Genomic DNA, 55933 nt, shown 5'->3' with positions numbered 1-55933 from the left:
GACACGCTCGTGCGGCCGGCGAGGACGCGCATCACGGAGTCCGCGTCGACTGCTGCGCCGAGGCGGATGCGGGTGTTCGTGCGGTGGCCGTCGACGTCGGCGGCGACGACGAACGCCTCGTGCGCGAGCGCGTCGTCCTTGCCCATCCACGCCGCCGTGCCCGAGCGGAGCTGGAACTGCCCCGGCTGGCGCCGCTTCGCGAGGCGGTCGGGGTAAGCGGCGAGCGCCGTCGCGCCGGTGTGGTCGGGATCGATCGCCGCCAGGTCCAGGCGCACCCGCGCCCTGCGGGCCAGGTCACGCGCGCGGTCGCGCACTCGCACCACGGCGCGCCGGTCGGCGCGGTCGTCGAACGTGGTGCCGGCCACCAGCCCGACGCGCAGCGCGAGGTCGGCGGGGAGATCACCCGGTCGGCCGCGCATCACGTCGCGCTCGTCGAGTACGGCTGCGACCACGCACGCGAGCGAGCGGTCGGCAACGCTCCCCGCCGCGACGATCATGTGCGCGAGGCGGGGGTGCACCGGCAGCGGCAGCATCTCCCGCCCGGTGGCGGTGAGCCGGCCCTCGGCGTCGAGCGCGCCGAGGTCGGCGAGCAGCTCGCGCCCCTGGGTGAGCGCCTTGGGCGGCGGCGGGTCGGCGAACGCGAGATCTTCCACCGGGGTGCCCCAGGCCGCCAGCTCCAGGGCGAAGCCGGCGAGGTCGACCTGCGCGATCTCGGGCTCCAGATGCGCGCGGCGGGTGCCCTGTTCGAGCTTGCTCCACAGCCGGTACGCGACCCCGGGGCCGAGCCGCCCGGCGCGTCCGGCGCGCTGCTCGGTCGACGCCCGCGACGCGGACACCGTGGTGAGCCTGGTCATCCCCGTGTGCGTGTCGTAGCGCGGCACCCTCGCCAGCCCGGCGTCGACGACCACGCTCACGCCGTCGACGGTGAGGCTCGTCTCCGCGATGTCGGTGGCCAGCACCACCCGACGCCGCCCGGCCGGCGAAGGCGCGAGAGCGCGGTCCTGGTCGGCCATGCTCAGCGCGCCGGCGAGCGGCCACACGTCGACGTCGCTCGCGACGCGCTCGGCGAGCAGCTCTTGCACGCGACGGATCTCGCCGATGCCGGGGAGGAACACGAGCACGTCGCCGGGTTCCTCGCGCAGCGCCTTCGCGACGACGGCGGTGACCGCCTCGACCGGGCGTTCCCCTTTGCGCGGTGGGGCCCAGCGGACCTCGACGGGGTGTTGGCGGCCCTCGCTCACGATCACCGGTGCGAGGGCCGACGCGCCGGGCGCACCGTCGCCGGGCCGGGCGAGCAGACCGGCGAAGCGCTCGGCGTCGGCAGTGGCCGACATCGCGAGCATCCGCAGGTCGGGGCGCAGCGTGTGCCGAGCGTCGAGGCACAGCGCGAGGCCGAGGTCGGTGGGCAGGTTGCGCTCGTGCACCTCGTCGAACACGACCAGCCCTACACCCTCCAGTGACGGGTCCGACTGCAAGCGGCGGGTGAGGATGCCCTCGGTGACCACCTCCAGCCGCGTCGTCGGGCCGATCCTGCGCTCGTCGCGCGTCTGGTACCCGACGGTGCCGCCGGGCTCCTCACCGAGCAGCCACGCCGAGCGGTGCGCGGCGGCGCGTGCAGCCAGGCGGCGCGGTTCGAGCACGACGACGCGGCGGCCGTCGAGCCACGGCTCGTCGAACAGTCGCAGCGGCACGAGCGTCGTCTTGCCGGCGCCGGGAGGGGCGACGAGTACCGCGCTGGCGCTCTCGTGGCTCGCCAGAGCCTGGCGCAGCGCGGGTATCGCGTCTTCGACCGGGAGTGCGGTGCGGGGGATCAGACGAGTGCGGGGGTGCCGTGGAAGGGCACCGGGTCGCCGGACTCGGGGATCAGCGGTGCGGTCCATGCAGTGGTGTCGGCGATCGCCGTCGCCACTGCCCGCCACTCTGACGCGTCCCAGCCCTCGGCGGCCGCGGTGACGGTGCCGTCGATGCGGATGAACACGAATGCCGGCAGTGAGGCGAGGCCGAGCGTGCGTACGACCGCGCGGTCGGGGTCGCAGAACACCAAGAACTCCTCGGCCAGCGGCCCGATGAACGTCCGCGCCTCGTCCTCGGTGCACGTGAGGACGAAGTTGGTCCGCGCCGCCGCCCCGGTGAAGTTGCGCAGGATGCGCGCCGCGGTGTCGAGGATCCAGGAGCTCTCGTTCGTGTAGGGATCGAGCACGACCGACGCCAGGTGGAAGGTGGTCAGCCATTCCTCCAGCGGGCGGGCCTCGCCCCCGAGGGGGGTGAGCACTACGTCGAGCGATGGGTTGGTCGCCACGGCGCTCGACGGTAGCGCAGTCGCCCGGCCTCGCCCCAAGCACCGTGCCGCGGCGCAGTAGCGTCGCCGTGATGCACCCGATCGAGCGCCTGCGATACGTCGCCCGCTCCACAGGTGCCGACCAGCGCGTGCTCGTGCGTGAAACGGCCGGTGCCCTGGCCGGCTTGCGCATCGATCCGGCCGGCCTCGTCACCGCCTGCCGGCGCATCGTCGAGCGTCACCCGTCGAGCGGGCCCCTCTGGTGGTTGTGCAGCCATCTGCTCACCGCACCGGAGCCGTTCGAGCAGATGTGGACGCTGGCCGAGGAGATCGACTGCGACCCGACGCCCACCGGGCTGGTTCGTGACCTGCCGGAGGAGGCGACGGTGTGCGTCGTCGGCTGGCCGGATCTGATCGGTGAGGCGCTCGTGCGGCGCGGCGACCTCGCGGTGCTCGCTGTCGACTCAGGCGGTTACGGACGCGGGTTCGCCAACCAGCTGCGCCGCGCCGATGTCGACGTCGAGGAGGTGCCCGCCGAGGGCGCCGGCGCGGCGGCCGTCCAGGCCGACCTAGTGCTCGTCGAGGCCTTCGCCGCCGGCGGGGGCGAGGCGCTGTGCAGCATCGGCGCGCGCGGTGTGGCCGCTGCCGCGTACTGCGCCGAGGTACCGGTGTGGCTCGTCGCCGGTCGTGCCCGCCGGCTGCCCGACCCGACGTGGGCCGCCCTCGGCGAGCGTCTCGGCCACTGCGGCGAGCCGTGGGAGTTGGAGGTGGAGCGGGTGCCGCTCGCGCTGATGTCGCACGTGTGCGGCGCCGCGGGCGTGCACGACCTGAATGCGGCCACGGTCGAGGCGTTGATGCGCCCCGAGTGCCCCTTTGCCCCGGAGCTGGTGAAGGCCAGCCCGACCTGAGCGCCGGGCGCGCAGCTAGCGTGGCGCAATGGCCAAGCGACGCTCCGAGATCTCGATGACTCCCGACGAGCTGGCGGCGTTCCTCACCGCACAGAAGGTGCTGAACGTGGCCACGCTCGGGCCCACCGGCCACCCGCACCTGGTGGCGATGTGGTACGAGATGATCGACGGCGTGCCCACGTTCTGGACGTTCGGGAAGAGCCAGAAGATCGTGAACCTGCGCCGCGACCCGCGGATCACCGGACTCGTCGAGAGCGGCGAGAGCTACGACCAGTTAAAGGGCGTCGAGCTGGTCGGTACCGCACGGTTGATCGAGGACTACGAGCAGATCCTCGAGATCGGCAAGCTGGTGGGCTTGAAGTACAACGGCGAGGGGGCCATCTCCGACGCGGCGCTGCCGTTCATCGAGGCCCAGGCCCGCAAGCGTGTCGGCGTCGCGCTCGAGGCCGAGCGCATCGTGAGCTGGGACCACTCCAAGCTCGGCTCCGGCTACTAGCTGCTAGGCGCGGCTTCGCGCGGAACCGCTCAGCGGTGGCCGGAGCGGGTAGGACGCCGTCCGGCGGCGTCGGCGATGGCCTCGGCGACGCGGGTGGACCATACGTCGTCGCCGCCGATCAGCCCGGCCGTGATGCGTAGATGGTCGCTGTCGGGGCGCACCATGAACGGCTCGCCGGGGGCGGCGCCGATGCCTCGCGCGGCGAGCGAGATCAACGCCGCGCGCTCGTCGGCGACGTCGACCCACATGTTGATGCCGTCCCCGTCGGACACGACCACGCCGCGCGCGGCGAGCACTCGGCCGACGGCGCGACGGCGGTCGGCGTAGGCCTGGCGGGCGTGGGCGATCTGGGCGATCGTGGCCGGGTCGTCGAGCAGCTCGACGAGCAGCGCCTGCAATATGCGGCTGCTCCAACCGGGCCCGAGCAGGCGGCGGTTCGCCACGTTGGCGACGATCTCGCCCGCCCCGCCGACGGCAGCCAGGCGCAGGTCCGGGCCGTGGCTCTTCGAGAAGCTGCGGATGTGCACGGTACGCGCGGGCAGGTGGCTGCCGATGCTGACCGGCTCGCCGGTGGCGATGTCACCGGAGTGGTCGTCCTCGATCACGAGCGGCGTCCCCGCCTGGGCCAGCAACGCGGCGAGCGCCGCCGCCCGTTGCGTGGTCATCGTCGCCCCCGTCGGGTTCTGCGCCCGTGGCTGGACGAACACCGCCACCGGCTCGACCTCGAGCGCGGAGCGCAACCCCTCGGGCGAGATGCCCTCGTCGTCCACGTCGACGCCGATCACCTCGGCGCCGACGCGCTCGAGCAGGTCGAGCAGCGGCGGGAACGCGGGGTGCTCGACGACCACCCGATCGCCGAGACGCACCGTCACCTGCGTGACGCGGTCGAGGGCGTCGAGGGCGCCGTCGACGACGGTCAGCTCCTCGGGCTCGAACGGCCAGCGCGAGCGCAGCGCCTCGTCGAGGTCGGGCAGCACGGGGTGGTCCAGGTAGCTGCTGGTCAACGACTGGCGGCTGACCTTCGCGATCGCCGGACCGAGGTCGGGTAGCAGCGCCGGGTCGGGGGTGCCCGTCGACAGGTCGAGCTCGAAGTGGCCGGGTCCCTCGGTGATCCGCCGGTACCGGCGCGGTCCGCCGGGGCCGGTCGGGTGGCGCACGTACGTGCCGTTGCGGCCGTTCGCCTCGATCGCACCGGCCGACGCGAGCGTCCGCCACGCCTCGCCGACGGTGGTCGGCGACACGTTCAGCCGGCGGGAGAGCTCGCGCACCGTCGGCAGGCGAGTGCCGACCGGCAGTGAGCCCGACGAGACCAGCCGCCCGATCGCCGCGGCGATGCCCTTCGCGCTGCGGTCCTCGATGGCGTCGGCGATGACCGAGATCATCGTTCACCGCCCGCGGAGCTCGACCCGCCGCAAATCATTGTCCGGTCACAATACACCTATTGTCCAGGTCGAGCTGTCTCATTACGATGCGCGCATCGGCACGTCCTGAACGGTCGCGCCACCAGCCGAAGGGGAGGCACCGAGATGGCCAACGTCGTTCGCGCAGCGTTGCTCCAGACCGACTGGACCGGCGACCAGGCGTCGATGATCGACAAGCACGAGCAGGCGGCGCGCGACGCCGCCGCCGAGGGGGCACAGGTGATGTGCTTCCAGGAGCTGTTCTACGGTCCGTACTTCTGCCAGGTGCAAGAGGCCGAGTACTACAGCTACACCGAGCCGATCCCCGACGGCCCGACCACCGAGCGCTTCAAGAGCGTGGCGAAAGAGCTCGGCATGGTGATGGTGCTGCCGATGTACGAGATCGTCCAGCCGGGGCTGTACTACAACACCGCGGCGGTGATCGACGCCGACGGCACTTACCTCGGCAAGTACCGCAAGCAGCACATCCCTCAGGTGAAGGGCTTCTGGGAGAAGTTCTACTTCGCCCCCGGAACCGACGGGTATCCGGTGTTCGAGACCGCCGTCGGCAAGGTGGGGGTGTACATCTGCTACGACCGCCACTTCCCCGAAGGCTGGCGGGCGCTCGGGTTGAACGGGGCCGAGATCGTGTTCAACCCCTCCGCCACCCACCGCGGCCTGTCGGAGTACCTGTGGCGGATCGAGCAGCCCGCCGCGGCCGTGGCGAACATGTACTTCGTCGGGGCGATCAACCGCGTCGGCGTCGAACCGCTCGGCGAGAACGACTTCTACGGCCAGAGCTACTTCGTCGACCCGGAGGGCAAGTTCGTCGGCGACCCCGGCGACCCGCACAAGCCCGAGCTCATCGTGCGCGACCTCGACCTGGGCAAGATCCGCGAGGTGCGCGACCGCTGGGCGTTCTACCGCGACCGGCGGCCCGACGCGTACGACGAGCTGGTTCGGCGCTGAAAGGACCGACGATGGCAAGCATGCTGATCAAGAACGGCACGGTCGTCTCGCCGTCTGGCGCGACAGCGCAAGACGTGCTCATCGACGGCGAGAAGATCGCCGCCGTCGGTGCACCCGGATGGTTCGCGAGTGCAGAGGCGGGCTGCGACACCGTCATCGACGCGGCCGGCAAGTACGTGATCCCCGGCGGTGTCGACGTGCACACCCACATGGAGCTGCCCTTCGGCGGCACGTTCGCGTCCGACACGTTCGAGACCGGCACCATCGCCGCCGCGTGGGGCGGGGTGACGACCATCGTCGACTTCGCGGTGCAGCGCTACGGCGAGGACGTGCACGAGGGACTCACCGAGTGGCACCGCAAGGCCGACGGCAACTGCGCCATCGACTACGGCTTCCACCAGATCATCGGCGGCGTCGACGAGCAGTCGCTGAAGGCGATGTCGTACCTCGTCGAGCACGAAGGAGTGAGCAGCTTCAAGCTGTTCATGGCCTACCCGGGCGTGTTCTACAGCGACGACGGCCAGATCCTGCGAGCGATGCAGACTGCCGCCGACTGCGGGGCGATGATCATGATGCACGCCGAGAACGGCACCGCGATCGACGTGCTCGTCGCCCAGGCGCTGGCCCGGGGCGAGACCGACCCCCGCTACCACTCCTACACGCGGCCCTCGCCGCTCGAGGCCGAGGCCACGCATCGCGCGATCGTGCTCAGCCACGTCGCCGGCAACGTCCCGCTGTACGTCGTGCACATGTCTGCCGGCGACGCGCTGGAAGAGGTCGCCGCGGCCCGGCACCACGGGCGCAACGTGTTCGCCGAGACGTGTCCCCAGTACCTGTGGCTGACGCTCGAGGAGACCCTCGGCAAGCCCGGGTTCGAAGGGGCGAAGTGGGTGTGCTCCACCCCGGTGCGCTCGCGTGACAACGACCCGCACTGGAAGGGCCTGCACGGCCACGGCCACCAGGCCGACCTGTGGCGGGGGCTGCGGATGAACGAGCTGGCCGTCGTGTCCACCGACCACTGCCCGTTCTGCTTCAAGGACCAAAAAGAGCTCGGCCTCGGCGACTTCTCCAAGATCCCGAACGGGATCGGCGGTGTCGAGCACCGCCTCGAGCTCGTCTATCAGGGCGTCGCCACCGGCGAGCTGTCCCTCGAACGGTGGGTGGAGACCTGTTGCACCACGCCGGCACGCATGTTCGGGCTGTATCCGCGCAAGGGGATCGTGCAGCCCGGCAGCGATGCCGACGTCGTCGTCTGGGACCCCAACTCGAAGACGAAGATCGGCGTCAACGACAAGCACCACATGAACATGGACCACTCCGCGTACGAGGGCTTCGTCGTCGACGGCAAGGTCGACACCGTGCTGTCGCGGGGCACGGTCGTGATGAGCAACGACACGTTCCACGGGCGGGCCGGGCACGGGCAGTACCTGAAGCGCGGCCTGTCGCAGTACCTGGTGTAGAGGAGGAGACCGATGGCGCGCATCTCGCACTGGATCGACGGCCGGGTGGTGCCTGGCACGTCGGGTCGCAGCGGCTCGGTGTTCAACCCGGCGACGGGCGAGGTCCAAGCCAGCGTCGACTTCGCGTCCGACGACGAGGTCGACGCGGCGGTGCAGTCCGCGCAGTCGGCGTCACCGGCGTGGCGCTCGACCAGCCTCACCCGGCGCGCCGAGGTGATGTTCCACATGCGTGAGCTCGTCGACGCGAACCGCAAGGAGATCGCGCTGGCGCTCACCAAGGAGCACGGCAAGGTGCTCTCCGACGCACTCGGCGAGGTCGCCCGCGGGCTCGAGAACATCGAGTTCGCCTGCGGCATCCCCAACCTGCTGAAGGGCGGCTACAGCGAGCAGGTCGGCACCGGTGTCGACGTGTATCAGATCCGCCAGCCGCTCGGCGTCGTGGCCGGCATCACGCCGTTCAACTTCCCCGCGATGGTGCCGATGTGGATGTTCGCCAACGCTCTCGCGTGCGGCAACACGTTCGTGCTGAAGCCGAGCGAGAAGGACCCGTCGGCCTCGATGCTCATCGCCGACCTGTTGAAGCAGGCCGGTTTGCCCGACGGCTGCTTCAACGTGGTCCACGGCGACAAGGTGGCCGTCGACCGCCTGCTCGAGCACCCCGACGTCGCCGCGATCAGCTTCGTCGGCTCCACCCCGATCGCGCGCTACATCTACGAGACCGGCACCCGCAACGGCAAGCGGGTGCAGGCCCTCGGTGGGGCGAAGAACCACATGCTCGTGCTGCCCGACGCCGACCTCGACATGGCCGCCGACGCCGCGATCAGCGCCGGTTACGGTTCGGCGGGGGAGCGGTGCATGGCGATCTCGGTCGTGCTCGCGATGGACTCGATCGCCGACGAGCTGGTCGCCAAGATCGCCGAGCGGATCCCTTCGATCACCGTCGGACCCGGCTCCGACGTGTCCTCCGAGATGGGGCCGCTGATCACCGGGGAGCACCGTGACAAGGTCGCCGGATATGTCGCGAAGGCGGGCGACGAGGGTGCCTCGGTGCTCATCGACGGCCGCGACGGAGCGCCAGGGGACGGCTTCTTCCTGCGCCCGAGCCTGATCGACCACGTTCGCCCGGGCATGGCCTGCTACGACGACGAGATCTTCGGCCCGGTGCTCACCGTGGCCCGGGTCGAGTCCTACGAGCAGGGGCTGGCGATGATCAACGACAACCCGTACGGCAACGGCACGGCGATCTTCACCCGCGACGGCGGGGCGGCACGGCGGTTCCAGTTCGACGTCGAGGTCGGCATGGTCGGCGTCAACGTGCCGATCCCGGTCCCGGTCAGCTTCTACAGCTTCGGCGGGTGGAAGGCGAGCCTGTTCGGCGACACGCACATGTACGGCCCGGAGGGCGTCAACTTCTACACACGCTCCAAGGTGGTCACGTCGCGCTGGCCCGACCCGAGCACCAGCACCATCGACCTCGGCTTCCCCCAGAACCGCTGACGGAGCGCCACATGGACCTCGGAGTCGTCCTGCAGACCACGCCGCCCAGCGCGCGGGTGGTCGATCTCGCCAAGAAGGCCGACATGTACGGCTTCTCGCACGTGTGGACCTTCGACAGCCACATCCTGTGGCAGGAGCCGTACGTCATCTACAGCCAGATCCTCGCCGCCACACGCAACGTGACGGTCGGCCCGATGGTCACCAACCCGGCCACCCGCGACTGGACGGTGACGGCCAGCGTCTTTGCCACGCTGAACGAGATGTTCGGCAACCGCACGGTGATCGGCATCGGCCGCGGCGACTCGGCGGTGAGGGTGACGAACGGCAGCCCGACCACACTCGGCACCCTGCGCGAGGCGGTGCACGTCATCCGTGAGCTCGCGAACGGGCATGGCGTCGAATACAAGGGCTCCACCATCCGCTTCCCCTGGGCCGCGCAGAGCCGGTGCGAGGTGTGGGTGGCCGCCTACGGCCCGAAGGCGCTCGCGCTCACCGGCGAGGTCGGCGACGGGTTCATCCTGCAGCTGGCCGACCCCGACATCGTCGCCTGGACGATCGATTCGGTGAAGAAGGCCGCCGCCGGTGCGGGGCGTGACCCCGAGTCGCTGACCATCTGCGTCGCTGCGCCCGCCTACGTCACCGACGGCTCCGCCGCCGGCCTCGCGCACGCCCGCGAGCAGTGCCGCTGGTTCGGCGGGATGGTCGGCAACCACGTCGCCGACATCGTCGCCCGCTACGGCGACTCGGGGCAGGTGCCCAAGGCGCTCACCGACTACATCGCCGGGCGCCAGGGCTACGACTACAACGAGCACGGCCAGGCCGGCAACGTCCACGCGGCCTTCGTGCCCGACGAGATCGTCGACCGGTTCTGCCTGCTCGGCCCCGTCGAGGAGCAGGCCCGGCGGCTGCTCGAGCTGAAGCAGCTCGGCGTCGACCAGTTCGCCATCTATCTGCAGCACGATGCCAAGGACGAGACCCTGCACGCGTACGGCGAAAAGGTGATGCCGCTCATCGCCGACCATCTGCTGGCGAAGTCGTGAGCTCTGCCACAGCGTCGAAGTCACGCGCCCGGCTCCGGCGGATGGCGATGTTCGCCCTCGCCCTCGGCCTCGTCGCCCTTGGCTGGGAGCTGTACAAGGTGCTCGGCCCGCAAGACGGCGGCGAGATCCTCGGTTGGCGCATCCTTCCCCGCGCGAACGACACGGCGATGCCCCACGTGTGGGAGATGGTGTCACGCCTCGCCGACCCGGAGCGCCGTGGGTCGGAGCGCAGCATCCTCGCCGTCGTGCTGTCGGGCGCGTGGTATTCGTTCCGCCTCGCGGCCGTCGGTCTGGCGATCGGCATCGTCGTCGGCCTCGGGCTCGCAGTGTTGATGTCGCGCTTTCGCGTGGTCGAGCGCGGCCTGCTGCCGTACCTCGTCATCTCCCAGACGGTGCCGCTCATCGCGCTCGCCCCGCTCGTGGTCAGCTGGGGCGGCAAGCTGCAGATCGGCGACTGGGTGTGGCCCCGCTGGCTCTCCGCCTCGGTGCTCGGCGCGTTCCTCGCGTTCTTCCCGATCGCGGTCGGCACGCTGAAGGGGCTGTCCTCCGCGCCGCAGGCCTCGCTGGAGCTGATGGACAGCTACGCCGCCACGTGGCGCCAGACGCTGTTCAAGCTCCGCTTCCCCTCCGCCGTGCCTCATCTGGTCCCGGCGTTGAAGTTGGCGGGTTCGGCGGCGGTCGTCGGGGTGGTCGTGGCCGAGATCTCCACCGGGTTGAAAGGCGGCATCGGCCGACTGATCATCGAGTACTCACGTCAGGCGACGAGCGATCCGGCCAAGGTTTACACGGCCGTGTTCGGTGCCGCGGTGCTCGGCCTGGTGATGGCCGGGCTCGTCGCCGCGTTCGACGCGTTCATGATGCGCAACCGCCCGCAGGAGTCGGTTTCATGAGCGCGGTCGAGCTGAGCCAGCTCTGCAAGGTGTTCAACGCCGGACGACCGAATGCGGTCGACGCGCTGCGCGACGTCGACCTGGTGATCGAGCCGGGCGAGTTCGTGTCGCTGATCGGTCCCTCCGGGTGTGGGAAGTCGACGCTGCTGCGGCTGGTCGCGAACCTCACCGAGCCAACGGCAGGCCACGTGCTGGTGAACGGCAAGCCCGCCCGACAGGCACGTCTCGATCAGGACTACGGCATGGCGTTCCAGCAGTCCGGGCTCTTCGACTGGCGCACGGTGGCCAAGAACATCGAGCTCCCGCTCGAGTTGAAGGGCTGGGACAGGGCCAAGCGGCGTGCCCGGGCGATCGAGATGCTCCAGCTCGTGAAGCTGCCCGAGTTCGCCGACCACATGCCCTGGCAGCTGTCCGGCGGCATGCAGCAGCGCGTCGCCATCGCGCGGGCCCTCGCCGCGCACCCGCCGCTGTTGCTGATGGACGAGCCGTTCGGGGCGCTCGACGAGATGACGCGAGAGCACATGCAGGCCGAGTTGTTGCGCATCTGTCGGGCCACGGCAAGCACGGTCGTGTTCGTGACGCACAGCATCCCCGAGGCGGTGTACCTGTCGACGCGGGTGGTGGTGATGTCGCCCCGCCCGGGACGCATCTCCGACGTGGTCACCGTCGACCTCGGCGCGGAGCGCGACCTCGACACGCGCGAGGACGCCGGCTTCTTCAAGAAGATCACCGAGGTCCGTGAGGCGTTGCGCGGCATCGAATCCGCTGCCCGAGCGCGGGGGGTCGACGACAGGTGAACGCTTCGTTCGCCTCCACCGCCAGGCGCATCTGGCCGCCGGTGGTCTTCGGCATCGGCTTCGTGGCGCTGTGGGAGGCGGTGGTCAAGGTGTTCGACCTGAAGCCCTACTTCCTGGCGCCTCCCTCACGCATCTTCGACGAGTTCACCGACAACCTCGGCAACATCTGGGACGCGGTGAAGGTGTCGGGGACGAACGCATTCATCGGTCTCCTGATCGGCACGGTGCTCGGTGTGGCGATGAGCTTCATCCTCAGCCGGTTCCGCGTGCTGAACGACGTCGTCACCCCGCTCGCGATCGCGCTCAACGCCATCCCGATCTTCGTGTTGGTGGCGGTGTTCAACAACATGTTCGCGATCACCAGCGAGGTGCCGCGGCGGCTGATGGTCACCCTCGTCGTCTACTTCGTCGTGCTCGTGAACGTCGCGAAGGGGCTCACCCAGGTGAGCAACACCCAGCTCGAGCTGATGCGGTCGTACGCGGCGAGCGACACCGAGATCCTGCGCAAGGTCAGGGTGCCGAATGCGGTGCCGTACCTGTTCACGGCCCTGAAGATCGCCGCCCCGCTGTCGGTCATCACCGCGTTCGTCAGCGAGTACTTCGGCGGCTCGCAGAACGGGCTCGGCTATGCGATCTCGAGCAACACGTCGACTTCGAAGAACGCGCTCGCGTGGGCATACGTGCTAGGTGCATGTCTGCTCGGGCTGGCGTTCTACCTGATCTCCATCATGTTGGAGACTGCCGCCACCCCAGGTGGGGGCAGCACACGCGCCGAGGGCAGAGCGTGAACCAAAGGCATCTGCCGAGGCGCCACAATGGACAAGACACCAGAGATCCTGGGGCAGCGCCCCACGGGGGAGAGGACCAACAACCCATGACGCATCGACGTTCCAAGATGCTCACCGCCGGCGCCGTCGCGCTGACGCTGTTCGTCGCTTCGTGCGGCGGCGACGACGGTGGTACCGACAGCACCGACGCTCCGAGCACAGACGCTCCGAGCACCGACGCGCCGAGCACCGACGCCCCGAGCACCGACGCCCCCGGCGGCGAGTGCGCGGAGCTGACGCCGGTGAAGCTCCAGCTCCAGTGGTACATCCAGGCGCAGTTCGCCGGCTACCTGGCCGCCGTCGACAAGGGTCTCTACGAGGCGCAGTGCCTCGAGGTCGAGATCGTCGAGGGCGCGGTCGACATCCAGCCGGCCCAGCAGCTCGCCGACGGTGCGGTCGACTTCGCCGTCTCCTGGGTGCCGCGCGCGCTCACCGTTCGTGAAGCGGGCGGCGACGTGGTGAACATCGCCCAGGTGTTCCAGCGCTCGGGCACCCTGCAGGTGTCCTTCGTCGACAAGGACATCACCGAACCCGCAGACTTCGAGGGCAAGAACATCGGCAACTGGGGCTTCGGTAACGAGTACGAGGTGTTCGCCGCGATCACCGAAGCCGGGCTCGACCCGGCCGCCGACGTCACCCTCGTGCAGCAGCAGTTCGACATGCTGGCCCTGCTCGACGGCGACATCGACGCCGCCGAGGCGATGACCTACAACGAGTACGCGCAGGTGCTCGAAGCCGTCAACCCCGACACCGGTGAGCTGTACACCGCCGACGACTTCAACGTGATCTCGTACGAAGAGGTCGGCGTCGGCATGCTGCAGGACGCGATCTGGGCCGACGGAGCCAAGCTGGCCTCCGACGACGCCTACCGGGCGACAGCGGTCAAGTTCGTCGCCGCCTCGCTCCAGGGCTGGGCGTACTGCCGCGACAACGTGCAGGAGTGCGCGGACATCGTCGTGGCCAAGGGCTCCCAGCTCGGCGCCAGCCATCAGCTGTGGCAGATGAACGAGGTCAACAAGCTCATCTGGCCCGCTTCCGGCGGGGTCGGCTTCATCGAGGAAGAGGCGTGGGACCGCACGGTCGACATCGCCACCAACACGAAGAACCTCGACGGTCAGACCGTGCTCACCAAGCCGGTCGAAGGCACGGCCTGGACCAACGACATCATCACTGAGGCCCACGCGATGCTCGCCGAGCTCGACGTCGACCTGAACGGTGAGGGTTTCGAACCGATCGAGGTCACCCTCAACGAAGGCGGTGGCTGACCCCACCCGACTGACGCGGTGATCCTCAGGTCCCGGTCCGCAAACCGGGCCGGGACCTGAGGCCGACCCGCATCGACGCCGTCGCCCGCCGCCCGCACAAGGAGACGAGATGCAGCTCGGGATCCACTTCGTCGACTTCACCCTCCCCGGCGCCCCGGAGTCGATCGGCCCCACACTGGCCGAGACGGCGGAGATCGCCGAGGAGGGCGGCGCGTCGACCTTCACCGTCATGGACCACTGGTTCCAGATGGAGATGATGGCGCCGGCAACCGATCCGATGCTCGAGGGCTACACCACCCTCGGATTCCTCGCCGGGCGGACCGAGCGCATGCGCCTCGGCCTCCTCGTCACCGGCGTCACCTATCGCCATCCCGGGCTGCTGGCCAAGATCGTCACCACCCTCGACGTGCTCTCGGGTGGCCGCGCCCAACTGGGCATCGGTGCCGCGTGGTACGAGCGCGAGCACCGCGGCCTCGGCGTGGCGTTCCCGCCAGTCGCCGAGCGGTTCGAGCGTCTGGAGGAGACGCTGCAGATCTGCTTGCAGATGTGGAGCGACAACGACGGGCCGTACGAAGGCCGGCACTACCAGCTGGCCGAGACGATCTGCTCACCGCCGCCGATCAGTTCGCCCCGACCGCGGATCCTCGTCGGAGGCGGTGGCGAGCGCAAGACGCTCCGGCTCGTCGCTCGCTACGCGGATGCCTGCAACCTGTTCGCCGCGTCGCCAGACGAGGTCGCCGGCAAGCTCGCCGTGCTCGACCGGCACTGCGAAGCAGAAGGCCGCGAGCCCGCTGCCATCGAACGCACGCTCCTCGCCATGGGCAACCCACTCGATGACCCCGACGGGTTCGTGTCCACGATGGCCGACTACGCGCAGCTCGGCATCTCCACCGTCGAGGTCATTCCAAGAGGTGACCCCGTGGCCTTCACGACCGAGCTGATGGAGCGCGTCGCCCCCGCCCTCGCCGATCTAGGTCCGTGACCACCCCCAGTTCTCGGTCGGATGAGTCGCGCTATGTGTCACAAATCCGACCGAGAACTTTGGAAAGCGGGCGCCGGACCCGCTGGCGGCGCCAGGCGCTGGTGCTGGCGTGGGCGACGATCGTGTGGAACAGCCTCGAAGCGGTCGTCGCCATCGGCAGCGGTGCGGCCGCGAGCTCGATCGCGCTGATCGGGTTCGGGCTGAACTCCGTCGTCGAGGTCGGTTCGGCGGTCGTGGTCGTCTGGCAGTTCTCCGGCACCGACAACGTCCACCGCGAGGAACGTGCCCTCAGGCTGATCGCGGGCAGCTTCTTCGTCTTCGCCGGGTACATCGTCGCCCAGTCGGTGTGGGATCTGGCCACCCGCTCGTCTCCCGACGAATCGCTCGTCGGCATCATCCTGGCGGCCACCTCGCTCGTCGTGATGCCTGTCCTCGCGACCGCCAAGCGACGCCTCGGACGTCGCCTGGCGAGCCGGACGGTGGTCGCCGACAGCGGCCAGACCATGCTCTGCAGCTACCTGTCCGCCGTGCTCCTCGCCGGGCTGCTCGCCAACAGCCTGCTCGGCTGGTGGTGGGCCGATCCCGTCGCCGCGCTCGCGATCGCCGCGCTCGCGGTCCGTGAGGGTCGCGCAGCCTGGCACGGCGAGGTGTGCTGCGACGCTTGCTGAATCCGCGGCGACCGACTCGCTCAATCGCCGAGAGTGACGACGGTGGCATTGATCGGGTCGACCGTGACGGTGGCGCCGGTACGCAGCCGCCGGCACGCGGTGGGATCGCCGATGACAGCCGGGATGCCGAGCTCGCGGGCGGTGATGGCCGCGTGTGACACGAGGCCTCCGGTGGCGGTGACCAGTGCCCCGGCGTGCGCGAGCACCGTGTTCCACGACGGGCTGGTGGCGGCGGTGACGACCACGTCGCCGGGCTCGAAGGCGTCCATCGCCACGGTGGGGTCGTCGACCACCAGCGCCCGGCCGGTGTAGCAGTCGGTACCGATGCCGACGGGATGACCGTCGCCGAGCATGTGGTCGGCAGCGGCGAGTTGCGCGGCGCCGATCAGTGCCAATGGCCGCGGCAGCGCGTCGAGCGGCGGGATGGCGAGCTCGGGGCCGATCGCCGGTGGTGCGTCGAGCGCGGAGTCGGCGAGACGCTGCCGACGACGGCGGTCGAGCTCCACGCGGGTGAGCCCTCCGGCGCCGGTGAGCAGCGACACGAGCTCGTCGACGGTTGCTTCCACAGCCAACGTCGGATCCGCCGGGCACAGCAGGTCGCCGGCGGCGAGCATCGCGCGGCGCAGCAGTCCCATCGGCCAAGCACCGGTGATCGCGCCGTTGTCGTCACGCAGTTCGGCCGCGCGGCAGGCGTCGGCCACCAGCACCGCGAGCTCGGCGTGGTGTTCGGCGCGAACGTGCTGCCTGAGGTCGACGGGGTGCGGGTGACCGGGTACCGCAACTCCGGCAGTGTCGCCCAGCTCGTTCCAGGTGAGGCAGTCCAGGTCGTACCCGGTGACGAGCATCCACCCGGACACCTCCGAGGCGTGGGGTGCTCTCGATGCTCCGGCGAGCGCCCCGCTCGCCAAAGCGGGATCAACGCCCCACTCCTGGCAACGGGCGATCAGCAATCCGACGGGCAGCAGGTCGTCGCCGTGCAGCTCGAAGTGACGCAGGTAGCCGCTGGTGACGAGCCGGTGGCAGGCGCGGAGGTGATCGGCCAGCCGCGTTGCGTCGAGCCCGGCCGGGTCGACGTTCTCGACCTCGGTGTTGCGCCGCCGCCACTCGTCGCGCTCGACCGTGAACCAGTGATCGGTGACCGCTCGCCACGGTCGAGCTGCGAGCGCGGCGCGCGCCGCTCGGGTGCGACGGCGGAACGCCGGGTGCAGCCGCGACAGCATCCACACGAGCGCGCGCGGAGGCGAGCGCCGCGATTCGCGCGGCCCGGCAAGTGGCACCGGCGTGATGTAGAGGTGCCCCCGGACGACGGCGACGTCGAGAGTGCGGGCCACGACGCCGTAGCGCTCCATGTACGACGCCATGCCCGGCGGGCACGTGCTGGCGTAGAGGCACTGGTACTCGGCCGTCAGCGCCCGGGGGAAGTGGTCGGCGAGGCGCCGCCAGCCTCCGGGTCCGGGCGCTGGAAAGGCCTCGGTCGGTGAAGTCACTGTCATGCGCTACCCCTCTCGTCGTCGGGCACGCAGTGCCAGAGTCTTCCAGCACTCGATCAGCGGCCGCGCGCCTCGATCACCCCGCACGCGTGCCGGCCGCCGGCGTCACCGGTGGCGAGTGTGGTCGCATCCGGGCCGGGAACACCGGCCGCGCTGTAGCGGGTCGGGATGTTGGCCAGGTTGTCGGCGCCGGCGTGGACGATGACCGCGAGCCCGACGATCTCACCGGGGGTGAGGTGGCCGAGGTCGAACTCGGCCCGGCTGCGTCCACCAGGACCGAGCACCAGCGGCGGCATGTCGCCGCTGTGACTGCCGTGGCCCGCGCTGGTCGGGTTCCAGTGGCCATCGGCCGAGGTGAAGGCCGGGCCGACACAACCGGCACCGTTGGCCGGGTCGTTGTTGGCGTGGATGTGGAAGCCGTGGAAGCGGCTCGAGTCCGCGGGCAGGCGAACCTCGATCTGACCGACCACGCGACCGTCGTTGAGCCGGAAGTGGACCTTGCCGACCGCTTGGCCGGCAGCATCGCGGAGCTCGGCCACCGCGACGGGGTTACGCGCACTGCTCGGCGCACTGAACGCAAAGGTTGCCGCCGCCACTGCTGTCACCGACCCCGTCAACATCGCCACTCGTCTGCTGGTACGCATCGCGCCCTCCTATTGGTGTTGTCTCACCCGGGCTGTCGCGGTTCGGTGCCCTCGCGGTTCGTCTCAGGGTCGGAAGTGCGATATCTGGGAGCACCCGTCTGTCACGAGATATCGCACTTCGGCGGTTGAGCACGCCGCCGGAGGTTGGGTGCGGCCGCGTTGATAGACATCTATCGGCCGGGACCTGGCGCCAGCTGGTCAGGCCGTGCAGCGGGCGTCGGCGAGCTCGAGCACCTCGTCGATGATCGCGATGCCCTGGCGCACCTCGTCGGCCGAGATCGTGAGCGGGGGCACGACGTGCATCCGGTTGAAGTGCGTGAACGGCCACAGGCCCAACGCCTTGCAGGCGGCGACCAGCTCGGCCATCGGTGCCGCGTCGGCACCGCCGGCGTTGAACGGCACCAGCGGCTCACGGGTGTCGCGGTTGCGGACCAGCTCGATCGCCCAGAACACCCCGAGGCCGCGCACCTCGCCGACGCTCGGGTGGCGCTCGGCCAGCGCACGCAGCTCGGGGCCGATGACGTCGGTGCCGAGCGAGCGGGCGTGCTCGACGATGCCTTCTTCCTTGAAGATGTTGATCGAGGCCACCGCCGAGGCGCACGCCAGCGGGTGACCCGAGTACGTGAGCCCACCGGGATAGGCGCGCTGGCGGAACGTGTCGACGATGCGGCTGGAGATGATCACACCACCGAGGGGCAGATAGCCCGAGTTCACGCCCTTCGCGAACGTGATCAGGTCGGGGGTGACGCCCCAGCGGTCGATCGCGAACCACTCACCGCATCGCCCGAACCCGGCCATCACCTCGTCGGAGATCAGCATGATGCCGTGCCGGTCGCACAGCTCGCGCACGCCGCGCAGGTAGCCGTCCGGCGGCACGAGGATGCCGTTCGTGCCGACCACCGGTTCGAGGATGATCGCCGCGACCGTGTGCGCGCCCTCGACCATCAAGGTGTCGGCGAGGTGGGCGAGGGCACGCTCGCACTCCTCTTCGTCGGACGACGAGTGGAACGCCGAGCGGTACGTGTAGGGGCCCCAGAACTTGACCGCGCCGGGGATCGCCGGCTCGCTCGGCCAGCGGCGCGGGTCGCCGGTGAGCGCGATCGCCCCGTGGGTGGCGCCGTGGTAGCTGCGGTAGGTGCTCAGCACCTTGTGACGCCCGGTGTGCAGGCGGGCCATGCGCACCGCGTTCTCGACCGCCTCGGCACCGCCGTTCGTGAAGAACACATGGCTGAGCTCGGCAGGAGCGAGCTCGACGATCAGGCGGGCGGCCTCGCTGCGGGCGTCGTTCGCCATCGTCGGGCTGATCGTGCACAGCCGGTCGGCCTGCTCCTTGATCGCCGCCACCAGCTTGGGGTGCTGGTGCCCGATGTTCACGTTGACGAGCTGGCTGGAGAAGTCGAGCCAGCGGTTCCCCTGGTCGTCCCACATCCAGGCGCCTTCGGCACCGGCGATCACGACGGGGTCGAGCAGATCTTGAGCCGACCAGGAGTGGAACACGTGTGCCCGGTCGTTCACGTACGCGTCCGAGGGACGGGTCGCGAGGTTGGTCATGGTCGGACATCGTATTCGTCACATCGACGGGTGAACAGACCCCTTGTTGTGTCAGGACAAACCGCAGCGGTGGAGGAAGGGCCGAGCTCACGGGCGGGCTACCGTCGCGGGCCATGGCTGGTGAGATGGTGACGTTCCAGAGCAACGGGGGCACGTGTGGGGGGTACCTGGCCGATGGGTCGGGCCCGGGCGTGATCGTGATCCAGGAGTGGTGGGGCCTGGTGCCCCACATCCGCGAGGTGGCCGACCGCTTCGCCGCGGCCGGCTTCACCGCGCTCGCCCCGGACCTGTACCACGGTGAGGCGGCGAGCGAGCCCGACGGGGCCGGCAAGCTGATGATGGCGCTCAACCTGGCGCAGGCGGGCAAGGACCTCTCCGGCGCGGTCGACCTGCTGCGCGAGCGCACCGGCCGTGACCGGATCGGCGTCGTCGGCTACTGCATGGGTGGGGGACTGGCGCTCGTGCTCGCCAGCCAGCGCCCCGACGCGGTCGGTGCCGTCGCCCCGTACTACGGGGTCATCCCCTGGCCGACGGCGCAGCCCGACTGGTCGGCGATCTCGGCCAAGATCGTCGGCGAGTACGCCGAGAAGGACGAGTTCGCCAACCCCGACGCGGTGCGGGCGCTCGAGGCGCAGCTGCGCGGGCTCGGCAAGGACGCCACGCTGCACATCCACCCCGGCTGCGAGCACGCGTTCTTCAACGACACCCGCCCCGAGGTGTACGACGCAGCCGCTTCGCAGGTGGCGTTCGAGCGCACGGTCGAGCTGTTCCGCGCCGCGCTGTAGCGCTCGACTTCGGCGCTCTCGTCTAGCCGAGGGCGGCGATCGCGTCGGCGGTGGCCAGCACGCGGCGGGCGTTGTCGACGTGGAGGTTCTCGATCATCCGGCCGTCGACGGTGACCACCCCGCGGCCGTCGGCGACGGCGGCGTCGAACGCGTCGATCACCCGACGGGCGTACTCGATCTCGGACGCGTCCGGTGCCCACACCTCGTTCGCGATGTCGACCTGGCCGGGATGGACGAGCGTCTTGCCGTCGAAGCCCATCTCGGCACCCTGCGCGGCCTCGGCACGGAACCCCTCGGGATCTTTCACGTCGTTGTAGACGCCGTCGAGGATCGCCACGCCGGCTTCCCGCGCCGCAAGCAGAGCGGTCGCGAGGTGGTGCAGCAGCGGCCCACGGCCGGGGACGAGCTGTGCGCGCAGCTCCTTCGCCAGGTCGTTCGTGCCCATCACCAGCACCGCGACGCGGGGGTGGGCGGCGAGGGCCCGCACGTCGAAGATCGCGGTGGGCGTCTCGACCATCGCCCATATGCGCATGCTCGCCGGCGCGCCAGCGGCCTCGAGCAGGGCCGACACCTCGTCGAGGGTCGCGGTGGAGGCGACCTTCGGGATCACCACCGCCGCCGCGCCAGATCCGGCCGCAGCCGTGATGTCGTCGCGACCCCACGCGGTGTCGAGGCCGTTGCAGCGGATCGTCACCTCGCGGCTGCCGTACTCGCCGGATGACGCGGCCGCGACCGCGTTCGCCCGCGCGGCGTCCTTCGCGTCGGGCGCGACGGCGTCTTCGAGGTCGAAGATCAAGGCGTCGGCGGGAATCGTCTTCGCCTTCTCGAGGGCGCGTTCGTTGGCGGCGGGCATGTACAGCACCGAGCGCCGCGGACGCAGATCGGGGTTGGTCTTAGCCATGGGGCCGGCCTCCTCAGAACCCGTACGTGTTGGCGAGGTCGGGGTCGCGCTGCGCGAGCTGGCGCGCCAGCTCGACGACCACCTTGCACTGCTTGACCGACGCGTCGTCTTCCATCTTGCCGTCGAGCATGATCGCCCCGGTGCCGTCGCCCATCGCCTCGATCACGCGGAGGGCGTGCTCGACGTCGCTCGCCGGAGGGCTGAACACCCGCTTCGCGATGTCGATCTGCACCGGGTGCAGGCTCCACGCGCCGACGCAGCCGAGCAGGTAGGCGTTGCGGAACTGGTCCTCGCAGGCGACGGTGTCCTTGATGTCGCCGAAGGGCCCGTAGAAGGGCAGGATGCCGTGCATCACGCACGCGTCCACCATGCGGGCGATGGTGTAGTGCCACAGGTCCTGCTGGTAGGTGGCCCGCGGAGCGGCGTCGTCGTCCGCGTTCGGGTCCTGGCGCACGAGGTAGCCGGGATGGCCACCGCCGACACGGGTGGTCTTCATCCGGCGGTTCGCAGCCAGGTCGGCCGGCCCGAGCGAAAGGCCCTGCATCCGCGGCGACGCGCCGCAGATCTCCTCCACGTTCGCCACGCCGCGCGCGGTCTCCAAGATGGCGTGCACGAGCAGTGGTTCGCTCAGCCCGGCCCTGGCCTCGAGCTGGGCGAGAAGGCGGTCGACGTAGTGGATGTCCTCGGGGCCTTCGACCTTCGGGATCATCACCACGTCGAGGCGGTCGCCGATCTCGGACACGAGGGTGGTGAGGTCGTCGAGCACCCACGGCGAGTCGAGGCTGTTCACCCGTGTCCAGAGCTGGGTGTCGCCGAGCTCGACGTTGCGGCCCACCTCCACCAGGCCGGCGCGGGCAGCCTCCTTGTCGCTCGCCGGGATGGCGTCTTCGAGGTTGCCGAGCAAGATGTCGACCGTCGGTGCCACCTCGGGCAGCTTCGCGACCACCTTCGCGTTCTGCGGCGGGAAGAAGTGGATCACCCTGCTGGGGCGTACGGGGATCTCGCGCAGGGGTTCGGGGGCTCCCGCGGCGAGAGGCTTGAAGAAGTCCTTCGCGTTGCGCACGGCATCGAGGGTATGCCGCGCAACCCCTCGGCAGGAAGCCTGCGGCCCGTAGCCTCTGGCGGCGATGACTGCCAGCTCGCCCCGCGCCAGCACACCCTTCCTCGACGCGCGGGGCATCGACGCCGTGCTGTTCGACGCCGGGGGAGTGTTCGTGCTGCCCGACCCGACCGTGCTCGGGCCGCTGCTCGCCTACTACGGCGGCGCGGCCGAGATCGAGGTGCACCGGCGCGCCCACTACGCGGCGATGGCCGCCAAGTCACGTTCGGGTGCCACCGAGAAGGTGTGGAGCGACTACGACGCCGCCTACGTCGTCGCCGTCGGCGTGCCAGCCGAGCACCAGGAAGTGGCCGCGGTCGTGCTCGGGCGCACACGCAGCGCGTACCTGTGGCGGTGGGCCGTGCGGGAGAACATCGATGCCCTGCGCGCGCTACAGCAGATGGGAGTGCCGGTGGGAGTGGTGTCGAACGCGAGCGGCCAGATCGCCGACATGCTCGCCCGCAGCGGCGTGTGCCAGGCCGGCGACGGCCGGCACGTGCCGGTGCGTTGCGTGATCGACAGCCACGTGGTCGGTGTGGCCAAGCCCGACCCGGCGATCTTCGACCACGCGCTCGCGCACTTCGAGGACATCCCTCGCGAACGCGTCGCGTACGTCGGCGACTCCGTGACGATGGACGTCGAAGGGGCGCGTGCCGCGGGCCTGCAAGCGTTCCTGCTCGACCCTCACGACGACCATCCCGGCGCCGACTTCGAGCGTCTACGCAGCGTCGCCGAGCTGCTCGGCTAGAGCAGCGTCAGCTCGCTGCAGGTATCGCCTGCTCGGTGAGGCGACGGGCGATCACCCGGAGACACAGCGTCTCGTCGGCGCCCTCGAAGATCGACAGCACGCGGGCGTCGACGTACAGCCGGCTGACCGGGTACTCCTCGGCATAGCCGTAGCCACCGTGGATCTGCAGCGCCTCGCGGGTGACCCATTCGGCGGCCTTGCACACGTACGCCTTCACCATGCTCGCTTCCATCGAGCCGGCACCGTTCGCCATCATCTTCGCGACGGCGTAGGCGAACTGGCGCCCGGCCTGGACGAGCACCGCCATGCGACCGAGCTTGACCTTGGTCAGCTGGTAGTCGGCGATCGGCGCACCGAACACCAGGCGATTCTGCGCGTAGTCGACGGCAGCCTCGTACGCGGCCTGCATCACCCCGACCGCGCGGGCCGCGGTCTGCAGGCGACCGTTCTCGAACCCCTCCATCTGCAGGTAGAAGCCCTTGCCGAGCCCTGCCTCGCCGCCGATTAGGTTCTCCGCCGGCACCCACCAGTTGTCGAGCGCGACCTCGTAGCTGTGCATGCCGCGGTAGCCGATGGTGTCGATCGGGCGGCCCTCCATCTTCCCTGAACCGCCGTCGGTGTCGGGATCCTGGGAGAACTCGAATCCGTGGCCCTCGCCGCGCGGCTTCGGGACGATGAACAGGCTCAGCCCGCGGTGGGTCTTCGACCTGTCCGGGTCGGTGCGGGCGAGGAGGGCGAGCACGTCGGCGCGGGCGCCGAGCGTGCACCACGTCTTCACCCCGTTGATCACGTAGCCGGGCCGGCCGCCGGCACCCTCGGCAGGGGTGGCCGTCACCTTGATGCCGGCGACGTCGCTGCCGTAGTCCGGTTCGGTCACCGCGACGGCGGGCATCACCTCTGCCGTGGCCAGCTGCGGCAGCCAGTGCAGCTTCTGCTCCTCCGTGCCGCCCTTCACGAGCGCCCTCGTCAGGATCTCCGGTCGGGTGATCAACGAGCCGCCGATACCGAGGCTCGCCCTGCTCAGCTCCTCGGTGGCCACGACCATCGCCATGTACTCGTTCTCGCCGCCTTCGCTGTAGCCGCCGTACTCGGCGGGAACGCTCAGCCCGAAAGCACCGATCTCGGCCATGCCGGCGATGATCTCCTCCGGCAGGTCGCCGTTCGTGCGGTGCACGTGCTCGGCGTGGGGGGAGATGACGTTCGCGGCGAACGAGCGGAACGTGTCCTGCACCATCTCCATGTCCGCGTCGAGGTGGCGCGAGCCGGCGGTGGTGGCGAGCGAGGCGAGTAGATCGGGGTCGCGATAGCGCACGACGAAGTCGTGGGCCGGGGCGAGCCGGCCGGGGTCGACGCCCCACAGGGCTTCGCGCCCGATCAGCTTGCCGACCAGGTCGTGCACCACGTCGGCGGTGAAGGCGCAGGTGATCGTGGCCTCGGTGGCGCCCTTCGCGCCGTAGTCGAGCAGGGCTCTGGCCGTGGCCACGCCCGCAGCAGCGTGCGCCAGGTCGTACGCCACCACCTGGTGCTCGTCGGCGCCGCCGGTCGCGTCGAGGTGGCGCACAGCATCTTGGACCACCGCGTGGGCGATGTCGACGACGTCCGCGGCCGTCTGCAGGTCGGGTGCGGGGGTCTGGTCGGTCATGACCGCGAGGTTACCGAGCGGTAGGTATCAGCCCGAAGGCGTCAGAAGGCGGTGGACAGCGACCGCCCCGATCGTCCAGCCTGGCACCACCATGTCCCATCGACTCTCCGTGTACTGCGGCTCCAACGTCGGCTCGTCACCCGTGTACGCCGAGACCGCGGCCCGCCTCGGTGCCAGCCTCGCCGCGCGTGAGATCGGCCTGGTCTACGGCGGCGGCAACGTCGGCCTGATGGGCGTGCTCGCCGATGCCGTCTTGGCCGGCGGCGGCTCGGTGACCGGTGTCATCCCCGAGCACCTCGTGCGCGCCGAGGTGGCCCATCGCGGCCTCACCGAACTGATCGTGGTGTCCTCTATGCACGACCGCAAGGCCTGCATGTCCGACCTCGCCGACGGCTTCGTCGTGCTTCCCGGCGGTTTCGGGACGCTCGATGAGACGTTCGAGGCGCTCACCTGGGGCCAGCTCGGGCTCCAGTCCAAACCGGTGGTGCTGCTCGACGTCGAGGGCTTTTTCGACCCGCTGCTCGCGATGATGGACCGTGCCGTCGACGCCGGCTTCCTCCGCCCGGCGCACCGCATGCTCGCCCAGCGTGCTCGCACCGTGGACGAGGCCCTCGCGCTGGCCCTTGGCCCCGCGCCCCCGACGCCGCACAAGTGGTTGGACCGCGACGGCCCCCGCCTAGACGCCCGCTGAGCTTCGCGCCGATCGGGATTGGGACGCTGATGCGCGACGGCCGTGGTAGCAAAGAGGGGGTGGTCGCCGTGTCCCCCGCGCCGTCGCACGAATTGGAGCACCCGGTCGTCTCCGTGCGGGACTCGCGCCGGCGCGCCTTCGTTCGCACGCTGAAGGTCGTCGCCACGGTCGTCGTCGTCTACTTCGTCTTCCTCAGCATCCCCGGCTTGCGGCGTGCGGTCAGCCAGCTGAGCGAGGTCAATCCGGCGCTGCTCGCCGTCGGTCTCGCGCTGCAACTCCTCGCCCTCTTCTGCTACTCGCTGATGACCCGGGCCGCCCTCGGGCCCGCCGGCCACCACCTGTCGAACATGCGCCTGTTCCGCATCCAGCTCTCCACGAAGGCCCTGTCGAGCACGATCCCCGGTGGCAGCGCGGCGGGCTCCGCCCTCGGCTACCGGCTGCTGACCCTCTCCGGAGTGCCCGGACCCGACGCCGGCTTCGCGCTCGCCACCGCCGGGCTGAGCTCGGCGGTCGTGCTCAACCTGATCCTTTGGATCGGGCTGATCGTGTCGATCCCCCTGCGCGGCGTCAACGCGCTGTACGGCACGGCCGCCGTCGCCGGCGTGATCCTGATGGGCGCCGCGGCGGCGCTCGTGTTCGGGTTGATGGAGGGCCAGGGCAGGGCAGAGCGGGTGCTGCGCTGGATCGCCCACAAGCTGCACCTGAACGAGGAGCGCGCCGGCCACACGATGCGCCACATCGCGTCTCGTCTCGAAGACCTCGCCACTGATCGCCAGCTGCTGGTGAGGGTGGGCGGCTGGGCGGCGGCGAACTGGCTGCTCGACGCGTTGTCGCTGTGGGTCTTCCTCAGGGCGTTCGGCGGCTCGGTGCCGATCGACGGCCTGATCGTCGCCTTTGGCCTGGCCAACGTGCTCGCCGTGATCCCGCTCACCCCCGGTGGGTTGGGCATCGTCGAGGGCATCTACGTGCCGGTGCTCGTCGGCTTCGGCCTGACCAGGGCGACAGCGGTCGTCGGCGTCGTGTCGTACCGCATCGCGCAGTTCTGGTTCCCGATCGTGCTCGGCGGGATCTGCTACCTGACGCTGCGGGTCGGACCGTGGTCGATCGAGCGCCGCGAGCGCCTCGAACCCCTCCGCGACGTCGTCGCCACCTCCGGGCGGGGGCCGTCCATGCTCGACTTCTCCGAGCAGTACGGCATGCGCGACCGCACCGACCAGACGGTACGCCCGAGCGCCGCGGAGCTGGCCGACGAAGCGGTGGCGGTGGAGCCCTGGGCCGCTTCCGAAGTGGTCGCCGCTGAGGCGCCAGCAGATGGGGAGCCCGGCGAAGGGCCCAACTAGCGTCGGCGGGCATGACGGTTCACGAACGCCCCTTCGGCCGCTACTTCGAGGACTTCGTCGTCGGCGACGTCTACAGGCACTGGCCGGGCAAGACGATCACCGAGTACGACGACCACCTGTTCTGCATGATCACCATGAACCACCACCCGCTGCACACCAACGACTGGTTCGCGGCCGAGTCGGTGCAGGGTCGCAACGTGGTCGTCGGCAACCTCGTGTACTCACTCGTGCTCGGGATGAGCGTCCCCGACGTGAGTGGGGCGGCGATCGCGAACCTCGAGGTGGAGACGCTCCAGCACAAGTTCCCCACGTTCCACGGCGACACGATCCACGCCGAGACGCGGGTGCTCGAGGTGAAGGAGTCGTCGTCGCGGCCCGATCGCGGTGTCGTCACCGTCGAGTCGAAGGGCTTCAACCAGGACGGCCAGGAGGTGTGCTACTTCCGCCGCCGGGTGATGGTGTGGAAGCGCGACCACGCCCCTGCGCGCCGTCGCCCCTACGACGGCGAAGAGGTCTGGGCCGGCTGAAGCCGACGGATCAGGGGGCGGTGACCGCGGCCAGGATCGCCGCGAAGGCGGCGTCGGCGTACTCGCGCATCTCGTCGTCGGTGCGGTCCTGGATCGGGTGCGGGGTGAACACCCGCGCCACGTCGGCCAGACCGAGCGAACGGGCCTGCGCCTCGGCAGCGACGACGAACTCAGCGGAGGCGACGAACGCTCCGACGACGCCGCGGCGTTCGAGATCGACGATGTCGTGCACACTGCACGACGTGCAGCTGCCTCAATCGGCGAGTGCCTCGATCACCACCTCGCACTGCGTGGCGATCTCGTGGCGCAGGTCCACCGGCGCAGGCTTGGTGAAGGTGGGTTTGCGGTAGCGCCGCACCTTCGCGCCCGCTTCGGTGAGACGCACTTCCAGCCGGTCGAGGAACACGTCGCCGCGCGGCTTCGAGATGTCGAGCAGCCCGACGCTCAACCCGGCGAGCGACGCCGGGCGAGGGAGCAGCTCGCGGGTGTCGACCCGGCGCTCACCCGTCGGATCGAGAATGACCCTGTTCATCTCACGACCCTGCTCATCGAACGACCTCTCTCGTGACCGGCTGGCTGCCGACGTCCCCGTTCGCCCAGCCCCCGATGATGGCAGAGAACAGCCCGGCCCCACCGCCGGCGTGAACGAGCAGCAGCCCGCCCGGGCGGAACTTGGGCAAGGTCAGCTCGCGGAACGCCTCTGGCACGCCTTCGGCGATGCCGCCCGCGCCGCGCACGATCTCTTCGCCGGGGAGCTGCAAGCGGGCGTCGATCTCGGCGAGCACGCGCTCGCGGTCCCACCCCGCCTCACGGAAGCGGTTTGCGTGCTCGGGCCCGACGACGAGTACGGCGTCGAACGCGAGCGGCAGCTTCGGGTGGTGGACCGAGCGCAGGCAGGCGGCGAGCGAGGTGGCGAGCCCAGCGGCGTCGCGGGTGAGCTGGTCGACGACGCAGCGCGGCCCCTCGCCGGCGAACACGGTCACCGCGTCGCGTCCGGCAGGCACGCCCCGGGACTCGGCCAGCGACGTCCACGGCGAAGCGAGCTCGTCCTCGGCGAAGCAGAACGACAGCTTGCCCGGGTTGCCGTGGGTGGCGCGGTCGACCTCGCCCGGGCGGCCGCCGCCGACGTTGCGCACGACGAGCTGCACCGCCCGCCCGATGGTGAGATTCGCGCGGTTGCCCTGGCCGAGCACGTTGCCGCCACAACCCATCCCGATCGCCCGCGTCCCCGGGCCGTTGGCGACGATCACCGGGCCGACCGGCATCGTCGTCGCGAGCACTCCGTGGATGTTGAACTCGTCGGTGCAGATCGCCTGCACCGCGGCGATCACGAACGGCAGGTACTCGGGGCGGCATCCGGCGAGCACCGCGTTCACGGCGATCTTCTCGACGGTCACCTCGACGAGGTCGGGAGGCACCACGGCGACCACCTCGTCCGGCGCGAGCGAGGTGCCCTCCAGCATCCGCAGCACCCTCGCCTCGGTCGGTGCCACCACGGGCAGACCGTCGGTCCACCCGCGGTCGTAGAGCGCCTCGACCTCGTCTTCGAGCTCGGCGAGCTGGATGCGCCGGCTGCGCAGCTCGGAGCCGGAGAACCTGACGTTCAGCTCGTCGCTCAGGTCGGGATCGACGCTCATCGACCCGCATCCCGGGCGTTGCTCGGGCAGGCCCGGCCCGAGGTCGCCGACGCCCGACACCGCCTCCCACTCCGCCCGCCACCAGCCGACGGTGCGGGCCACCTCTTCGCCGTGCTCGACGCGGATCAACGTGGGCACGGTCTCGATGTCGTGGTGCCAGCTCACCGACAGGTCGGCGTCGTGGTGAGCGGCGACGGCAGAGGGGAACGCCGGGTCGTCCTGGGTGAAGACGGTGAGCTCGCCCGGCCCCGGCGGCGCGCCGGCTGCCGCGGCGAGCTGCGCGAGCACGGGCTCGATCATCCGGCAGGTCTCACACGCCTGCTTGACGACCACCACCAAGCCGTCGGGGAGCACCGGGCGGATACCCGTCATCGCGCCAGGAACTCGACGATGCGGTCGTTGACGTCGTCGGGGCGCTCGAGGTGCAGGAAGTGGCCGCAGCCGTCGAGGATCTCGACGCTCACGTTGCCGGGCGCATCGTCGGCGGCGGCCTGCGCGACCTCGGCGCCCATGCAGCCGTCGTCGCGGCCGTGGAGGTAGAGCATCGGCTGGGGCGGGTACTGCGCACCGGCGACCTGGAGCTCGGCGAGCGCGGGGTCCTGGTAGCCGGCCCCGAGCGTCGCGCGGTAGTAGCCGAGCGCGGCCTGCAGGTGGGCCGGGTCGCGCAAGCTCTGCTTCACGAGAGCGAGGTCCTCGGTGGCGTCGAACCCGGGAGACCAGTCGGCCCACAGCATGTCGATGTACTTGAGATCGTCGGCGGCGACGACGAAGTCGGCGAGAGGGTGCTGGAAGAAGAACATGTACCAGCTGCGCTTCAACTGGGCGAGGTTGCCGAGCAGCGAGGCGCCGACGGTCGGCCCCGGCGGCACAGCGAGCGTGACCACGCGCCGCCAGCGCTGCGGTGCGTGCACGGCCGCTCCCGTCGCGGCCATCGCGCCCCAGTCGTGGCCGACGATCACCGCTTCCTCGCCGACGTCGCCGCCGAGCGCGTCGTGCAAGGCGATCGCGTCGAGGCTCAGCGCGGCCGTCTGGAAGCGGCCGTCGGCGGGTACCGCCGACGGTGCGTAACCCCGCAGGAACGGGGCGACCGCGCGGTACCCCGCAGCGGCGAGCCGGGGGAGCAGGTGGCGCCAGGTGTGGGCGGTGTCGGGGAAGCCGTGCAGACAGAGCGCGAGCGGCCCTGACCCCGCCGCCAGGTAAGCGAGCTCGACGCCGTTCACCGTCACTCGACCGCTGTCCAACGCTCCGGCATCCCCCATGACGCCGACCGTAGCCCGGCGCTGCGACGAAGGTCACGAGCGGGCCGGTTGAGCCCCGGGCCGGCCGTTCGTTACGGTGGGGCAGATCGGGGGCTCGCAGAACATGCGCGTCACGTTCCATGGGGTCAGGGGATCGACGCCAGTCCATGGCGATGACACGAGGCGCTACGGCGGCAACACGTCGTGCGTGAGCGTCGACGCGCCCGGCGAGCTGCCGCTCGTGTTCGACATGGGCACCGGGTTGCGCTACTTCGGTGAGCGCCAGCCCCACGACGGCACGTTCCGTGGCACATGCCTGCTCAGTCACCTCCACTGGGACCACACCCAGGGCCTGCCGTTCTTCGTGCCGACCCTGCGCGACGGCGCCCGGCTGGAGATCTACGCACCGATGCAGGAGGACGACTGCCCGGTGGCCGACGTCTTCGCCGCGATGATCCGCCCGCCGCAGTTCCCGATCGGGTTGACGCACCTGCCGGGCACGTTCCAGTTCAACGACGTCGCCGACGACGACTTCGACGTCGGCGGGTTCGCGGTGAAGAGCCGCTTCGTGCCCCACATCGGCAACACCGTCGGCTACCGCGTCACCTGGAAGGGCCGCACGCTCACGTACCTGAGCGACCACCAGATGCCCTACGACGGGTCGTTCCTGCTGGCCGACGGCGCCCGTGAGCTGTGCGAGGGGGCCGACCTCTTGATCCACGACGCGCAGTACACGGTCGAGGACTTCGCCGCGAAGAGCACCTGGGGCCACTGCACCGTCGACTACGCCGTCTGGGTGGCGATCGAGTGCGGCGTGAAGCGCCTCGCCCTCTTCCACCACGACCCGGTTCGCAGCGACGACCGCATCGACGAGCTGTTGGCCTGTGCCCGCACCTTCGGGCGCGCGAACGGCGTCGACGTGTTCGCCGCGTGTGAGGGGATGAACGTCGAGGTCTGACTCGATCCGGGTCGCAGACCCTAAGGTTGATTCCGTGCCCGACATCGACAGCGCGCAGTTCCGCCAGGTTCTCGGCCACTTCCCGACAGGGGTGACCGTGATCACCGGCCTCGACGCCGAAGGCAACCCTCGCGGCGTGACCATCGGCTCGTTCACCTCCGTGTCGCTCGACCCGCCACTCGTCGGCTTCCTCCCCGGCAAGTCGTCCACGAGCTGGCCCGCCATCGCCGAGACGGGCCGCTTCCTCGTGAACGTGCTCGGCTCCAACCAGGGCGAGCTCTGCTGGCGCTTCGCGAAGGATTCCGAGAGTCGCTGCGACGGCCTGGAATGGGTGCCGGCGCCGTCGGGGCTGCCGATCCTGCCCGGGGTGGTGGCCTGGATCGACTGTTCGATCGAGCACGTGTACGAGATGGGCGACCACTGGTTCGTGCTCGGGCGGGTGAACGAGCTCGCCCATTCGGCCGACATCAGCGACGCGATGGTCTTCTTCCGCGGCAAGGTCGCCGGCATTCACCTGCCTGCGGGCTGAGCGCGCCGCACGGATGGACGTCGTCGCGGTCGTCGCCGCCGTGCTCGTCGGGCTCGCCTTCTTGGTCGCGGGCGGCACGAAGATCGCCGCGGGGGAGACCTGGCTCGTGCAGGCCGCAGACCTCGGGGTGCCGCGCCCCGTCGCCGCCGTCGTGCCCTACTTCGAGATCGTGCTCGGCGCACTCGCCGTCGCCCAGGTGGCGCGTCCGGTCACCGCCGGCACCGCCGCGCTGGCCCTGATCGCGTTCACTCTGCTCATCGTCGTTCGGATCGGCCAGGGCAAGCGGCCGCCGTGCGCCTGCTTCGGCCGGTGGAGCGCCAGCCCGATCGGCGCCGGCCATGTCGCCCGCAACGCGGTGCTCATCGTGCTTGCCGGCGTCGCCGTGCTGTTCTGACCTAACGGGCGCCGACCTGCCCGTCGTGCGCCCCCCGTGAGGCGTCAGGGCCCGAGCACGGCGAGCAAGAACGCGCCGACGCGGGCCTCGTCGCGCCAGGTGTCGTAGCGCCCGCTCGGACCCCCGTGGCCGGCGCCCATCTCGCACTTGAACACGATCGGCGCGTCGCCGGTGCTGAGCGCGCGGAGCTTCGCCGTCCACTTGGCCGGTTCGTGGAAGCCCACCCGCGGGTCGTTCAACCCGGCGGTGATGTACATCGGGGGGTACACGGCGGACACGGTGTTGTCGTACGGGGAGTACGACTGCATGTATGAGGCGTACGGCTCCGAGCGTGGATCCCCCCACTCCTCCCACTCGGTGACGGTGAGCGGCAGCGACGGATCACTCATCGTCGAGACGATGTCGACGAAGGGCACCTCGGCCACCGCAGCCCCCCACAGCTCGGGTCGCATCGTGACGCACGCTCCGACGAGCAGGCCCCCGGCGCTGCCGCCCCTCACCGCGATGCGGGCGGGCGCTGACCAACCGGCGGCGACGAGGTGCTCGGCGCAGGCGATCGTGTCTTCGAACGTGTTGCGCTTGGCGAGCAGCTTGCCCTCGAGGTACCACCTGCGGCCGAGCTCACCCCCGCCGCGCGGGTGGGCGAGCGCCCACGTCCAACCCCGGTCGACGAGCGAGAGGCGCGCGACGCTGAACCAGGGAGCGAGCGAGTACTCGTAGCTGCCGTACGCGTACAGCAGGCAGGGTGCGCTGCCGTCGGCGACGGCACCGGCGAGGCGCATCACGTCGACGGGCACCGACGTGCCGTCAGGCGCGGTGGCCCACTCCCGCGTCGCCACGTAGCGAGAGAGATCGACGTTCGGCGTCGGGGTCTGCTTCAGCACCCGGTGCTCACCGGTGGCGAGGTCGCGCTCCACGACGCGCCGCGGCGTGGTCATGCTCTGGTAGGTGAACCGCAGGGTCTGCGCCGTCCACTCCGGGTTGGCGTCGAGCTCCACGTCGTGGGGCTCGGTGCCGAGATCGACGGTCGTCGAGGCGGCGTCCCTACCGACGATGCGCAGGCGGGGCTGGGCTTCGGACCACTCGTGCAGCACGAGGTGGGTGGAGAAGGCCTCGACGCGGGTGATCCGCCGGCCCGGCACGTGGGCGATCAGCTCGGTCCAGGCGCCAGGATCGCCGAGCGGGGCGGTCATCACCCGGAAGTCCTCGGCGGCCTCGTTGGTCAGCACCACGAAGCGGTCACCCCAGTGGTCGACCTGGTACTCGTGGTCGGCCTGCCTGGCGCGCACGATCCGGGGCGCGGCGAGCGGGTCGGCGGCGGGCACGAGGCGCACCTCGCTCGACAGCTTGGAGGCGGACTCGATCACGATCCACTCCCCGCTGCGCGTCAGCTCGACCGACACGTAGAACCGCTCGTCGGGGTCCTCGTACACGAGCGTGTCGTCGGCCTGGGCGGTGCCGAGCTCGTGGCGCCAGACCCGCCACGGGCGTTCCTGCTCGTCCGCGGTGACGTAGTAGAGGTGACTGCCGTCGAGCGACCACGCCGTGCCCCCGTACGTGGTGTCGTGGAGCTCGTCGGCGAGGTCGAGCCCCGTGGCGAGATCGCGCACGCGCAGCGTGAAGTGCTCGCCGCCGTCGCGGTCGGCCGACCAAGCGAGCAGCGAGTGGTCGTAGCTCACGTCGAACGCGCCGAGCGCGAAGTAGTCCTCGCCGTCGCCGTCGCCGTCGCCGTCGCCGTCGTCACGGCGGGCGGCGGCCTCGACGTTCTCGTCCAGCAGCACGTCGCGCCCCGCGGTGTCGGCGCTGTCGCCGCGGCAATGGATGGCGTAAGCGAGACCTTCGACAGTGCGGCTCACGTACCACCAATCGTCCTTGCGCACCGGCACGCTCTGGTCGGTCTCCTGGGTGCGTGAGCGGATCTCGCCGAACAGGTCCTCGACGAGGCGCTCGTGAGGCGCGAACCACGCCGCGGCGTATGCGTTCTCTGCTTCCAAGTAGGCGATGGTCGCGGGGTCGTCCCGATCGCGCAGCCAGGCCCACCGGTCTTCCACTGGCCCGGTCGGGCGGTCCCAGGTGTGGACGACCGTCTGCGCGGTCGGAGCAACGCCAGCGTTCACGGCAGGCGAGGCTAACTGCCCCCGCGTTCTCGGTCGGATCTGTGACGGCGAATTCAAGCGGTGGTCGCGACAAGCTCGGCGAATCGTTCGGCTGGAGTATCCCATGCGAGGGTCTTGCGGGGGCGTCCGTTGAGGAGCGCAGCGATGTGGTCGAGATCGTCTTGGGTGTGCACGGACAGGTCGGTGCTCTTCGGTAGGAATTGGCGCACGAGCCCGTTCCAGTTCTCATTGCTGCCACGTTGCCATGGCGAGTGCGGGTCGCAGAAGTACACGTCGACGCCGGTGGCGACACTGAATGCTTGGTGACTGGACATCTCGGTTCCTTGGTCCCAGGTCAGCGAGCGGACCAGCTGGGTTGGAAGGCGGGCGATGTTGGCTTCGATCCGCTCGTTGACATGGGCAGCGGTGCGAGCGTCGAGCTTGATCAGCATCCCCATCCGTGTGCTCCGCTCGACCAGAGTTGCCACGGCGCTGTTGCCGTTCTTGCCGATGACCAGATCGCCTTCCCAATGCCCGGGGATCGCCCGGTCCTCGATCTCGGCGGGCCGCTCAGAAATGTTGACCATGTTCGGGATCCGACCCCTGGTGTCCGGCGTGCGCAGTGCGGCCGGCGGGCCGCCCGCCCGGACCGCAAGCAGGCGGCGAGCTCTTTGCGCAGCTCGCCTTTGGCCTGGATGAACACCGCCTGATAGATCGACTCGTGCGACACCCACCACTGTGACTGATCAGGATGATCTCTGCGGAGACGTTCAGCGATCTGCTCGGGTGACCAGGTACGTTCACGAATCAAGGCCTGCACCTCGAGCCACAGCCACGGTCGTTGCTCGGTCCATGATGGCTTCGGACGTAATGCGGCCTGATCGGCATGCTCCTGGGCGACGAACGCCCGATAGTGATGGCGACCGCCACAACGAGCGATCTCCCGACCGATCGTTCCCCGATGACGACCCAACCGGATAGCGATCGCGCTGTTGGTCTCGTTGCGTTCGATCCCGACCCGGATCTCCTCACGTTCCTCCAACGTCAAGGCATCGTCGCGGAGCTTGCGATCACGTAACACCGTCACAGCTTCCTCGGCAGCGCGCAGCTCCAACGTGCTCTTGGCGACACCGGCGATCGCAGCAGCTTCAACCCAGGTCGCACCCCGAGCCAGAGCCCTCAACCCTGGGAACACCACCGACAACCGCAACCTCGGCCGGCCAATCTGAGCCATGCGACACCTCCTCAATCAGGAGCTGTCGCGCTCACCCCTTGAACTCGCCGACACATAGCGCGACGGATCCGACCGAGAACGCGGGTGTGGTGATCCTCTAGAGCGGGGGTGGGGGCGGGGGCTCGTCGACGATCGGGGGCGGGGGCGCGTGCTCGGCCGAAGCGGTGCCGACCGTGCCGGTGCGTCCGGCGCCCCACGCCACCAGCGCGGCGCCGCCGAGCATCCCGAGGATGGCGAGCAGGGTGACGGCGGGGCTGTTCAGCGAGATCACGCCGAGCAGCACGAGGTCGACGGCGACGAACAGGCCGAGCAAGAGGCCGAGGACCGCGGCGGCGACGGTGCGTCCGGTGGGCATCAGCGGACCCGCCCGAACGTCGGTGCCACCACCGCCGCCAAACCCGCGCCGGCGAGCGCGGTCAGGGCGAGGCTGGCGAGCGTCAGCGGGCTCTTGAACACGCTGCCCTCCACCTGCAGGTTCACGTGGCCGACGCAGCTGACCCCGGGCTCGGAGTGGCTGCCCTCCACCCTGAACACCACGCCGCGCGGCGTGACGGACGGCAGGTCGTACTCCTCGAGGCCTTCGTTGGCGACGGCGTCGCTCGACCCGCGCCACGAGTCGACGGTGTACGCGCCGAGCGGCCACGGCAGGTCGACCGCAACCTTGCCGGAGTACTCCCGCGGTGTCGCCGTCGGCGTCACCGTGCCGGTCCAGGCGACGGTGTCGGAGAGGGCGACGGTGACCACCTCTTCGCCGATCGTGGTGGCGTCGACAGTGATCGGTTCGTCGCCGACGCCGGTCTGGAACACCCCCGTCGCCGTGCAAGGCCCGGACAGCTCGGCCGAGGCCGCCCCCGCCGGGGCCAGGCACAGGGCCGCGCCGGCCGCGAGCACCACCCGAGTCCAGATGCGCATCGACACATCCACACCTCCGCTTCGCGCCGAACTCTAGCCAGGCGAGGCGATCGCGCGAGGGAGGACGAAGGGGGGTGCGCAACGCCGACCGAATTGTTACTATCTACGTAGTGCAAATCCCCCATCTGCGGAGCCGCTGACCGACGATGACCGCGTTCGACCTCGACCTCACCAAGTACTCGCTCGGCTGGAGCGACGACGTCGAGTACGCCTTCACCCCGCAAAAGGGCCTCAACGCGGGCGTCGTCGAGCAGATCTCGTGGTGGAAGGGCGAACCCGACTGGATGACCAAGTTCCGTCGGCGCTCCCTGTCGCTCTTCGAGCGCAAGCCGATGCTGGCCTGGTTCGCCGCGAACATGCCCGACATCGACTTCCAGGACATCTACTACTACCTGAAGCCGGCGACCGACCAGGTCGACGAGTGGGACGACCTGCCCGAGCAGATGAAGACGACTTACGAGCGCCTCGGCATTCCGGAGGCCGAGCGCCAGTACCTGGCCGGCGTCACGGCCCAGTACGAGTCCGAGGTCGTGTTCCACCGCAACCGCGAAGACCTGGCCAAGCAGGGGATCCTGTTCTGCGACATGGACACCGCCCTGCGCGAGTACCCCGACCTCGTGAAGCAGTACTTCGGCACGGTGATCCCCCCCGGCGACAACAAGTTCGCGGCGCTGAACTCCTCGGTGTGGTCCGGCGGCTCGTTCATCTACGTACCTCCCGGGGTCGAGTGCGAGATGCCGCTGCAGGCCTACTTCCGCATCAACGCCGAGAACGCCGGCCAGTTCGAGCGCACGCTGATCATCGCCGACGAGGGCGCGAAGGTGCACTACATCGAGGGCTGCTCGGCGCCGGTGTACACGAGCGACGCCCTGCACTCCGCGGTGGTCGAGATCATCGTCAAGCCCAGTGCGCGCGTCACCTACACGACCATCCAGAACTGGTCGCCGAACGTCTACAACCTGGTCACGAAGCGGGCGCGGGTAGAGGCCGAGGGACACATGGAGTGGATCGACGGCAACATCGGTTCCAAGTTGACGATGAAGTACCCGAGCGTCTACCTCGTCGGCCCGAAGGCCACCGGTGAGGTGTTGTCCGTCGCCTACGCGGGCGCCGGCCAGCACCAAGACGCCGGCGCCAAGATGATCCACGCCGCCTCGGAGACCACGTCGAAGATCGTCTCCAAGTCGATCTCCAAAGACGGCGGGATCACCACCTATCGCGGCCTGGTGCGCGTCGACGAGGGTGCCCACGGCTGCAAGAGCCATGTGCGCTGCGACGCGCTGATCCTGGACGACGGTTCGGAGAGCCGCACCCTGCCCTACATGGAGGTCGGTGAGCGCGACGCCGAGATCGGCCACGAGGCGACGGTCTCGAAGATCGCCGACGAGCAGCTCTTCTACCTGATGAGCCGCGGGCTGTCGCAGGAACAGGCGATGTCGATGGTCGTCAACGGGTTCATCGAACCGGTCACTCGCACGCTGCCGATGGAGTACGCGGTGGAGTGGAGCCGCCTGATCGAGTTGCAGATGGAAGGCAGCGTCGGCTGAGGGCCCCGCCCTACGATCCAGGAGGCCGGGGGTGCACGATGCCGATGCGTCAGGAATGCAGGAACTTCGAGAGCCGTACGTACGCCAACGGCGAAACGGTGCGCAAGTGCAACCTCGACCTCGCTCCCGATGCTCCCTGGCGCTGCCCGGCCGACTGCGCGGGCTACGAGCGGCGGATGGATGCCGGATGGACGTACGGCTCGCTCGTCTCGCCGTCTACGCCCGACGAGCCTCCCGGGCTGGACGACGGCAGCGCGGCGGCGATCCTCGACGAGGCGGAGGACTTCTTGAACTCGATCGGCGACGACGTGCTTGCGCAGGAGGGCGTCCGCCGCGAGCGCCAGGCTCGGCAGGGCTGGTGGCGGCGCACCTTCCGCCGCCGCACGTGAATTAGCACTATCGCCGTAGTACTATTTAACCCGTGCGTGCGCTAACCCCTCAAGCGGCGCGACAGCTCCCCGGGCCGTGGAGCGACCAGCGCGTCGCTGCCGCCGAGCGTGTCGCCGCCGCCGCGATGCCGTCGCCCGACGAAGAGATCTGGCGCTACAGCAGGATCGCCGAGCTCGACCTCGACCGCTTCGCCCCGGTCGCGCCGCACACCGTGGTGGTCGGCGGCGACCAGCTCGTCGCCGCGATCGACGAGGTCGACGTGGTCGGCGGGGAAGCGCCGGATCTGTTCGCCGAGCTGAACACCGCGTTCATGGCCCCGCTCGTCGTGCGGGTTCCGCCGGGCCAGGTGCTCGCCGAGCCGATCGTCGTCACCCACACCGTCGCCGGCGAGGGTACGGCCCACTTCCCGCGGCTCGTGATCGACGCCGGTGCCGACAGCGAGGTGACCGTCGTCGAGCGCTTCGTCTCCCCGAACGGCGACCGGGCGCTCGTCGTGCCGATGCTGCAGGTACGTGCCGCGCAAGCGGCCCGGGTGAGGTACCTCGCCGTCAACGAGCTGGGTCCCCGGGTGTGGCAGATCGGCCACCAGCGTTCCGTCGGCGAGCGTGACTCGACGACGCTGCTCGCCACGGTCGCGCTCGGCGGCGACTACGCGCGGGTGCGCACCGAGGCCACCCTCGTTGGCCAGGGAGCCAGCACCAAGCAGGTGGCGCTCTACTTCGCCGGGGGCACGCAGATGCACGACTTCCGCACCGTCCAGGACCACGCCGCGCCACGCACCTACAGCGACCTGCTGTTCAAGGGGGCGGTGCTGGACTCGGCGAAGAGCGTCTACACCGGTCTGATCAAGATCCGCAACGAGGCCAAGGGGTCGCAGGCGTTCCAGACCAACCGCAACCTGACCCTGTCCGAGGGGGCCTGGGCCGAGAGCGTGCCCAACCTGGAGATCGAGACGAACGACGTGAAGTGCAGCCACGCCTCGACGGTCGGCCCGATCGACGCCGAGCAGCGCTTCTACCTGGAGAGCCGCGGCGTGCCGCCGCAGGTGGCCGAGCGGCTGGTGGTGCTCGGGTTCTTCGACGAGGTGCTCGCGCAACTGCCCGCCGGCGACCTTGCCGGCGAGCTGCGCGCCAGGGTCGCGGCCAAGTTGCTCTCGCATCTGGACGACCTCGACGCGCAGGTGGTGGGTCGATGACCGCCGAACCGACGGTCGTCTGCGCGCTCGCCGATCTCGCGCCCGGCACGGCTCGGCGAGTGGAGGTCGACGGCGTCGCCGTCGCCGTCGTGCGCATCGGTGACGACGTGTACGCCATCGGTGACACCTGCAGCCACGGCAACGCCTCGCTGGCCGAGGGCGAGGTGTGGTGCGACGAGCGCGAGCTCGAGTGCCCCAAGCACGGCAGCATGTTCAGCCTCACCACAGGGGAGCCGGCCACGTTGCCGGCCACCCAGCCGGTGCCCGTGTTCGTGGCCGCCGTGGTCGGCAACGACGTCGTCGTGTCGTCGGTGGTCGTGTCGTCGGTGGTCGGGTCGTCGGGGGTCGGGTCGTCGGGGGTCGGGTCGTCGGGGGTCGAGGAGGCGCGATGAGCACGCTGGCGATCAGAGGGGTCGAGGCCGCCGTCGGTGACGTGCAGATCCTCCACGGCATCAACCTCACGGTGTCGTCCGGAGAGGTGCACGCCGTGATGGGGCCGAACGGCGCCGGCAAGACCACGCTGTCGTCGGTGGTGATGGGCCGCCCCGGCTACCAGGTGCTCGCCGGGTCGGTGGAGCTCGACGGGATCGATCTGCTCGCCCTGCCGGCCTGGCAGCGGGCGGTGGCCGGGCTCCACCTGGTGATGCAGTATCCGACAGAGGTGCCCGGGGTGAGCCTCGAAGAGGTGCTGTCCGAGGCCCTCGGTGCCCGCGGGCGAAGCATCGCGGGGCTCGAAGCGACGGTGAAGGCAGAGGCCGCACGCATCGGCTTCGACGACAGCCTGCTGCAGCGGTCCCTGAACGTCGACCTGTCCGGGGGAGAGAAGAAGCGCAGCGAGACCCTGCAGCTCACCTTGCTCGACCCGAAGATCGCCATCCTCGACGAGCTCGACTCCGGTCTCGACATCGACGCGCTGCGTGACTGCGCGCGGCGCATCCAGGAGATCACGACCGAGCGTGGCCTCGGCCTGCTCGTGATCACCCACTACAGCCGGCTGCTCACCGAACTGCACCCTCACTTCGTGCACATCATGGTGAAGGGCCGGATCGTCGCGAGCGGCGGGCCCGAGCTCGCCGACGCGCTGGAGCGTGACGGCTACGGTGCCTTCGTGCCCGACGGCGAGATCACTTCCTGAGCTCCGCGTAGCCCGCCCGCGCGATGCCGAGAGGTGACGATCGCTTTCCGGGGTGGCGTGTCGTCGCCGCGTGCTTCGTGGTGCTGTCGACAACGGCCGGGCTCGGCTTCTACGGCCTCGCCGTGTACCTCAACGCGTTCAGCAAGGAGCACGGCTGGGAGGTCGCCTCGATATCGCTCGCGACGACGCTGTTCTTCTGCGTCGCCGGTGTATCCGGCCTGGTCGTCGCGAGGTTGATCGCCCGCCACGACGCGCGCATCGTGGTGGTCGGCGGAGGTGTCGTCGGCGCTCTGGCGCTGGCCTTGCTCGGCCAGGTGGGCGAGCAGTGGCAGCTGTTCGTCGTGTACGCCGTGTTCGCGATGGGGTTCAGCGCCGCCGGCTTGGTGCCCGCTTCGACGGTCGTCACGCGCTGGTTCCACGTGCGGCGCTCGGTGGCGCTGTCGGTCGCCTCGACGGGCCTGTCGGTGGGCGGCATCCTGTTCACCCCGTTCGCCAAGTGGCTCCTCGACGAGCGCGGCCTCGCGAGCGGCACCGTATGGCTCGGGGTCATCTGGTTCCTCGGCACCGTGCCGATCACCGTCGCGCTGTTGCGGCCCGATCCCGCGGCTCTCGGGTGGCTCCCCGACGGCGTGCGAGCCGTCGACGGTGAGCCCGCGCTCGCCGTCCACGGCACGCCGTTCGACCAGGCGGTGCGAACGCGGTTCTTCTACGCCGTGACGTTCGGCTACGTGCTGGTGCTCGGCTCGCAGGTGGGCGCCATCCAGCAGCTCGTCAAGCTGATGGAGGAGCGCACCGGCCCCGGTGCGGCAACGCTCGCGACGACGTTCCTCGCCGGCACGTCCGTCGTCGCGCGGCTCGTCGGTGGTCGGGTGGCGATGCGTGTCGAGCTGATGCGGATCGCGGTGGTGCTTTCGGTGGTCCAGGCGATGGCGCTGGCGTCGATCGCGGTGCTCGAGGTGAAGGTCGGGCTGCTCGCCGCGATCGTGCTGTTCGGGGCGACGATCGGCAACATCTTGATGCTCCAGCCGCTGCTCGTGGCCGAACGCTTCGGCGTCCGTGACTATCCGAGGATCTTCAGCCGCTCCCAGTTCGTCACGATGCTCGGCACCGCGTCCGGCCCGTTGCTGCTCGGTTGGCTCCACGACGTCGCCGGCGGCTACCGCACTTCCTACCTCGTGGCTGCGGGCTGCTCGGTCACGGGCGCCGCGGTCCTCACGACGGGTGGCCCGGCCCGGGTGCCCGGGCGAGAGACCGATACTGTGGCGGCCCAGTGAGCGCCCCCCACCCGAACGTCGAGCGAGTCGTCCAGGCGGCACGAGAACGCGGCCTCGACATCGCGCCGAGGACGTTTCCCGACGGCACGAAGACGGCGGCCGACGCCGCGGCGGCGATCGGCGTAGAGGTCGGCCAGATCGTGAAGAGCCTGATCTTCGCCGTCGACGGTGAGGTCGTCCTCGCCTATGTCAGCGGGGCGAACCAGCTCGACGAGGCCAAGCTCGCGGCCGCCGCGGGCGGCACCACGTGCAGCCGCGTCGACGCCGACACCGTGCGGGCGGCGACGGGGTTCCCGATCGGCGGTGTGCCGCCCTTTGGCCTGGCCACCGAGCTGCGGGTGTTCGTCGACCCCGACCTGTTGCAGTGGCCCGAGGTGTGGGCCGCGGCGGGCACGTGGCACGACGTCTTCGGCATCGACCCCGGCGACCTGGTGCGGGTCAGTGCCGGCACGGTCGTCGACCTGCGCCGCTGACCAGAGCGCCCGTTCAGGAGTTGGTGTCGGCCTCGTTCAGCGCTTGGCGCAGCGTGTGCCAGGCGAGGGTGGCGCACTTGATGCGCACCGGGAACTTGACCACGCCCTGGAGCGCCTCGAGGTCGCCGAGCCCGACCGCGGCGCCGATCGTGTCGTTCGTCCTGTCGATCGTCGTGTCGTCGGTCGTGTCGTCGGTCGTGTCGTCGGTCGTGTCGTCGGTCGACATCATCGACAAGAACCGCCGAATGAGAGCACGCACCTGGCCGATCGGCTTGCCCTTCACCGCCTGGCTCATCATCGACGCCGAGCTCTGCGAGATGCTGCAGCCCTGACCGCTCACCTTCACGTCGTCGACCGTCTCGCCGTCGACCAGCAGGTAGATGGTGATCTCGTCGCCGCACAGCGGGTTGTGACCTTCGGCCATGACGGCCGGGGGCGTGGGCAGCTCACCGCGGTTGCGGGGTGTGCGGTAGTGGTCGAGGATGATCTCGCGGTACAGGTCTTCGAGGCCCGGCATGTGAGGTGGTGTCGCTCTCTAGAGGCCGAAGATGTCGCTTGCCCCGTCGAGGGCGTCGGCGAGGGCGTCGGCGTCGGCCTCGTCATTGTAGAGATAGAAGCTCGCGCGAGCGGTGGCCGCCGCGCCGAGGATGCGCATCAGCGGCTTCGCGCAGTGGTGCCCGGCGCGGACGTAGATGTTGGACTGGTCGAGCACCTGGCTCACGTCGTGAGGGTGGATGCCGCGAAACGCGAAGCTGAGCACCCCGCCGCGCACGTTCACGTCTCGCGGCCCGTGGATGGTGATGTCGTCGCCGTAGCGCGCGGTGAGCGTCTTCAGCGCGTATTCGGTGACCGTCATCTCGTGGCAGCGCAGCGCCGCCATGCCGATCGAGCCCAAGTAGTCGATCGCCGCTCCGAGGCCGATCGCCTCGGTGATCGGCGGGGTGCCCGCCTCGAACTTGGCCGGCAGCTCGGCACACGTGAACCCGTCCAGGCGGACGTCGGAGATCATGTTGCCGCCGCCGATGAAGGGTGGCATCGCGTCGAGCAACTCCTCACGGCCCCACAGCACGCCGATCCCCGACGGGCCGCAGAGCTTGTGGCTGCTGAACGCGACGAAGTCGGCGTCCCAGTCCCTCACGTCGGTGGCGTGGTGCGGCACGTACTGGCACGCGTCGACGACGGCGATGGCTCCGGCGTCGTGGGCGGCCCGCACGAGTTGGCGAACCGGGGTGATCGTGCCGAGCACGTTGCTCATCGCCGTGAACGACAGTACGGCCGCGCCGTCGAGCAGCCGATCGAGGTCGGAGAGGTCGAGTTGGCCGTCGTCGGTGAGCGGGATCCAGCGCAGCTCGAGGCCGCGCTCGGCCGCCAGCATGTGCCAGGGGACGATGTTCGCGTGGTGCTCCATGTGGGTCAGCACCACGGCGTCGCCAACACGCAGGTTCGCCCGCCCCCACGCCTGGACGACCAGGTTCAGCGACTCGGTGGCGTTCTTCGTGAACACGACCTCGTCCGCACGAGGCGCGTTGACGAAGCGCTGCACCTTGCGTCGGGCGCCTTCGTAGGCGTCGGTGGCCTCCGCCGCCAGCCGGTAAGCGCTGCGGTTGATCGGCGCGTACGAGTTCTCCATGAACCGGGTCATCGCGTCGATCACCTGGCGTGGCTTCTGCGCGGTGTTCGCCGAATCGAGGTAGACGATCCGCTTCCCGTCGATCTGGCGCGCCAGGATGGGGAAGTCGCGCTTCACGGCGGCGACGTCGATGGCCATCGCGATCAGCCCCGGAACGCCTCGTAGCCGCCGCGCTCAAGCTCCTCGGCAAGCTCCATCCCGCCGCTCGCGACGATGCGCCCGTCGATCATGACGTGCACCTTGTCGGGAGCCAGCTCGTCGAGCAAGCGCTGATAGTGGGTGATCAGCACCACGCCCATCTCCGGGCGGTCGACGCGCACCTCGCGGATGCCCTTCGCGACGATGCGCAGCGCGTCGATGTCGAGCCCGGAGTCGGTCTCGTCGAGCACGGCGAGGTCGGGTTCGAGGATCGCCATCTGCATCACCTCGTTGCGCTTCTTCTCACCGCCGGAGAAGCCCTCGTTCAGGTAGCGGTCGACGAAGGAGGAGTCCATGCCGAGGCGCGTCATCCACTCCATCGTCGCGAGGCGCAGCTCGAGCACGGAGAGGTCGATGCCCTTGCGCGCCGACTGGGCCTGACGCAGGAACTGGATCACCGATACGCCGGCGATCTCCTGGGGGTACTGGAACGCGAGGAACATGCCCGCCTTGGCCCGTACGTCGGTCGGCCAGTCGGTGATGTCGTCGCCCTTGAACCAGATTCGCCCGGCGGTCACCTCGTACTCGGGGGAGGCGACCAAGGTGCTGGCGAGCGTGCTCTTGCCCGAGCCGTTCGGGCCCATGATCGCGTGCACTTCCCCTGCTTGGACGGTGAGGTCGACGCCGCGCAGGATCTCGACCACCCCGGCGTTCGGGTCGGCCGGACGGGCGCGGAGACCCTCGACGCGAAACAGCTCGCTCACGGACGCGATCCTACGCGAACGGCTGGTCGATTAGCACTACGCGCATAGGAGAAATCGAGGTGCCGGTCCTGCCGCTGCCGGTGTCGGTACGGTCAACGACCGATGCTCCGCCGGGTGCGCCCCGTTCTCGCTGCCTTGCTGCTCGTGGCGTGCACGTGGGCGCTCGTCGCCCAGTGGAACGACGTGCGCCCCTACCTGGCGAGCATCGGCCCTGGCGCCTTCGCCGGTTCCCTCGCCGTCTCGATGGTCGGCGCGTGGTTCGGCTTCGCCGGCTGGCGCGTGCTGTTGAACGACGTCGGCGGCCAGCTCGGGGTGCGCGACGGGGTCGCCGTCCACTTCGCCGGCCAGCTCGGCAAGTACGTGCCAGGTGCCGTCTGGCCGGTGGTGACCCAGGCGACGCTCGGCCGTGACCGCGGCGTGCCGCGCTCGGTCACCGTTGCCGCATTCGTGCTGCAGATGCTCGTGACGCTCGCCGCGGGGATCGCGGTGGCTGCCGTGCTGTTGCCCTTCGGCGACGCAACGGCCCTCGCCGACAGGTGGTGGCTGCTCGCGCTCTTGCCCGTGGTCGTGGCCTCGTTGCATCCGGCGGTGCTCGGCAGGCTCGCCCGCCTGGCTGCGCGGGTGTTGCGCCGCCCCGAGGCGCCGCCGACGCCGAGTGCAGGCGCGATCGCCTGGGCAGGTGTGCTGACCGTGATCAGCTTCGCGTTGTTCGGCGTCCATCTGCTGCTGCTGGTGCAACCGATGCATCCCGACGGCGACCGCGTGCTGGTGCAGGTGACCGGCGCGTTCGCCCTGGCCTGGGCGGTCGGCTTCGTGGTGATCATCACCCCGGCCGGGCTCGGGGTGAGGGAGGTGGCGATGACCGTCGCGCTCTCGGCGGTGCTGCCGAGCGGCGCCGCGACGGCCGTGGCGCTGTCGTCACGCCTCGTCCTGACGGCCACCGACCTGGTGTGGGGTGCGGTCAGCATGGCCCTCCTCGCGAACGACCGACGTCGCCGGGCGCAACCCAGCGTTCTCGGTCGGATCCGTGACACATAGCGCGACTCATCCGACCGAGAACTTCCTAGGATCGACGGGCATGGGGGATGCAGTGCGCGAAGAGACGCATGGGCGGGTGCGGCGGCTGACCCTTTGCCGCCCGGAGGCGTACAACACCATCACCCCGGCGTTGCGCGACGAGCTCGCCGCCGCGCTCGACACCGCCCAGCGAGACGGCGACGTGTCGGTGATCCTGCTCGACGCCGAGGGCCCGGCGTTCTGCGCCGGCTACGGCCTCGACTGGTCGACGAGCGCGCAGGCCACGGAGGACAGCCGCGATGACCGGGTGTGGGACTCGGTGCGCGACCAGCACATGATCGGCCAGTTCGCCGACACCTGGGCCAAGCTCCACACCAGCTCCAAGCCGACCGTTGCCGCAGTCCAGGGCTGGTGCATCGCCGGCGGGACGAACATCGTGTTCAACGCCCACATGATCGTGGCCGCGGAGTCCGCCCGCTTCGGGTACCCGCCGGCGCGGGTCTGGGGCATCCCCGAAGCGCCGTGGACCTGGGTCGCTAAGCTCGGGCTGCAGAACGCCCGGCGCTACATGCTCACCGGCGACGAGTTCACCGCGGCCGAGGCAGAAGCGATGGGCGCGGTGCTCGAGGTCGTGCCCGACGACGAGCTGGCCGAGCGGGCGATGGCGCTCGCCCAGCGCATCGCCCTCGTCCCTCTCGACCAGCTCGAGATGGTGACGTGGGCGCTGAACGCCGTCGCCGACGAGCAGTTCGATCCGCCGTCGTCACGCCGGCTCGGCACCTTCTTCGACGGCGTCGCCCGCCACACCCAAGTTGGCCTCGACTTCGTGAAGCGCAGCAACGAGGTCGGCTTCCGGGAGGCCGTGCGCGAACGGGACCGGCCCTTCGGCGACTACGGCGAGCGCCGGCGCACCGACTGATCGGCACTCGGTCCGGGGTCGCCGCGACCGCCGCGACCGCCGCGACCGCCGCCTTGCTCAGCCGGCGCGCAACGCCCGCCAGATGGCCGGGTAGCTCGCGTACTCCAGCCCGGGGGTGACGTAGCCGGATTCGACCATCGCCCGGTGGTAGCGGGGCAGGTTGCGGAACGGCACGCCGGCGTCGACGTGGTGCGCCAGGTGCCAGCCGATGTGGTACGGCACGAGCCAGAAGCGAGCCGCCCAGTGCTGGCGCACCGAGTGTGTGGTCTCCCGGCGCTCCTTCGACGCGTGCAGCCCGCCGTGCTCGGCGATCGAGCGCAGCCGGTTGATCACCCGCCACACCGTCAGGTACGGCAGCAGCCAGAGCAGCGGGTACACCAAGGGGTAGCCGGCCAGGATCGACGCCGCGAGGAGCACCGCCTGCACGCCGAGGATCTTCCACTGGGTGTGGCGGATCTTCGCGCTGGTCGAGCGCAGCCCCCGCAGCTGCTCGCGCATCAGCTTCAGCCCGGTCCGGCCGGTGGCGTCGCGCCACAGCTTGCGCCTCATGCTGGCGCGGCTGATCGGGTAGCCGATGTACAGCGGGATGTCGGGCTCGTCGGGGCCGAACTCCTCGCGGTGGTGGGCCATGTGGACCCGCCTGTACCCGTCGGTGTTCGTGAACGCGGGGTAGCCGAGCAGCCACCGGCCGACGAAGTCGTTGGCGCCGCGGTGGGCGAACAGCAGGCGGTGGGCGGCCTCGTGCATCAGCGACGCGAACTGGGCGTGGGTTCGGCCCATCAACAAGAACGCGAACGGCCAGCTCCACGGGCCGAACCGCACCGCGAACCAGATCACGAGGCCGGTCTGCGCGTACAGCAGCACCACCGACGCCGCGTTGGGCAGTGTCGGGATGCGGCGCAACTCGTCGCGGAACTCGCTCTGGGGCCGCCCGTCGGGGCGGACGAGGGCTGTCGCGCGCCCGGGCACCAGCAGCTCCGGGGGCGGCACCATCGCGCCGAGGCCGGCAACGGGGGCGGTCGACGGCTCAGCCACGGTTCACCAGCCTCGGTCCACCCACTCCTGCAGATGCGGACGCTCCTGGCCGATCGTGGTGTCCACGCCATGGCCGGGCATGACGATCGTGTCGGCGGGAAGCGTGAACAGACGCTGGTCGAGGGAGGCGATGATGGTCGCGAAGTCGCCGCCCTCGAAACCGGTGGCACCCGGGCCGCCCGGGAACAGCGTGTCGCCGGAGAACAGCAGCGGGCGGCCCTCCACCTTGAACGAGATCGAACCCGGGGTGTGGCCCGGGTTGTGGATCGCGTGCAGCCGCAGCCGCCCGACCTCGATCACCTCGGCGTCGTCGATCAGCACGTCGTAGCCCTGGGCGGCCAGCATCGGGGCGTCGGCCGCCGTGACGGCCACTTCGTACCCCGCCTCGCGCATCGCCGGCACGGCCTGGATGTGATCCCAGTGACCGTGGGTCTCGAGCACGCGGCGCACGCCGAGGCGCTGGCAGAGGGCGAGCAGCTTCTCGTGCTCGTTGGCGGCGTCGATGAGTACCGCCTCGCCGGTGTCACGGCAGCGGACGACGAAGACGTTGTTGTCGAGCGACCCGACCACCAGACGGTGCACCTCGAGCGCGGAGTCGGCGTAGTGCAGCGTCGTCATGTCTGCCATTCTCGCACCGCCGGGCGCCGGATCGTCACGCCGAGACGACGTCGAAGCCGAGCGCCAGGGCAACCGGGATCTGTGCCGGGTCGAACGTGGCGAAGCGCACCGGCCGCGGCAATCGATCGGCGGCGGCGAGATGGAGCGCGTCGGCGAGGCGCACCGGCTGGGCTCTCGCGAGCGACGCCGCGCGGTCGAGGCACGTCTGGTCGAGAGGCACCACCGCCACCCGGTCCCAGAGCAGGCGCAGTTCGTCCTCGATGTCATCGCGCAGGACGGGCTCGTCGGTCAGGCGGTCGACCAGCACCAGCGCCTCGGTCAGCGCCAGCGCGCACGCGCACCAGTGCGGCTCCGCGGCCAGCGCGTCGAGCACGATCCGGCGGTTGGCGCCCTCCACGACTGCAGCCACGAGCGCGCTCGTGTCGAGGGCGAGCGTCATCAGCGGAGCTCCGCCAGCAGCCGGTCGACACGTGCCCCGGCCCAGATCGGCACGGCAGGCGACGGTCGGTAGCCGCCGGTGCGGCGCGGGGCGACGACGAGGCCGCCGGCGACGAGGTCGGCCAGGCGCTGCTGGCCGGCGACACCGGCGAGCGGCCCGAGCTGGGCGGCTGGTCGTCCGTCGACGGTGATCACCACGTGGGCGCCCGCGCCGGCGCGGCGCACGGCCGCGGCGAGCTCTTGGCGGAGCTGGCGCACGCCGATCGTCGCCATGTCGCCGGTTTCGTCGATCGACCCCATCGAACGTCATCATAAGCCACGGGTACACCGGTGTACACAGACTCGTTTGCGAGCGATCCGGGCGCTCGGGCACCATGGATCCCATGAACTTTGCCTTCAGCGAGGAACAAGAAGAGCTCCGCAAGACCGTCCGTGCGTTCCTCGAGGCGAAGAGCCCCGAGACCGCGGTTCGTGAGCAGATGGACACCGAGGCCGGTTTCGACTCCGCGGTGTGGTCCCAGATGGGCGAGCAGATGGGCCTGCAGGGCCTGCACATCCCCGAGGAGTTCGGCGGCTCGGGCTACAGCTACGTCGAGCTCGGCGTCGTGCTCGAGGAGATGGGTCGGGCGCTGCTGTGCGCTCCCTACTTCTCCACGGTGGTGCTCGCCGCCAACACGCTGATCCACTCCGGCGACGACGCGGCCAAGGCGAAGTACCTGCCCGGCATCGCCTCCGGCGAGACGGTCGCCACCCTCGCGTTCACCGAGCCCTCCGGCAAGTGGGACGAGAGCGGGATCACGATGGAGGCGAAGTCGTCCGGCGACGGCTGGACGCTCTCGGGCACGAAGATGTTCGTGCTCGACGGGCACACCGCGAACCTGATCCTCGTCGCGGCGAAGACCGGCAAGGGGACGAGCCTATTCGCGGTGTCGAGCGACGCCGCCGGCCTCACCCGCACCCCGCTCTCGACGATGGACCAGACGCGCAAGCAGGCCAAGCTCGAGTTCGCGAACACCCCGGCCGAGTTGATCGGCACCGAGGGTGAGGGCTGGAACGTGCTCTCGACGGTGCTCGACCTCGCCGCCGTCGGCCTTGCCGCCGAGCAGGTCGGCGGGGCGCAGAAGGTGCTCGAGATGGCGGTCGAGTACGCGAAGGTGCGCGTGCAGTTCGGCCGCCCGATCGGATCGTTCCAGGCGATCAAGCACAAGTGCGCCGACATGTTGCTCGAGGTGGAGTCCGCGAAGTCGGCGGCCTACTACGGCATGTGGTGTGCGAGCGAGATGAACGACGAGCTCGCCTCGGTGGCCTCGCTCGCGAAGGCGTACTGCTCAGAGGCCTACTTCCACGCCACGGCGGAGAACATCCAGATCCACGGTGGCATCGGCTTCACCTGGGAGCACCCCGCCCACCTGTACTTCAAGCGGGCGAAGTCGTCTGAGCTGCTGTTCGGCGACCCCACCTACCACCGCGAGCTGCTCGCGCAGCGCATCGGCATCTGACCAAGCGTCCGCGGCGGCGATCGCCGCGCATTATCGACGACGTTCGAGTCAGACAGAACAGCGGAAGACCGCGCGGCCGCTGCGTGGCGGGCCTTCCGGCGTCGGACGCCCGGTGAGGTGCTCCACCAGGTCCGGGCTCCACGTCGCGAGGTGCTCGACGCGACTGAAGCCGGCGTCGATGGCGAGGCCCTCGACCGCGGCGAGGTTGGGTCCGAAGTGGTTCGTCGGATCGCCGTTCAGATAGGCGCCGGGGTAGTAGGCGAGCGCGGGGCGGTCGATGTCGAGCAGGTCGACGACCGTCTCGACGAGCGCGTGGCCCTTCGTCACCGAACGCACCCGGCGCATGTACCCGAGCGGGTCGGGGGCGTGGTAGAGCACCCCGAAGAACAGCACCACGTCGAAAGGACCTCCGGTCGCCTCCGGCGACAGGTCCTCCACGGCGATCGTCTGCTCGCGCACGGCGAGCCCGGTGGCTTCGAGAACGATGTGGAAGTTGCCGTACGCGTCCTCGCCGGGGAACAGCCACGAGAACGAGTCGGTGGCGAGCACGTCGCCGCCACGCCGGGCCGACTCCAGGGCGAAGAAGCCGTCGTAGGTGCCGATGTCGAGCACGCTCATCCCGTCGAGGCGTTCGGGGAGGCCGATGATCTTGAGCTTCTCCAGAGTCGGGTCGTAGCCCTCGAGGCGCCACTGCTCACCGGTGGCCGGGTCCGCGAACTCGAACGTGTGGAACCACCGCCGCCCCTGGGCCCGCCTGCGCACCTCGTCGATGCTCTGACCAGGCGCGAGGGGGAACGGTACGAACGGAGCAGGCGGGTGGCCGCCGGCCGGCTCGTCGGCCGCGTCGCGCCCGGCGGGGGAGCGGGGGGCGAGCCGGTGCTCGACGCGCTCCGCGCCCACCCGCGTCGCGCGCACCGCCTTGTAAGCCCACTGCTGCATCTCCTCGCGCACGGGGCGACGCTACCCGCGAGGGCCCGGCGGCTACGCAAGGGCGCGCGGCTAGCGTCATCTCCCGTGGAGGCGGTGACGTGGGTCTTCGTGGTGCTCGCCGGGATCGCCGTGGTGTCGATCGCGGCCGTCACCATCGGGCGCGAAGCACGCCGGCTCGACGCCGTCGCCCCCCGCGCCGTCTACCAGCCGGACCAGGCGATCGCGTTCGTCGTCGAGCGGCTGCCCGCGGCGACGCAGGCGAGGCTGACCCCCGGCGAGCTGGAAGAGCTCTTGTTGTTGCACCTGCGCTGGCTCCACGAGCGGGGCCTGCAGCCCGACGACGTGATCGATCGGCCCCAGGACATCGACGTGCCTGTCGTCGTCGCCGAGGACGCCCTCGTCGGCTACCTGCTCGGCGAGGCCGAGCGCCACGGGGTGGAGCTGCTCGACGACGTCGACGTGGTGAACGTCGTCGACGCGCACCTCGCCTACTTCGACGCGATCGGCGCCGTCGGTCCGGCCGCCGACGACCCCGACGCCACGCTCCCCGACGCCGCGCTCTAGGAGCCCGAGCCCTCGTACCCGCGAGGGTGCGACGAGTGCCATGCCCAGGCCGTGGCGAGGATCTCGTCCAGGCCACGGCTGGCCTTCCACCCGAGCACTTCGTGCACGCGGCCCGGGTCCGCGTAGACCGCCACGGGGTCTCCCGCGCGGCGCCCGACGATCTCGTGGGGGACCGACCTCGCGCTCAGGCGCTCGGTCTCGTTGATCACGTCGAGCACGGAGCTGCCGACGCCGGTGCCGACGTTGAGGGCTTCGCTGGCCCCACCGCGCTCGAGGTGATCGAGGGCCCGGACATGAGCGTCTGCCAGGTCGTCGACGTGGATGTAGTCGCGGATGCAGGTGCCGTCGGGGGTCGGGTAGTCGTCGCCGAACACCTGCACCGGGTCGCGCTGGCCGAGCGCGGCCTTCATCACCACCGGCACCAGGTTCAGCGAGTGCGTCCAGTCTTCCCCGATCAGCGCGTCGGAGCTGGCCCCAGCGGCGTTGAAGTAGCGCAGGCTCACCGAGCGCAGCGCAGACGTCGCGTCGTACCAGCGCAGCACGCGCTCCATGGAGGCCTTCGACTCGGCGTAGACGCTCTCGGGCCGCACGGGCGCGTCTTCGGTGACCGGCACCTGCGCGGGGGTGCCGTAGACCGAGCACGACGAGGAGAACACCAGGCGGTCGACCCCTGCGCGCAGCAGCGCCTCTACCAGGTGCACGGTGCCGGCGACGTTGTTCAGCCAGTACTTGCCGGGCGACTGCATGGATTCGCCGACGTTCTTGTAGGCGGCGAAGTGGATGCACGAGTCGACCCCGTGGTCCGCGCAGAGCCGCGCGACGAGTGGCTCGTCGGCCACGTCACCGACGACGAGCGGGGTGTCGAGCACCGCTGCCCGGTGACCCAGCTCGAGTGTGTCGAGCACGACCACGTCGCGTCCTTGCTCGCGCATGGCCCGCACCGTGTGCGAGCCGATGTACCCCGCGCCGCCGGTCACCAGCGTGGTCACGGTCGTCCTCCTTCACCCGAGAGCGGCGTTGCCGGCCTGGCGGACGCCCGGCGTCCTAGCCTACGCGGGCACTCCGTGCGCATTGCCGAAGGCCTATGGATCACGTCGTCGCCGACACACCCGCCGCGTTCCGCGAGGACGACGAGCTCGCCGACCGCCACCCGGCGGCAGCGCCTCCACCGCGCCCGCACCGCGCCGACATCGACGGGCTGCGCGCGGTGTCGATCCTGCTCGTCGTCGGGTACCACGCCGGGCTCAGCTGGCTGCCGGGAGGTTTCGTCGGCGTCGACGTCTTCTTCGTGCTCTCCGGCTTCTTGATCACCGGGTTGTTGCTGGCCGAGCTGGCGGCGACGGATCGGATCGCACTCGGGCAGTTCTTCGCCCGGCGGGCGCGCCGGCTGCTGCCGCTCTCGACCCTGGTGCTCGTGGCGACGCTGCTCGCCGGGATGGTGCTGCTGCCGCCGCTCGCCCGGGCAGGCCTGGTACGCGACGCAAGGGCCGCGGCGCTCTACGTGGCGAACTGGCGCTTCGCCGGCCAGGCGACGGCGTACTCCGACGCCGAGGTCACCGACAGCCTGCTCGTGCACTACTGGTCGCTCTCGATCGAGGAGCAGTTCTACGCGCTCTGGCCGGCCCTGATCATCGCCGTGGCCTGGTTCGCCGGCCGCCGTGCACCTCGGCGCCGGCAGCTGCACGCACTGTTGGCGTTTGCGATCGGAGTCGTCGTCGTGGTCTCGCTTGCCGCGTCGTGGAGCTCGACCTCTCGTCTCGGCCCCGAGGCCTACTTCGTGACCCACACCCGGCTGTGGGAGCTCGGCGTCGGAGCGGGCCTCGCGCTCGCCGTACCTCTTGCCCGCCGGCTGCCGCGGCTGGCCGCCGACGTGCTGGCCGGTGCGGGCCTCGCCGCCGTCGTGTACGCCGCCACCAGGTTCGGCGCCGGCACCGCCTTCCCCGGTCGCGCCGCGCTGGTGCCCGTGCTCGGCTGCGCGGCCGTGGTCATCGCCGCCGCCCACCGCCAGACGGTGGTCTCGCGGGTGCTCGGCTCGAGACCGCTGCCGCTGCTCGGCCGGCTCTCGTATGCCTGGTACCTGTGGCATTGGCCGGCGATCGGCATCGCTTTGCTGTGGAACGACCGCCACGGCGCGCCGTTCAGCGCCGGGGTGGTGACCGCCGTCGCTGTCGTCGCTTCGCTCGGGCTCGCCGCGGCCTCTCACGTCGTCGTCGAACAACCGTTGCGCTACGCGGCCTTGCTCCGCGATGCCCCGTGGCGCAGCCTGGTGCTCGGCCTCGCCCTCTCGTCGCTGCCGATCCTGCTCGGAATCGGCGCCCTGCGCGTCGTCGACGGCGGCGACATCGCCGTCGCCACCCCTGTCGTGGCCGAGGGAGTCGTGGCCGAGGGAGTCGTGGCCGAGCAAGCCGTCGCGCCGATGACGCCCGCGCAGGCGAGGGACGACATCGTCACCGTCGGGCCGGTCGAGCGGTGCAGCGCGCAGCTCGCCGACGTCGCGGTCCCGCCCGATTGCGTATACGGCGATCCGGCAGGATCCGTGACCGTGGCCGTCGTCGGCGACAGCCATGCGCAGCAGTGGCTGCCGGCGCTGGACGCGGCCGGGACGGAGAACGGCTGGCGCGTGCTCGGCTGGACGAAGAGCGCGTGCACGATGTTCGACGTCACCCTCTGGAGCAAGCGCCTGGAGCGCCGCTACGACGAGTGCGGCACCTGGCGGGCGAGCGTCTTGGACCAGCTCCGCCGCGCCGCGCCGATCGATCTCCTGGTGATGACGAACACCTACTCGTACCGCGATGTGCTCGACGACGGGAACGGCCACCGGTTGGAAGACCCGGCCCGGGCAGACGTGCTGTGGCAGCAGGCCGCGCAGCGGTCGTTCGCCGAGCTCCTCGGCGTGGCCCGCAAGGTGGTGCGCCTGGAGGACACCCCGTGGCCGACCGACGACGTGCCGACATGCCTCTCCGCGCAGCCGGGCTCGCCGAGCGCCTGCGGGTTCGACACCGCAGCACGCAGCAACCTCGACCGCGAGCTGATCGCTCTCGAGGCGGCAGTCGCGCCCGACGGGGTGCGCTTCCTCGACCTCGGTGCCGATGTCTGCCCCGCGCAGTGGTGTGAGGTGGTCGACGAGCGCGGCGTGGTCGTGTTTCGCGACCAGCATCACCTCACGCAGACGTTCTCCCGGTCGCTGGCAGGGGTGGTCGGCGGGGAGCTCGCCAGCCTGCTGCCCGACGGGTGAAGCTCTACGCTCGCCGCGTGCTCCGCAGCCGACCACGCCGGACAGCCCCTGCCCCGGGGCTCGTCGACGTCGACCTGCTCTACGTGTCCGACCTGCGGTTCCCCGGGGGCACCTCGACGAGCCTCGTCGAAGAGCTCGACGCTTCGCTCGCGGCGGGCTACAGCGTGGCGCTGCTCCACCTGCAGTCGACGAGCCTGTCCGCTGAGCGGCCCTTCCATCCCGCGCTGCAGGGGCTGGTCGACGACGGCCGGGTCGCGCTGCTGGTACCGGGCCGCGGCACCCGGGCACGGCTCGTGGTGGTCAAGCACCCGACGGTGATGGCGCGCTCTCTCGGCGGGCGCCTGCCGGTCGACGCGGAGAGGGTGGTCGTGGCCGCCGGGCAGGTGCCCGTGGACCCGGACGGCACCGTGCACTACCACCCGGCGACGGTCGACGCGAACGTCGTCGAGGCGCTCGGGCATCGGCCGACGTGGGCCCCGGTCGGCCCCGAGGTGCGGGCCCGCCTGGCAGCAGCCGCCGAGCTCGGCGGCATCGAGCTCTCCGCCGACGACTGGGTCGAGGTGATCGACACCACGAGCTGGTCCGTCGATCGTCGTCGCTCCCGCAGTGGCGGCCCGGTGATCGGCAGGCACAGCCGGCCGAGCCCGCTGAAGTGGCCGGCGACGGCGGAGGAGCTGCTGGCGGCCTACCCCGACGAGCCCCCCGGACCGGGGGCTGTGCGCGTACGGGTGCTCGGCGGGTCCGCCGGCGTGGCGGAGGTGCTCGGGCGAGAACCTGCCCACTGGCAGGTGCTGGAGTTCGGGGCGATGCCCGCGCGGGAGTTCCTCTCCGGGATCGACGTGTACGTCTACTTCCACCACCCCGACATGGTGGAAGCGTTCGGGCGGGGCATCTTGGAGGCGCTCGCGAGCGGCGCCGTCGTGGTGCTGGCGGAGCACTTCCGCTCGCTGTTCGGCGATGCGTGCATCTACGCCGTGCCGGCCGACGTGCGGCGCATCGTGGTCGACCTGCACGCCGACCACGATGCGTACCTCGCCCAGTCCGAGCGAGGCAGGCGCGTCGTCGAACAGCGCTTCTCCCACGCCGCCCACGTCGCCCGGCTGCAGTCGCTGATCGGTCCGCCGGCCGGCGGTTCTCGGCCCGTCGCGGCAGGCACCGCGCCGTCGGCAGGCGTCGCCATCGCTCCGGGATGGGCGGCGCAGCTGCAGGTGGTGCTGGTCGTCGGGTTGGAGGCCTCGC

58 protein-coding genes and 1 pseudogene (2 of these 59 cut by a window edge) are annotated in these 55933 nt (G+C 70.4%); 33 read left to right on the top strand and 26 right to left on the bottom strand.

Features of this window, described 5'->3' with window-relative positions:
• Positions 1–1880, bottom strand: partial view of an ATP-dependent helicase HrpB gene (hrpB, locus tag IPM43_04140; GenBank protein QQS25572.1) — the 5' portion only. The gene continues 724 nt to the left of window position 1, outside the view; the window shows 1880 of its 2604 coding nt (coding positions 1–1880); the start codon lies at positions 1878–1880; the stop codon falls past the left edge of the window.
• Entirely contained in the window at positions 1811–2299 is a 489-nt protein-coding gene (locus tag IPM43_04135) for a hypothetical protein (GenBank protein ID QQS25571.1), read from the bottom strand. The genes hrpB and IPM43_04135 overlap by 70 nt, the downstream gene beginning before the upstream one ends.
• A gap of 71 nt (positions 2300–2370) precedes the next feature.
• On the opposite strand from IPM43_04135, the gene IPM43_04130 reads away from it, so the two are divergent.
• Both IPM43_04130 and IPM43_04125 read left to right on the top strand, forming a co-directional pair.
• Positions 2371–3186, top strand: a complete 816-nt coding sequence (locus IPM43_04130) for a hypothetical protein (protein ID QQS25570.1) — start codon at positions 2371–2373, stop codon at positions 3184–3186.
• 28 nt (positions 3187–3214) lie between these two features.
• Positions 3215–3682, top strand: a complete 468-nt coding sequence (locus IPM43_04125; protein QQS25569.1) for a pyridoxamine 5'-phosphate oxidase family protein — start codon at positions 3215–3217, stop codon at positions 3680–3682.
• 29 nt (positions 3683–3711) lie between these two features.
• Here the strand turns inward: IPM43_04125 and IPM43_04120 are convergent, their stop codons facing one another.
• Positions 3712–5064, bottom strand: a complete 1353-nt coding sequence (locus IPM43_04120; GenBank protein QQS25568.1) for an aminotransferase class I/II-fold pyridoxal phosphate-dependent enzyme — start codon at positions 5062–5064, stop codon at positions 3712–3714.
• Between the two features lie 144 nt (positions 5065–5208).
• Here IPM43_04120 and IPM43_04115 point away from each other — a divergent pair, with 144 nt between their 5' ends.
• The 10 genes from IPM43_04115 to IPM43_04070 all read left to right on the top strand — a co-directional run bounded on the left by IPM43_04115 (position 5209) and on the right by IPM43_04070 (position 15477).
• Entirely contained in the window at positions 5209–6051 is an 843-nt protein-coding gene (locus IPM43_04115) for an acyltransferase (protein ID QQS25567.1), read from the top strand.
• A gap of 11 nt (positions 6052–6062) precedes the next feature.
• Positions 6063–7511, top strand: a complete 1449-nt coding sequence (hydA, locus tag IPM43_04110; GenBank protein QQS25566.1) for a dihydropyrimidinase — start codon at positions 6063–6065, stop codon at positions 7509–7511.
• 12 nt (positions 7512–7523) lie between these two features.
• The gene (locus IPM43_04105) at positions 7524–9008 is read left to right on the top strand and encodes a CoA-acylating methylmalonate-semialdehyde dehydrogenase (protein QQS25565.1); all 1485 of its coding nucleotides are present in this window, start codon (positions 7524–7526) and stop codon (positions 9006–9008) included.
• 11 nt (positions 9009–9019) lie between these two features.
• Positions 9020–10048, top strand: coding sequence for a TIGR03842 family LLM class F420-dependent oxidoreductase (locus IPM43_04100; GenBank protein QQS25564.1), 1029 nt, complete (start codon positions 9020–9022; stop codon positions 10046–10048).
• 47 nt (positions 10049–10095) lie between these two features.
• Positions 10096–10938, top strand: a complete 843-nt coding sequence (locus tag IPM43_04095; protein ID QQS26324.1) for an ABC transporter permease subunit — start codon at positions 10096–10098, stop codon at positions 10936–10938.
• On the top strand, positions 10935–11735 hold the full coding sequence (locus tag IPM43_04090) for an ABC transporter ATP-binding protein (protein QQS25563.1): 801 nt from the start codon (positions 10935–10937) through the stop codon (positions 11733–11735). The genes IPM43_04095 and IPM43_04090 overlap by 4 nt, the downstream gene beginning before the upstream one ends.
• Positions 11732–12523 carry an ABC transporter permease subunit gene (locus IPM43_04085; GenBank protein QQS25562.1) on the top strand — a complete coding sequence of 264 codons (792 nt, stop codon included), beginning with the start codon at positions 11732–11734 and terminating at the stop codon, positions 12521–12523. The genes IPM43_04090 and IPM43_04085 overlap by 4 nt, the downstream gene beginning before the upstream one ends.
• A gap of 107 nt (positions 12524–12630) precedes the next feature.
• Complete coding sequence (locus IPM43_04080; GenBank protein ID QQS26323.1) at positions 12631–13827, top strand: ABC transporter substrate-binding protein; 1197 nt, start codon at positions 12631–12633, stop codon at positions 13825–13827.
• Positions 13828–13936: 109 nt separating this feature from the next.
• On the top strand, positions 13937–14809 hold the full coding sequence (locus IPM43_04075; protein ID QQS25561.1) for an LLM class F420-dependent oxidoreductase: 873 nt from the start codon (positions 13937–13939) through the stop codon (positions 14807–14809).
• Positions 14810–14844: 35 nt separating this feature from the next.
• Positions 14845–15477 (top strand): cobalt transporter, encoded by a 633-nt coding sequence (locus IPM43_04070; GenBank protein ID QQS25560.1) that lies wholly within the window; start codon positions 14845–14847, stop codon positions 15475–15477.
• Positions 15478–15497: 20 nt separating this feature from the next.
• Here IPM43_04070 and IPM43_04065 read toward each other — a convergent pair whose 3' ends face one another.
• From IPM43_04065 to IPM43_04055, 3 genes are all read right to left on the bottom strand, one after another.
• Positions 15498–16970, bottom strand: coding sequence for a hypothetical protein (locus IPM43_04065; GenBank protein QQS25559.1), 1473 nt, complete (start codon positions 16968–16970; stop codon positions 15498–15500).
• Between the two features lie 53 nt (positions 16971–17023).
• Positions 17024–17506 carry a superoxide dismutase family protein gene (locus IPM43_04060; GenBank protein QQS25558.1) on the bottom strand — a complete coding sequence of 161 codons (483 nt, stop codon included), beginning with the start codon at positions 17504–17506 and terminating at the stop codon, positions 17024–17026.
• A 303-nt stretch (positions 17507–17809) separates the two neighbouring features.
• Positions 17810–19162, bottom strand: a complete 1353-nt coding sequence (locus IPM43_04055) for an aspartate aminotransferase family protein (GenBank protein QQS25557.1) — start codon at positions 19160–19162, stop codon at positions 17810–17812.
• Between the two features lie 113 nt (positions 19163–19275).
• Here IPM43_04055 and IPM43_04050 point away from each other — a divergent pair, with 113 nt between their 5' ends.
• Positions 19276–19947: a dienelactone hydrolase family protein gene (locus IPM43_04050; GenBank protein QQS25556.1), complete on the top strand. Its 672-nt coding sequence runs from the start codon at positions 19276–19278 to the stop codon at positions 19945–19947.
• A 22-nt stretch (positions 19948–19969) separates the two neighbouring features.
• On the opposite strand, the gene IPM43_04045 is transcribed toward IPM43_04050, so the two are convergent.
• Together IPM43_04045 and IPM43_04040 are read right to left on the bottom strand one after the other, a co-directional pair.
• Positions 19970–20848, bottom strand: a complete 879-nt coding sequence (locus IPM43_04045) for a CoA ester lyase (GenBank protein QQS25555.1) — start codon at positions 20846–20848, stop codon at positions 19970–19972.
• A 13-nt stretch (positions 20849–20861) separates the two neighbouring features.
• A complete protein-coding gene (locus tag IPM43_04040; protein QQS25554.1) occupies positions 20862–21911 on the bottom strand; it encodes a CoA ester lyase in 1050 nt (349 codons plus the stop codon).
• A gap of 64 nt (positions 21912–21975) precedes the next feature.
• Here IPM43_04040 and IPM43_04035 point away from each other — a divergent pair, with 64 nt between their 5' ends.
• Positions 21976–22695, top strand: a complete 720-nt coding sequence (locus IPM43_04035) for an HAD family hydrolase (protein QQS25553.1) — start codon at positions 21976–21978, stop codon at positions 22693–22695.
• 7 nt (positions 22696–22702) lie between these two features.
• Here the strand turns inward: IPM43_04035 and IPM43_04030 are convergent, their stop codons facing one another.
• A complete protein-coding gene (locus tag IPM43_04030) occupies positions 22703–24337 on the bottom strand; it encodes an acyl-CoA/acyl-ACP dehydrogenase (GenBank protein QQS25552.1) in 1635 nt (544 codons plus the stop codon).
• 91 nt (positions 24338–24428) lie between these two features.
• On the opposite strand from IPM43_04030, the gene IPM43_04025 reads away from it, so the two are divergent.
• Genes IPM43_04025 through IPM43_04015 form a run of 3 tightly spaced genes read left to right on the top strand, consistent with a single transcriptional unit; the run spans position 24429 to position 26895 of the window.
• Entirely contained in the window at positions 24429–25028 is a 600-nt protein-coding gene (locus IPM43_04025) for a TIGR00730 family Rossman fold protein (protein ID QQS25551.1), read from the top strand.
• A 59-nt stretch (positions 25029–25087) separates the two neighbouring features.
• Positions 25088–26368: a flippase-like domain-containing protein gene (locus tag IPM43_04020; GenBank protein ID QQS25550.1), complete on the top strand. Its 1281-nt coding sequence runs from the start codon at positions 25088–25090 to the stop codon at positions 26366–26368.
• A gap of 11 nt (positions 26369–26379) precedes the next feature.
• Positions 26380–26895, top strand: a complete 516-nt coding sequence (locus IPM43_04015; protein QQS25549.1) for a MaoC family dehydratase — start codon at positions 26380–26382, stop codon at positions 26893–26895.
• 10 nt (positions 26896–26905) lie between these two features.
• Here IPM43_04015 and IPM43_04010 read toward each other — a convergent pair whose 3' ends face one another.
• The 4 genes from IPM43_04010 to IPM43_03995 are packed head-to-tail and all read right to left on the bottom strand — an operon-like array spanning position 26906 to position 29791.
• Entirely contained in the window at positions 26906–27127 is a 222-nt protein-coding gene (locus tag IPM43_04010; protein QQS25548.1) for a hypothetical protein, read from the bottom strand.
• A 21-nt stretch (positions 27128–27148) separates the two neighbouring features.
• The gene (locus IPM43_04005) at positions 27149–27427 is read right to left on the bottom strand and encodes a hypothetical protein (protein ID QQS25547.1); all 279 of its coding nucleotides are present in this window, start codon (positions 27425–27427) and stop codon (positions 27149–27151) included.
• Between the two features lie 13 nt (positions 27428–27440).
• Entirely contained in the window at positions 27441–28904 is a 1464-nt protein-coding gene (locus IPM43_04000; protein ID QQS25546.1) for a thioredoxin family protein, read from the bottom strand.
• The gene (locus tag IPM43_03995; GenBank protein QQS25545.1) at positions 28901–29791 is read right to left on the bottom strand and encodes an alpha/beta hydrolase; all 891 of its coding nucleotides are present in this window, start codon (positions 29789–29791) and stop codon (positions 28901–28903) included. Before IPM43_03995 ends, IPM43_04000 begins: the two co-directional genes overlap by 4 nt.
• 187 nt (positions 29792–29978) lie before the next feature.
• Here IPM43_03995 and IPM43_03990 point away from each other — a divergent pair, with 187 nt between their 5' ends.
• From IPM43_03990 to IPM43_03980, 3 genes are read left to right on the top strand one after another with little or no spacing between them, the layout of a single operon-like run.
• Positions 29979–30728 carry an MBL fold metallo-hydrolase gene (locus IPM43_03990; protein QQS25544.1) on the top strand — a complete coding sequence of 250 codons (750 nt, stop codon included), beginning with the start codon at positions 29979–29981 and terminating at the stop codon, positions 30726–30728.
• Between the two features lie 43 nt (positions 30729–30771).
• A complete protein-coding gene (locus IPM43_03985) occupies positions 30772–31257 on the top strand; it encodes a flavin reductase family protein (protein QQS26322.1) in 486 nt (161 codons plus the stop codon).
• 13 nt (positions 31258–31270) lie between these two features.
• Complete coding sequence (locus IPM43_03980; protein ID QQS25543.1) at positions 31271–31651, top strand: hypothetical protein; 381 nt, start codon at positions 31271–31273, stop codon at positions 31649–31651.
• Between the two features lie 44 nt (positions 31652–31695).
• Here IPM43_03980 and IPM43_03975 read toward each other — a convergent pair whose 3' ends face one another.
• The 4 genes and pseudogenes from IPM43_03975 to IPM43_03960 form a co-directional block, all read right to left on the bottom strand.
• Positions 31696–33768, bottom strand: coding sequence for a S9 family peptidase (locus IPM43_03975; GenBank protein ID QQS25542.1), 2073 nt, complete (start codon positions 33766–33768; stop codon positions 31696–31698).
• 53 nt (positions 33769–33821) lie between these two features.
• Positions 33822–34834: pseudogene (locus IPM43_03970) on the bottom strand (IS30 family transposase).
• A 244-nt stretch (positions 34835–35078) separates the two neighbouring features.
• Positions 35079–35336 (bottom strand): hypothetical protein, encoded by a 258-nt coding sequence (locus tag IPM43_03965; GenBank protein ID QQS25541.1) that lies wholly within the window; start codon positions 35334–35336, stop codon positions 35079–35081.
• Complete coding sequence (locus IPM43_03960; protein QQS25540.1) at positions 35336–35893, bottom strand: hypothetical protein; 558 nt, start codon at positions 35891–35893, stop codon at positions 35336–35338. The genes IPM43_03965 and IPM43_03960 overlap by 1 nt, the downstream gene beginning before the upstream one ends.
• Positions 35894–36039: 146 nt before the next feature.
• Between IPM43_03960 and sufB the strand changes: the two genes are divergently transcribed.
• The 7 genes from sufB to IPM43_03925 are packed head-to-tail and all read left to right on the top strand — an operon-like array spanning position 36040 to position 41907.
• Positions 36040–37440, top strand: coding sequence for a Fe-S cluster assembly protein SufB (gene sufB / locus IPM43_03955; GenBank protein QQS25539.1), 1401 nt, complete (start codon positions 36040–36042; stop codon positions 37438–37440).
• Between the two features lie 38 nt (positions 37441–37478).
• Entirely contained in the window at positions 37479–37829 is a 351-nt protein-coding gene (locus tag IPM43_03950; GenBank protein QQS25538.1) for a hypothetical protein, read from the top strand.
• 32 nt (positions 37830–37861) lie between these two features.
• Complete coding sequence (gene sufD, locus IPM43_03945; GenBank protein QQS25537.1) at positions 37862–39025, top strand: Fe-S cluster assembly protein SufD; 1164 nt, start codon at positions 37862–37864, stop codon at positions 39023–39025.
• The gene (locus tag IPM43_03940; protein QQS25536.1) at positions 39022–39417 is read left to right on the top strand and encodes a Rieske 2Fe-2S domain-containing protein; all 396 of its coding nucleotides are present in this window, start codon (positions 39022–39024) and stop codon (positions 39415–39417) included. Before sufD ends, IPM43_03940 begins: the two co-directional genes overlap by 4 nt.
• On the top strand, positions 39414–40160 hold the full coding sequence (gene sufC / locus IPM43_03935) for a Fe-S cluster assembly ATPase SufC (GenBank protein QQS25535.1): 747 nt from the start codon (positions 39414–39416) through the stop codon (positions 40158–40160). Before IPM43_03940 ends, sufC (IPM43_03935) begins: the two co-directional genes overlap by 4 nt.
• Positions 40161–40183: 23 nt before the next feature.
• The gene (locus IPM43_03930; GenBank protein ID QQS25534.1) at positions 40184–41434 is read left to right on the top strand and encodes an MFS transporter; all 1251 of its coding nucleotides are present in this window, start codon (positions 40184–40186) and stop codon (positions 41432–41434) included.
• Positions 41431–41907: a YbaK/EbsC family protein gene (locus IPM43_03925; GenBank protein ID QQS25533.1), complete on the top strand. Its 477-nt coding sequence runs from the start codon at positions 41431–41433 to the stop codon at positions 41905–41907. The genes IPM43_03930 and IPM43_03925 overlap by 4 nt, the downstream gene beginning before the upstream one ends.
• A gap of 13 nt (positions 41908–41920) precedes the next feature.
• Here IPM43_03925 and IPM43_03920 read toward each other — a convergent pair whose 3' ends face one another.
• From IPM43_03920 to sufC (IPM43_03910), 3 genes are read right to left on the bottom strand one after another with little or no spacing between them, the layout of a single operon-like run.
• Positions 41921–42424: an SUF system NifU family Fe-S cluster assembly protein gene (locus IPM43_03920; GenBank protein ID QQS25532.1), complete on the bottom strand. Its 504-nt coding sequence runs from the start codon at positions 42422–42424 to the stop codon at positions 41921–41923.
• A gap of 18 nt (positions 42425–42442) precedes the next feature.
• Complete coding sequence (sufS, locus tag IPM43_03915; GenBank protein ID QQS25531.1) at positions 42443–43675, bottom strand: SufS family cysteine desulfurase; 1233 nt, start codon at positions 43673–43675, stop codon at positions 42443–42445.
• A 5-nt stretch (positions 43676–43680) separates the two neighbouring features.
• Entirely contained in the window at positions 43681–44439 is a 759-nt protein-coding gene (sufC, locus tag IPM43_03910) for a Fe-S cluster assembly ATPase SufC (GenBank protein QQS25530.1), read from the bottom strand.
• Between the two features lie 102 nt (positions 44440–44541).
• On the opposite strand from sufC (IPM43_03910), the gene IPM43_03905 reads away from it, so the two are divergent.
• Together IPM43_03905 and IPM43_03900 are read left to right on the top strand one after the other, a co-directional pair.
• Positions 44542–45477, top strand: a complete 936-nt coding sequence (locus IPM43_03905; protein ID QQS25529.1) for a flippase-like domain-containing protein — start codon at positions 44542–44544, stop codon at positions 45475–45477.
• A gap of 40 nt (positions 45478–45517) precedes the next feature.
• Positions 45518–46375 carry a crotonase/enoyl-CoA hydratase family protein gene (locus IPM43_03900; protein QQS25528.1) on the top strand — a complete coding sequence of 286 codons (858 nt, stop codon included), beginning with the start codon at positions 45518–45520 and terminating at the stop codon, positions 46373–46375.
• Positions 46376–46432: 57 nt separating this feature from the next.
• Here IPM43_03900 and IPM43_03895 read toward each other — a convergent pair whose 3' ends face one another.
• The 4 genes from IPM43_03895 to IPM43_03880 are packed head-to-tail and all read right to left on the bottom strand — an operon-like array spanning position 46433 to position 48766.
• Positions 46433–47410, bottom strand: a complete 978-nt coding sequence (locus IPM43_03895) for a fatty acid desaturase (GenBank protein ID QQS25527.1) — start codon at positions 47408–47410, stop codon at positions 46433–46435.
• A 3-nt stretch (positions 47411–47413) separates the two neighbouring features.
• A complete protein-coding gene (locus tag IPM43_03890) occupies positions 47414–48037 on the bottom strand; it encodes an MBL fold metallo-hydrolase (protein QQS25526.1) in 624 nt (207 codons plus the stop codon).
• A 25-nt stretch (positions 48038–48062) separates the two neighbouring features.
• Complete coding sequence (locus IPM43_03885) at positions 48063–48467, bottom strand: type II toxin-antitoxin system VapC family toxin (protein ID QQS25525.1); 405 nt, start codon at positions 48465–48467, stop codon at positions 48063–48065.
• Entirely contained in the window at positions 48467–48766 is a 300-nt protein-coding gene (locus IPM43_03880) for a type II toxin-antitoxin system prevent-host-death family antitoxin (GenBank protein ID QQS25524.1), read from the bottom strand. The genes IPM43_03885 and IPM43_03880 overlap by 1 nt, the downstream gene beginning before the upstream one ends.
• Positions 48767–48849: 83 nt before the next feature.
• Here IPM43_03880 and IPM43_03875 point away from each other — a divergent pair, with 83 nt between their 5' ends.
• Positions 48850–49965: an acyl-CoA/acyl-ACP dehydrogenase gene (locus tag IPM43_03875; protein ID QQS25523.1), complete on the top strand. Its 1116-nt coding sequence runs from the start codon at positions 48850–48852 to the stop codon at positions 49963–49965.
• Between the two features lie 48 nt (positions 49966–50013).
• Here IPM43_03875 and IPM43_03870 read toward each other — a convergent pair whose 3' ends face one another.
• Positions 50014–50916, bottom strand: a complete 903-nt coding sequence (locus tag IPM43_03870) for a methyltransferase domain-containing protein (protein QQS25522.1) — start codon at positions 50914–50916, stop codon at positions 50014–50016.
• A 63-nt stretch (positions 50917–50979) separates the two neighbouring features.
• Here IPM43_03870 and IPM43_03865 point away from each other — a divergent pair, with 63 nt between their 5' ends.
• Positions 50980–51459 carry a hypothetical protein gene (locus IPM43_03865; GenBank protein QQS25521.1) on the top strand — a complete coding sequence of 160 codons (480 nt, stop codon included), beginning with the start codon at positions 50980–50982 and terminating at the stop codon, positions 51457–51459.
• Here IPM43_03865 and galE read toward each other — a convergent pair.
• The gene (gene galE, locus IPM43_03860) at positions 51456–52448 is read right to left on the bottom strand and encodes a UDP-glucose 4-epimerase GalE (GenBank protein QQS25520.1); all 993 of its coding nucleotides are present in this window, start codon (positions 52446–52448) and stop codon (positions 51456–51458) included. The two genes, IPM43_03865 and galE, sit on opposite strands and share 4 nt — an antisense overlap.
• A 95-nt stretch (positions 52449–52543) precedes the next feature.
• On the opposite strand from galE, the gene IPM43_03855 reads away from it, so the two are divergent.
• A complete protein-coding gene (locus IPM43_03855; GenBank protein QQS25519.1) occupies positions 52544–54694 on the top strand; it encodes an acyltransferase in 2151 nt (716 codons plus the stop codon).
• Between the two features lie 17 nt (positions 54695–54711).
• A protein-coding gene (locus IPM43_03850) for a glycosyltransferase (GenBank protein ID QQS25518.1) crosses the window boundary here: on the top strand, positions 54712–55933 show its 5' portion. It continues 332 nt past the right edge of the window; 1222 of the gene's 1554 nt are visible here — the first part of the coding sequence; the start codon lies at positions 54712–54714; its stop codon lies beyond the right edge, outside the window.

Source organism: Actinomycetota bacterium (assembly GCA_016700055.1).
GTDB lineage: Bacteria > Actinomycetota > Acidimicrobiia > Acidimicrobiales > Ilumatobacteraceae > Kalu-18.
Note: the sequence above shows the minus strand (reverse complement) of the source record. Positions and strands in the feature narration are given on the sequence as shown.

Coding starts and splice junctions, on each gene's coding strand:
- IPM43_04105 (QQS25565.1), top strand. CDS start 7,524: ATGGCGCGCATCTCGCACTGGATCGACGGCCGGGTGGTGCCTGGCACG.
- IPM43_04075 (QQS25561.1), top strand. CDS start 13,937: ATGCAGCTCGGGATCCACTTCGTCGACTTCACCCTCCCCGGCGCCCCG.
- IPM43_03880 (QQS25524.1), bottom strand. CDS start 48,766: ATGGGGTCGATCGACGAAACCGGCGACATGGCGACGATCGGCGTGCGC.
- IPM43_04000 (QQS25546.1), bottom strand. CDS start 28,904: ATGACGGGTATCCGCCCGGTGCTCCCCGACGGCTTGGTGGTGGTCGTC.
- IPM43_04035 (QQS25553.1), top strand. CDS start 21,976: ATGACTGCCAGCTCGCCCCGCGCCAGCACACCCTTCCTCGACGCGCGG.
- IPM43_03950 (QQS25538.1), top strand. CDS start 37,479: ATGCCGATGCGTCAGGAATGCAGGAACTTCGAGAGCCGTACGTACGCC.
- IPM43_04115 (QQS25567.1), top strand. CDS start 5,209: ATGGCCAACGTCGTTCGCGCAGCGTTGCTCCAGACCGACTGGACCGGC.
- IPM43_04125 (QQS25569.1), top strand. CDS start 3,215: ATGGCCAAGCGACGCTCCGAGATCTCGATGACTCCCGACGAGCTGGCG.
- IPM43_03940 (QQS25536.1), top strand. CDS start 39,022: ATGACCGCCGAACCGACGGTCGTCTGCGCGCTCGCCGATCTCGCGCCC.
- IPM43_03920 (QQS25532.1), bottom strand. CDS start 42,424: ATGCCGGGCCTCGAAGACCTGTACCGCGAGATCATCCTCGACCACTAC.
- sufC (QQS25535.1), top strand. CDS start 39,414: ATGAGCACGCTGGCGATCAGAGGGGTCGAGGCCGCCGTCGGTGACGTG.
- IPM43_04080 (QQS26323.1), top strand. CDS start 12,631: ATGCTCACCGCCGGCGCCGTCGCGCTGACGCTGTTCGTCGCTTCGTGC.
- IPM43_04005 (QQS25547.1), bottom strand. CDS start 27,427: ATGAACAGGGTCATTCTCGATCCGACGGGTGAGCGCCGGGTCGACACC.
- IPM43_03855 (QQS25519.1), top strand. CDS start 52,544: ATGGATCACGTCGTCGCCGACACACCCGCCGCGTTCCGCGAGGACGAC.
- IPM43_04015 (QQS25549.1), top strand. CDS start 26,380: ATGACGGTTCACGAACGCCCCTTCGGCCGCTACTTCGAGGACTTCGTC.
- IPM43_04100 (QQS25564.1), top strand. CDS start 9,020: ATGGACCTCGGAGTCGTCCTGCAGACCACGCCGCCCAGCGCGCGGGTG.
- sufB (QQS25539.1), top strand. CDS start 36,040: ATGACCGCGTTCGACCTCGACCTCACCAAGTACTCGCTCGGCTGGAGC.
- IPM43_03930 (QQS25534.1), top strand. CDS start 40,184: ATGCCGAGAGGTGACGATCGCTTTCCGGGGTGGCGTGTCGTCGCCGCG.
- IPM43_03885 (QQS25525.1), bottom strand. CDS start 48,467: ATGACGCTCGCCCTCGACACGAGCGCGCTCGTGGCTGCAGTCGTGGAG.
- IPM43_03890 (QQS25526.1), bottom strand. CDS start 48,037: ATGGCAGACATGACGACGCTGCACTACGCCGACTCCGCGCTCGAGGTG.
- IPM43_04055 (QQS25557.1), bottom strand. CDS start 19,162: ATGACCAACCTCGCGACCCGTCCCTCGGACGCGTACGTGAACGACCGG.
- IPM43_04065 (QQS25559.1), bottom strand. CDS start 16,970: ATGACAGTGACTTCACCGACCGAGGCCTTTCCAGCGCCCGGACCCGGA.
- IPM43_03965 (QQS25541.1), bottom strand. CDS start 35,336: ATGCCCACCGGACGCACCGTCGCCGCCGCGGTCCTCGGCCTCTTGCTC.
- IPM43_03900 (QQS25528.1), top strand. CDS start 45,518: ATGGGGGATGCAGTGCGCGAAGAGACGCATGGGCGGGTGCGGCGGCTG.
- IPM43_04095 (QQS26324.1), top strand. CDS start 10,096: ATGTTCGCCCTCGCCCTCGGCCTCGTCGCCCTTGGCTGGGAGCTGTAC.
- IPM43_04025 (QQS25551.1), top strand. CDS start 24,429: ATGTCCCATCGACTCTCCGTGTACTGCGGCTCCAACGTCGGCTCGTCA.
- IPM43_04120 (QQS25568.1), bottom strand. CDS start 5,064: ATGATCTCGGTCATCGCCGACGCCATCGAGGACCGCAGCGCGAAGGGC.
- hydA (QQS25566.1), top strand. CDS start 6,063: ATGGCAAGCATGCTGATCAAGAACGGCACGGTCGTCTCGCCGTCTGGC.
- IPM43_03875 (QQS25523.1), top strand. CDS start 48,850: ATGAACTTTGCCTTCAGCGAGGAACAAGAAGAGCTCCGCAAGACCGTC.
- IPM43_03960 (QQS25540.1), bottom strand. CDS start 35,893: ATGCGCATCTGGACTCGGGTGGTGCTCGCGGCCGGCGCGGCCCTGTGC.
- IPM43_04030 (QQS25552.1), bottom strand. CDS start 24,337: ATGACCGACCAGACCCCCGCACCCGACCTGCAGACGGCCGCGGACGTC.
- sufS (QQS25531.1), bottom strand. CDS start 43,675: ATGGCCATCGACGTCGCCGCCGTGAAGCGCGACTTCCCCATCCTGGCG.
- IPM43_04050 (QQS25556.1), top strand. CDS start 19,276: ATGGCTGGTGAGATGGTGACGTTCCAGAGCAACGGGGGCACGTGTGGG.
- IPM43_04045 (QQS25555.1), bottom strand. CDS start 20,848: ATGGCTAAGACCAACCCCGATCTGCGTCCGCGGCGCTCGGTGCTGTAC.
- IPM43_03995 (QQS25545.1), bottom strand. CDS start 29,791: ATGGGGGATGCCGGAGCGTTGGACAGCGGTCGAGTGACGGTGAACGGC.
- IPM43_03905 (QQS25529.1), top strand. CDS start 44,542: ATGCTCCGCCGGGTGCGCCCCGTTCTCGCTGCCTTGCTGCTCGTGGCG.
- IPM43_04130 (QQS25570.1), top strand. CDS start 2,371: ATGCACCCGATCGAGCGCCTGCGATACGTCGCCCGCTCCACAGGTGCC.
- IPM43_04090 (QQS25563.1), top strand. CDS start 10,935: ATGAGCGCGGTCGAGCTGAGCCAGCTCTGCAAGGTGTTCAACGCCGGA.
- IPM43_03980 (QQS25543.1), top strand. CDS start 31,271: ATGGACGTCGTCGCGGTCGTCGCCGCCGTGCTCGTCGGGCTCGCCTTC.